Here is a 55,866-nt window from a genome sequence, read left to right as displayed (position 1 = left end):
CTGGCGGCGTCCAGCGGCAGGTCGGTCGCACCGTCGTCGTCGGAAACGAAATCCTCGAGGTTGGCCAAGCGCTTGGCCATGGCCTCGATCTTGGCCGGCGGAATGGCCTCGGTCTTCGACAGGAAGGCATCGGACAAGGTGGCGCCGATGGTCTTGATGTGCGCCTCCTGCGGATCGCCGACGATGCCCAGCAGGCTCATGCCCTGGCGCAGGCGCTGCAGCAGCTGGGGCAGGTCCTGGATCACGCGGGCGCGGTCGTTGCGGTTGGGCTTGGCGCTCGCAGCCCACACCAGGTCGGAAGCGGCGCGCTTGAGCGTCACCGTCTGCTCGTCCTGGGCGCCGTGGCGCAGCGCCGCGATCGCGAGCACCTCGGCCCAGACCTTGAACAGGAACTCACGGATCTCCTCGCGCACCGGCATGTCATTGAGCATCTTGCGCAACTCGATGGTGTACTGGATCGCCATCGTCTCCTTCTGCTCGACCTGCTGCGCCACGCTCATCAGGCGCTGGGTGGCGTCGCTCTGCGTCAGGTACTTGTTGAGGAAGGCGACGAATTCGTCGAACACCAGCTTGAACACGCGCTGGCCGGTTTCGGGGTACTGCTCGATCACCTGGACCACGCGGCGGATCTCGCCCTCCAGTGCGCTGCCCGAAATGGCGGCGGCGTCGAAGCCCATCACGCAGGAACCCATGCGGTCGATCAGCATGCGCGCGGGGTGCTGCAGCGTGCCGAAGAATTCCGGCTCGGCGATCGCGACGCGCAGCACCGGCATCTGCAGCCGCGCGAACCACACGCGCGCCGAGAACGGGATGCGCTCCTCGGCGAGGATGGCCTGGAACATCAGCGCCACGATCTCGACCGTGGCCTTGTCGGCGGTGGTCGGCGCCTTTTTCTTGAGTTCGCTGGTGCGCCGGCGCATTTCGGCCGCGGTCTGGTGAATCGCCGTGGCCTCGTCGCCGACCACGTACTGCGAGGACATCATCTGGTAGGCCGCTTCCGCATCGGCGATCGCGGCGGCGAAGGCTGGTGCGCCGAGGCCCACACCGCCACCCCCGCCACCCCCGTGACCGCCGTGACCACCGTGACCACCGTGACCACCGTGACCGCCGTGACCGCCGTGACCGCCGTGACCGCCGCCTGCTGCCATGCTGCCCGCCGCCGCTGCGCGCTGCTGGGAGAGATCGCCGCCGATGCGCGCGGTCACGAAGCGCTTGAGATTGAGCAGCACGCCCTGCGCCCGCTGGCGTGCAAGGACCAGCGGTGAACCGCCGGTCGCGACCAGCGTGTCGCCGCCGGCAGTGCCCGGTCCGCGGCCGACGCCGATCGCCGCCGGCGCGAAGCTGCCCGGGGGCGCCCCGAAGGCAACGGGCGGGCCGCCCACGCCCATCGGCGCGCTGCCGGCATGGGCAAAACTGGTCCCGAGCGTCGCCGTGCCGGAGCTGACGCTGCCCGTGCGCTTGACGAAGCTCTTGAGATCGATCTCGGGCATCACGCCCTTCTCGATCAGGAAGGCATTGGATTCCTTGTAGGCCTTGACGATCACGTCGACCAGCTGGTGCTGCACCACGTCCTGCACCTTGGTCCAGAGGCTGCGGCTCAGGCCGGCGGCCAGCCACTGGTCGACCAGCACTTTGGCCAGCGCCTCGGGCTTGAGGATGTCCTTGGCGTTGAGCTCGGCCGTGCCTTCGAGATGCTGGATGCGCAGCCGCAGGTCGTTGAGCTCGAAGCTGGCCTTGTCCTGGATCGCCTGGGCCAGGCGGGAGTACAGGATGCCGGTCTCCACCACCTCGTCGCCGATCAGTTCGAGGCGCGACAGCGAGTTGACCGAAGGCCCGCTGCCGGTACTGCCGATCAGCGCCTTGCGCCATGCAGTCTGCGACAGCGGCACCCAGCTCGACCCCTGGGCCTGGAAAGCGATGTAGTCGTCGCGGTTCTCCTGCATCTGGCGCACGTTGCCGGTCATTCCGGCGAGGGCGGCCAGCCGCTCGCGGATCGCGTGGGCGACCGGCGGGATCGCACCTTCGGTGGCGGCGACGAAGCGTTCGCGCGTCTCGCGAGCGAGTTGCTGGGAGGAAGCTGGAGACCGCGAGATCATGGACAGTAGCGACGGCTAATTAAAAACGTTTCAGGCGCGAGCTTGCCTCGGGAAGCGTAACCGCACAAGAGCAGACCCCGCTCGGCAGCAACCCCAACAGACGAAAGTCGGGGCCGAGGGCGCGCCGTTCACACGGTGGCGCCTGCGTTCGGATCGTCCGGATCGCCCTCGCGCTTGATCGGCCCCTTGACCAGGTCCTCCCGCTTGACGCCCAGCCACATCGCGATCGCCGCCGCCACGAAAGCCGACGAGTAGATGCCGAACAGGATGCCGATGGTCAGCGCCAGCGCGAAATAGTGCAGCGTCGGGCCGCCGAAGAAGAACATCGAAAGCACCACCAGCTGGGTGCAACCGTGCGTGATGATGGTGCGGCTGATGGTCGAGGTGATCGCGTTGTCGATGACCTCGCGCGTCGTCATCTTGCGGTAGCGCCGGAAGTTCTCGCGCACCCGGTCGAAGATGACCACCGACTCGTTGACCGAATATCCCAGCACCGCCAGCACCGCCGCCAGCACCGCCAGCGAGAACTCCCACTGGAAGAAGGCGAAGAAGCCCAGGATGATCACCACGTCGTGCAGGTTGGCCAGCACGGTGGCGAGCGCGAACTTCCATTCGAAGCGGAAGGCCAGGTAGATCATGATGCCGACCACCACCATGCCCAGCGCCTTGAGGCCGTTGGTGGTGAGCTCCTCGCCCACCTGCGGGCCGACGAATTCGTTGCCGCGCAGGGTGGCCGATGGGTCGACCGCCTTGAGGGCGGCCATCACCTGCTCGCTCTGCTGGGCCGAGGTCTGGCCTTTCTGCACCGGCAGGCGGATCTGCACGTCGCGCGAGGTGCCGAAGTTCTGCACCTGCACGTCGGGGTAGCCGAGCTTGCCGATGGTTTCGCGCACCTTGCCGACGTCGACCGACTGCTGGTAGGCGACCTCCATCACGGTGCCGCCGGTGAACTCGACCGACAAGTGCAGCCCGCGATGAAACAGGAAGAACACCGCCAGCAGGAAGGTGATGACGGAGATCGCGTTCAGCACCAGCGCATGGCGCATGAACGGGATGGTCCGGTGGATTCGGAAGAACTCCATTTTTGTGTTCCCTTACTTGGCGTCGGCCGTGGCCTTGCTGGCGTCCGGCTTCCAGACCGTACCGATCGACAGGCTCTTGAGCTTCTTCTTGCTGCCGTACCAGAAGTTCACCAGGCCGCGCGAGAAGAACACCGCCGAGAACATGGAGGTGACGATGCCGATGCAGTGCACCACGGCGAAGCCGCGCACCGGGCCCGAGCCGAAGGCCAGCAGCGCGATGCCCGCGATCAGGGTGGTCACGTTGGAATCGAGAATCGTGCCCCAGGCGCGGTCGTAGCCCGCATGGATGGCCGCCTGCGGCGAGGCGCCGCCGCGCAGCTCCTCGCGCACGCGCTCGTTGATCAGCACGTTGGAGTCGATGGCCACGCCGATCGCGAGCGCCATGGCCGCGATGCCGGGCAGCGTGAGCGTGGCCTGCAGCATCGACAGCACCGCCACCAGGAGCAGCAGGTTGACCGCCAGCGCGATCGACGAGAACACGCCGAACAGCGCGTAGTAGAGGCACATGAACACCATGATCGCGGCGAAGCCGTACATCACGCTGTCGAAGCCCTTCTGGATGTTGTCGGCGCCCAGGCTCGGGCCGATGGTGCGTTCCTGGATGATTTCCATCGGCGCGGCCAGCGAGCCGGCACGCAGCAGCAGCGCGAGGTCGTTGGCCTCGACCACGGTCATCGAACCCGAGATCTGGAAGCGGTTGCCGAGCTCGCCGTTGATCGACGGTGCGGTCAGGACCTCGCCCTTGCCCTTTTCGAAGATCAGCATCGCCATGCGCTTGCGGAAGTTCTCGCGGCTCACGTCGCGCATGATGCGGCCGCCCTTGGCGTCCATGGTCAGGTCGACCTTGGGCTGTTGGGTCTGCGAATCGAAGCCGGGTTGCGCATCGGTGAGGTTCTCGCCGGTCACCAGCACCTGCTTCTTGACGATGACGGGGCGGCCTTCGCGGTCGAGGAATTTCTCGGAGCCGAAGGGCACCGGGCCGCTGCCGGTTTCGGCCGCGCGGCCTTCGGCGGACTCGTCCACCAGGCGCATCTCGAGCGTGGCGGTGCGGCCCAGGATGTCCTTGGCCTTGGCCGTGTCCTGCACGCCCGGCAGCTGCACCACGATGCGGTCCAGGCCCTGCTGCTGGATCACCGGCTCGGCCACGCCGAGCTCGTTGATCCGGTTGTGCAGGGTCGTGATGTTCTGCTTGAGCGCCGCGTCCTGCAGCCGGCGCGCGGCCTCGGGCTTGATGGTGGCGACGAGCTTCCACTCGCTGCCTTCCTGGCTGTCGGTCGTCGCGAGGTCGGTGAACTGGTCCTGGATCAGCGCCTTGGCCGCTTCCAGCCCGGCGGCATCGCGGAAGCGCACCTCGATGGTCTGGCCGTTGCGGGTGACCGAGGTGCCGCGGACGCTCTTGTCGCGCAGGCCGGAGCGCAGGTCATTGGCGAAGGACTCGGCCCGCTTGTCGATGGCACCCTTCATGTCGACCTGCAGGAGAAAGTCGACGCCGCCGCGCAGGTCCAGGCCCAGGTACATCGGGTAGGCGTGCAGCGCGGCGAGCCAGGCCGGCGAGCGCGACACCAGGTTGAGCGCCACGATGTAGGGCGGGTCGCTCGGATCCGGCACCAGCGCGCGCTGCAGCACGTCGCGCGCCTTCAGCTGGTCGTCGGTGCTGGCGAAGCGCGCGCGCACCGAGGTGGCGTCCAGCGTCAACAGGTCGGGCGTGAGGCCGGCGGCCTTCAGCGCCTCGGCCACGCGGGCCTGAGTGCCGGCATCGACCTTGACGGTCGACTTGCCCGCGGACACCTGCACCGCAGGCGCCTCGCCGAAGAAATTGGGCAGGGCGTAGATCAGCCCCACGAGCAGCACGATCACGATGATCGCGTACTTCCAGACCGGGTAACGGTTCATGATCGCGCTTGGAAATTGAGCCGAACCGTTCGGGCTGAGCTTGTCGAAGCCGGGAGAGGCCCTTCGACAAGCTCAGGGCGAACGGGGATGGGTTACTTGATGGCGCCCTTGGGCAGCACCTGCACGACCGCGCTGCGCTGCAGCTGCACTTCGACGCCCTTGGCGATCTCCACCGTCAGGTACTGGTCGCCGAGCTGGGTGATCTTGCCGAGCAGGCCGCCGGCGGTCGCCACCTCGTCGCCCTTGGCCAGGGCGTCGATCATGGCGCGGGCTTCCTTCTGGCGCTTCATCTGCGGGCGGATCATCACGAAATACAGCACCACGAACATCAGCACCAGCGGCAGCATGCTGCCGAGCGAGGACATCATGTCGCCGCCGCCGGCAGCAGCAGCAGGCGCGGTCTGGGCGAAAGCAGAGGAAATGAACAAGGAAGTCTCCAGCAGAGGGAAGTGATAAGAGCGCGAACCCCAGCCGGAGTTCACGCTTCCGCGGCCGCATGACGCAGCCGCGCAGCGCGGGGCCTGGCCGCGCACAGCATCGAACATTGTATTCGGCGGCGTTCACCCCGCCGGGGCTAACCCGGCGGGGCGTTCGGGGCTTTCAGGGCAAGGCCCGGCGACCTGCCGGCGCCGGCCTCAGGCCGCGGCGCGCTGCGACCGCGGGTCGCGCCACTTGGCCACGAGCTCGGCCCAGCGCGTGCGCGCCGCGGCCAGGTTGCGCTCCTTGACATGGCCGTAACCGCGGATCTGCTCGGGCAGGCTGGCGATCTCCAGGGCAAGCGCGTGGTTGCCGGCGTTCAGCCCGGCCAGCACCTCGTCGATGCTGGCGCGGTATTCGGCGATCAGCGCGCGCTCGGTCTTGCGTTCCTCGGTGCGGCCGAAGACGTCGAGCGCCGTGCCGCGCAGGCCCTTGAGCTTGGCGAGCAGCCGGAAGCCGGTCAGCATCGCGGGGCCGAACTTCTGCTTCTGCAGTTCGCCCTTGGCGTTGCGCCTGGCGATGATCGGCGGGGCCAGGTGGTAGTTGAGCTTGAAGTCGCCCTCGAACATGCCCTCGACGCGGTCGAGGAAGCTGCGGTCGGTGTGCAGGCGAGCGACCTCGTACTCGTCCTTGTAGGCCATGAGCTTGAACAGGTAGCGCGCCACCGCTTCGGTCAGGCTGGTCTTGCCCAGGGCCGACTCGGCCTGCTGCACCTTGGCGACGAAGGCCTTGTACTGCCCGGCATAGGCCGCGTTCTGGTAGCCGGTGAGGAACTCGGCGCGGCGCTCGACCAGGCTCTCGACCGTGTCGCGCTTCTTGAACTCGATGATCTGGCCGGGCGAGACGCGCTTCTGCACCGCCTCGGGGCGCTGCGCGGCCTGGCGGCCCCATTCGAAGGCGGCCTTGTTGTTCTCGATCGCCACCGCGTTGAGGTCGATCGCGCGCATCAGCGAGGCATGCTCGAGCGGGATCCAGCCCTTCTGCCAGGCATAGCCCAGGATCATCGGGTTGACGTAGATGGTGTCGCCCATCAGCGAAGTCGCGGCCGCATCCGCGTCGAAGGCGCCGACGCCTTCGGCTCCCACCGCGCGCGCGATCTCGGCGGCGCAGGCTTCCTGCGGGTTCTGCCAGTTGGCGTTGCGCACGAAGGCGGCCGTCGGCGTGCTGTGGCTGTTGAGCGCGACATGGGTGCGCCCTTCGCGCATGCGCGCCATGGTTTCGGCATTGACGCTAACCAGCGGGTCGCAGGCCAGCACCAGGTCGGCCGCCGCGGTGCCCACGCGCGTGGTGCGGATGTCGTCCTGCGTGTCGCCGATCAGCACGTGGCTCCAGGTGGCGCCGCCCTTCTGCGCCAGGCCGGCCGCGTCCTGCGTGACGATGCCCTTGCCCTCGATGTGGGCCGCCATGCCCAGCAGCTGGCCGATGGTGATGACGCCGGTGCCGCCGACGCCCGCCACCACCACGCCCCAGACCTTGCCGCCGGCGAGCGAAGGCAATGCAGGCTCGGCCAGCGCGCCCAGCTCGGCGGGCGTGGCGGACTTGTCCTTCGCCTTCTTCTTGAGCTGGCCGCCTTCGACGGTGACGAAGCTCGGGCAGAAGCCCTTCAGGCAGCTCATGTCCTTGTTGCAGGTGCTCTGGTTGATGGTGCGCTTGCGGCCGAACTCGGTCTCCAGCGGCTCCACCGACAGGCAGTTGCTCTGCACGCTGCAGTCGCCGCAACCTTCGCAGACCAGCTCGTTGATGACCACACGCTTGGCCGGATCGACGGCCGTGCCGCGCTTGCGGCGGCGGCGCTTCTCGGTGGCGCAGGTCTGGTCGTAGATGATGGCCGTGGTGCCCTTGATCTCCCGGAACTCGCGCTGGATTTCGTCCAACTCGTCGCGATGCCGCACCTTCACGTCCTGGCCGGGCACGTTCACGCCTTCGTACTTCTCCGGCTCGTCGGTGACGATCACCACCTTGACCGCGCCTTCGGCATGCAGGCTCTCGGCGATCTGCAGCACCGAGTGGCCCTCGGGCCGCTCGCCGACCTGCTGGCCGCCGGTCATGGCGACCGCGTCGTTGTAGAGGATCTTGTAGGTGATGTTGACGCCGGCCGCGATGCTCTGGCGGATGGCGAGCAGGCCGCTGTGGAAGTAGGTGCCGTCGCCCAGGTTGGCGAAGATGTGCTGGTCGGTCGTGAAGGGCTGCTGGCCGACCCACGGCACGCCCTCGCCGCCCATCTGCGTGAAGCCGATGGTGGAACGGTCCATCCAGGTCGCCATGAAGTGGCAGCCGATGCCGCCCATCGCGCGGGAGCCCTCGGGCACCACGGTGCTGGTGTTGTGCGGGCAACCCGAGCAGAACCAGGGCTGGCGGCCCGCGTCCGAGACGCCGGTGGCCTGTGGCGCGGCCATGGCGCGCTCCTTGGCCTCCAGGATGGCCAGTTGCGCATCGATGCGCGCGGCCATGTCGGCGCCGGCGGCAGCCAGGAGGCCGCTCTTCTTCAGGCGCTGGGCGATCGCCTTGGCGATCAGTGCCGGGTTCAGGTCGGCGTTGGAGCGCAAGAGCGTGTGCGAAGTCGGATTGGGCATCGACCATTCGCCGCCGGAGTAGCCCTCGGCCTCGTACACCTCGCCCTCGTCGAACTTGCCGACCACGTTGGGCCGGACGTCGGCGCGCCAGTTGTAGAGCTCTTCCTTGAGCTGGTATTCGATGACCTGGCGCTTCTCCTCGACCACCAGGATCTCCTGCAGGCCGGTGGCGAAGGCGCGCGTGAGCTGCGCCTCCAGCGGCCACACCACCGCCACCTTGTGCAGGCGGATGCCGAGCTGGCGGCAGGCCGCGTCGTCCAGGCCCAGGTCGATCAGCGCCTGGCGCGTGTCGTTGAAGGCCTTGCCGCTGGCCATGATGCCGAAGCGGTCGTTCGGGCCTTCGATCACGTTGTGGTTGAGCCGGTTGGCGCGGATGTAGGCCAGCGCGGCATACCACTTGTAGTGCATGAGCCGCGCTTCCTGCTCCAGCGCATGGTCGGGCCAGCGGATGTGCAGGCCGCCGGGCGGCATCTGGAAGTCGGTGGGCATCACGATCTCGACGCGCTCCGGGTCGATCATCGCGGTGGCGCTCGACTCGACGATCTCCTGGATCGTCTTCATGCCCGACCAGATGCCGGCGAAGCGGCTCATCGCAAAGGCATGGATGCCGAGGTCCAGGATCTCCTGCACGTTGGTCGGGAAGAACACCGGCGTGCCGCAGGCCTTGAAGATGTGATCGCTCTGGTGCGCCGCGGTCGAGCTCTTGGAGATGTGGTCGTCGCCGGCCACCGCGATCACGCCGCCCCAGGGCGTGGTGCCGGCCATGTTGGCGTGCTTGAAGACGTCGGAGCAGCGGTCCACGCCCGGGCCCTTGCCGTACCAGATGCCGAACACGCCGTCGTACTTGTTGGTTCCAGCGGGCGAGAAGCCGAGCTGCTGGGTGCCCCAGAGCGCGGTGGCCGCAAGCTCTTCGTTCACGCCCGGCTGGAACACGATGTGCTGTTCCTTCAGGTACTTGCTGGCCTTCCAGAGCGCCTGGTCGTAGCCGCCGAGCGGCGAGCCGCGGTAGCCGCTGATGAAGCCGGCCGTGTTCTTGCCGGCCTGCTTGTCGCGCAGGCGCTGCAGCATCGGCAGCTTGACCAGGGCCTGCACGCCGCTCATGAAAGCGCGTCCGTAGTCCAGGCTGTATTTGTCGTCGAGCGTGACCGTTTCTAGGGCCTTGCGAATGTGCTCCGGCAGCGGTGCGTTCATCGTTGTCTCCGTGGCTGTGCCTTGTGGGCGTGGCGATTGGGTGGGCGAGGCGTCCGGGTAGAACATTTCCCGCAGCCATCATGCTCGCAAAGTGTATGCCTGCCGCCTTGATAGGTGTTTGCGTTCTTTGCCCGTTCAAGCAGGCTTTTTGGAAGGATCTTGCTTAAACTAGGCCTTCATGGAAAGTATTGACAAGTTCGACCTCGCGATCCTGCAAGAACTGCAGGCCGACGCCCGGCTCACCAACGCCGAGCTGGCGCAGCGCGTGGGGCTCTCGGCGGCGCCCTGCTGGCGCCGCGTGCGCGCGCTGGAAACCGCCGGCTACATCCGCGGCTACCACGCCGAGATCGACCGCCACAAGATCGGCCTGGGCGTGCTCGCCTTCGTGCGCCTGGACACCGACCGCGCCACCGGCGAGGTCACGCGCAAGATCGAGGAGGCGATCCGCAAGCTGCCCGAGGTGGTGGCCTGCCACTACATCAGCGGCACCGGCATGTTCGAGCTGCAGGTGGTGGCGGAAGACCTGGACGGCTTCTCGCGCTTCGCGCTCAACAGCCTGATGCACCTGCCCAACGTGAAAGACCTGCACACCAGCTTCTCTCTCGGCGAGGTCAAGGCCAGCCGCGCGCTGCCGCTGGGCCACCTGGCGAAGAAGCCGGCGAAGTCCGGGAAGCCGGGCGCGGGACAATAGCGGCTCATGCCACCGATCTCGACCGAGGAAACCCCCGTCGCCCCGACGCGCGCGCAGCCGCCGCGCATCGGCCCCTTCGAACCGCTCATCAAGCAGCCTGTGTTCCGCATGCTGTGGAGCACCTGGCTGGTCGCCAACATCTGCATGTGGATGAACGACGTGGCGGCGGCCTGGATGATGACCTCGCTGACCACTTCGCCGATCTGGGTTGCGCTGGTGCAATCGGCCTCCACGCTGCCGGTGTTCCTGCTCGGGCTGCCGAGCGGCGCGCTGGCCGACATCCTGGACCGGCGGCGCTGGCTGGTCGCGACCCAGTTCTGGCTCGCCGGCGCCGCCATCGTGCTGTGCGGCGCCGTGGTGCTGGACCTCATGAGCGCGCCGCTGCTGCTGGCTCTGACCTTCGCCAACGGCATCGGCCTGGCGCTGCGCTGGCCGGTGTTCTCCGCCATCGTGCCCGAGCTGGTGCCGCGTACCCACCTGCCGGCCGCGCTCGGGCTCAACGGGCTGGCGATGAACGCCTCGCGCATCGTCGGGCCGCTGCTGGCCGGCACGCTGATCGCGAGCGCCGGCAGCGTCTGGGTGTTCGGGCTCAACGCCGTGCTGTGCGTGGCCTCGGGCTTCATCGTGCTGCGCTGGCGGCGCGAGCACAAGCCCAATCCGCTGGGCCGCGAACGGTTGATCAGCGCGATGCGCGTGGGCGTGCAGTTCGTGCGCCAGTCGCAGCGCATGCGCGCGGTGCTCACGCGCATCTCGATCTTCTTCCTGCACTCGACCGCGCTGCTCGCGCTGCTGCCGCTTCTGGCGCGCAACCTGCAAGGCGGCGGGGCCGGCACCTTCACGCTGCTGCTGGCGGCCATGGGCTCGGGCGCGATCGTGGCGGTGCTGTTCCTGCCGCGGCTGCGCCAGGCGCTCGCGCGCGACCAGCTGGTGATCCGCGGCGCCATGCTGCAGTCCGGCGCCACGGCCGTGATGGCGGTGGCGCCCAACGCCTGGATCGCGGTACCGGCGATGTTCCTCGGCGGCATGGCCTGGATCACGGTCGCCAATTCGCTCTCGGTCTCGGCCCAGCTCGCGCTGCCCGACTGGGTGCGCGCGCGCGGCATGTCGATGTACCAGATGGCCATCATGGGCGCGAGCGCCTTCGGTGCCGCGCTCTGGGGCCAGGTGGCCGAGCTCTCCTCGCTCTACATCAGCCTCGGGATCGCGGCCGTGAGCGGCACGGCGTGCATGCTGGTCGCGCTGCGCTACGTGACCGACGGCGTCGGCGAGGAAGACGACACCAGCCCCGCGCGCAAGGGCTGGGCCGCGGGCCCGCCGGCGGAGGCGCCGGGCGAGGAAGGGCGGGTGGTGATCACCGTCGAATACATGATCGACCCCGCGCGCGCCGCCGCCTTCCACATCGTGATGCAGCAGACGCGCCGCGCGCGCCTCGGCCAGGGCGCGATCGGCTGGGAGCTCTTGCACGACATCGCCGAGCCGGGCCGCTACGTCGAGGAGATCGTCGACGAATCGTGGACCGAGCATCTGCGCCGCTTCCACCGCGCGACCGCGGCCGACATGGCGCTGCGCGAGCGGCGCCTGGCCTTCCACCAGGGCGAAACGGTGCCGGTGGTGACGCGCTACGTGGTGCGGCGCTGAGCGCAAGCCGTCAATTGAAGAAGAGCAGCCGCGCCAGCAAGGTGTGGCCGGCCTCCGCCGCCATCAGGCCCACCAGCACCAGCAGGGCCAGCGGCGGCAGCAGGATGGCATAGACCAGCGACAGCCGTTCCCAGGCCATGTGCATGAAGACCGCGACGATCAGGCCTGCCTTCAGCAGCATGAAGGTGAGGATCAGGCCCCAGCGCAGATAGCCCTGCACATGGAGGTAGTCCACCAGGTAGGACATCGTGCTGAGCACGAACAGGAGCCCCCAGATCTTGAGGTAGAGGCTGATCGGATGTTGCTGGCCGGTGCCGGGGTTCATGGTCGAAGTCCTCACCAGAGATAGAAGAGCGCAAAAATAAACACCCACACCAGATCGACGAAGTGCCAGTACAGGCCGACGATCTCGACGATCTGGTAGTTGCCGCCGCGGTCGTAGTCGCCGCGCAGCAGCTTGAAGGCGATGATGAACAGGAACACCACGCCGCCCGACACGTGCAGTCCGTGGAAGCCGGTGATCATGAAGAAGGCCGAGCCGAACTGCGCCGCGCCCATCGGGTTGCCCCAGGGCCGCACGCCCTCTTCCATGATCAGCTTCGACCATTCGAAGGCCTGCATGCCGACGAAGATCTCGCCGCAGGTGGCGGTCACCAGCATCAGCGTGGCGGCGTTCACCTTGTCGCCGCGGTAGGCGCAATTGACGGCCATCGCCATCGTGCCGCTGCTGCTGATGAGCACGAAGGTCATGATCGCGATCAAGAGCAGCGGGACGTCGGCGCCGGCCACATGGAGCGCGAACACCTCGCTCGGGTTGGGCCAGGGCACGGTGGTCGAGACGCGCACCGTCATGTAGCCGACGAGGAAGCAGCTGAAGATGAAGGTGTCGCTCAAGAGGAAGATCCACATCATCGCCTTGCCCCACGAGACGTGGAAGGCTTCGCGGTCGGAGGACCAGTCGGCGATCAGCCCGCGCAGGCCTTCGGCTGCGGCGGCGGGGGTCACGGGCACAACGGGCACAACGGGCATTTGCGCGATCGATGCGGCAGTGTTCATGGCAAGCTTCCTCTATCGATCAGGCGGTGCCGCAGATGAAGCGCGCCACCTCCGGCGTCAGCCAGCCCAGCATGGCGAACAGCAGCAGCCACACCGCCAGCATGAAGTGCCAGTAGCGCGCGACGAGCCCGATGCGCCATGCGAGATCGGCAAGGCGCGCCGCCGGCCGCCATGCGGCGCGTGCCGTCCACGCCCAGCCGGCGAGGCCGCCCGCCACGTGCAGCCCGTGCATGGCGGTCAGCAGATAGAAGAAGCTGCCGCCCGGATTGCCGGCCGGCATCACCTGCGCGGCGAGCAGCGCCTGCCAGGCCCACAGTTGCACCGCCAGGAAGGCCAGCGCGCAGAGGCCGCCGGCGAGCAGCAGGCGGCGCGTCCGCGCGAGGCCGTGGCCGCCACGCGCGGCCGCGCCGGCCTTCGAAAGCGCCACGCCGCCCGCGAACAGCAGCGCGGTGCTGAGCCACAGCTGCCACGGCAGCGCGAGCGCGACGGCATCGCTGCCGCTCATGCGCATCACATAGGCCGTGGCGAAGAGCGAGAACAGCGCGGTGGCCACGCCCATGAACACCCACAGGCCGATGCTCGCGGCGGCCGCGTGATCACGTTCTGCAAAAGGCAGCGCGGCGATCGCGTTCATGTCGGTGCCCCCCGAACCTCGTCGTCCTTGCCCTTGTAGGCCTCGGGTTCCATGCCGCCCGCCTCGGGCGGCTCGTTCTGCGCGACGTAATCCTTCGGACCGTCCGGCACGCCGTAGCCGTAAGCCCAGCGGTAGACCACCGGCAGCTCCGGCCCCCAGTTGCCGTGCACCGGCGGCGTCTGCGGCGTCTGCCATTCCAGCGAGGCGGCGCGCCAGGGGTTGGCATCGGCGCGCCGGCCGTAGCGCAGGCTCCAGACGAGGTTGAAGATGAACAGCAGCTGCGCCGCGCCGACGACGAGCGCCACCACGGTGATGAAGGTGTTCAGGCTGTACGCGGACGGCGGGATGAACGCGTAGTTGTCGAAGTTGTAGTAGCGCCGAGGCATGCCCTGCACGCCGAGGTAGTGCATCGGGAAATAGATCAGGTAGGTGCCGATGAAGGTGATCCAGAAATGCAGCTGCCCGAGCCAGTCGTCGAGCATGCGGCCGGTCACCTTGGGATACCAGTGGTAGATGCCGCCGAAGACCACCAAGAGCGGCGCCACGCCCATCACCATGTGGAAGTGCGCCACCACGAAGTAGGTGCCCGAGAGCGGGATGTCGACGCTCACGTTGCCGAGGAAGAGGCCGGTCAGCCCGCCGATGACGAAGGTGCAGATGAAGGCCAGCGAGAACAGCATCGGCACCGACAGGTGTATGTCGCCGCGCCACAGCGTGAGCAGCCAGTTGTAGACCTTGATGGCAGTCGGCACCGCGATGACCAGCGTGGTGGTCGCGAAGAAGAAGGCGAAGTACGGGTTCATGCCGGCGACGAACATGTGGTGCGCCCACACCACGAGGCTCAAGCCCCCGATGGCGACGATGGCCCAGACCATCATGCGGTAGCCGAAGATGCTCTTGCGCGCATGCACGCTGATCAGGTCGGAGACGATGCCGAAGGCCGGCAGCGCCACGATGTAGACCTCGGGATGGCCGAAGAACCAGAACAGGTGCTGGAACAGCAGCGGACTGCCGCCCTTGTACTGGGTCGCCTTCCCCATCGAGAGCAGCGCCGGCATGAAGAAGCTGGTGCCCGCCACGCGGTCGAGCAGCAGCATCACGCCGCTGACGAACAGCGCCGGAAAACCGAGCAGCGCGAGGATGGTGGCGACGAAGATGCCCCATACCGTCAGCGGCATGCGCAGCAGCGTCATGCCCTTGCAGCGCGCCTGCAGCACGGTGGTCACGTAGTTGAGGCCGCCCATCGTCGTGGCGACGATGAAGATCACGAGCGAGATCAGCATCAGGATGATGCCGCCGTCGTGCCCCGGCGTTCCGGGCAGGATCGACTGCGGCGGGTACAGCGTCCACCCCGCGCCGGTGGGTCCGCCCGCCACGAAGAAGCTCGCCATCAGCACGATCACCGACAGCAGGTAGACCCAGAAGCTCAGCATGTTGAGATACGGGAACACCATGTCGCGCGCGCCCACCATGAGCGGGATCAGGTAATTGCCGAAGCCGCCGAGGAAGAGCGCGGTGAGCAGGTAGATCACCATGATCATCCCGTGCATGGTGACGAACTGGTAGTAGCGCTCGGGCGTGATGAATTCGAACACGCCGGGGAAGCCCAGCTGCAGGCGCATCAGGTTGGACAGCACCACGCCGATCACGCCCACCGTGATGGCCGTGCAGGCGTACTGGATCGCGATCACCTTGTGGTCCTGGCTCCAGACGTAGCGCGTCAGGAAGGTCTGCGGCGCGTGGTGGCCGGCAGTGTCGGCGATATCGCCGGTGGGGGTGGGAATCGCGCTCATCTTTGCGCCTTCTGTTCACCGGCAGCCTGCGCCGGCGGGCCGCCGAGGGTCTGGATGTAGGCCACCAGCGCGGCCAGCTCTTCGTCGCTCAGCTCGATCTTCGGCATGACCGGCGCGAAGCCCTTGATGCCGCGCGCCTGCGGATCGCGGATGAAGTCCCGCAGGAATTTTTCGTCGACCCGCGCGGTGGAACCGTCGCGCAGGCTCTCGGTCTTGCCGTACAGGCCTTTCCATGTCGGCCCCACGCGCGGGCTGCCGTCGATCGTGTGGCAGGCCACGCAGCCCTTGGCATCCGCCAGCGCGCGGCCCCGCTCGGCCAGCGAACCGGCGCCGGCCCCCGCTGCGGCAGCGGCCCGCACGTTGGCCTGCATCGCGGCGAAGGTCGGCAGCGCGTCGCGCCAGGCCTGGAAGCTCGCCGCGTCCTCCACCACCACGTGGGCGCGCATGTTGGGATGGCCGACGCCGCACAGCTGCGAGCACAGCGCCTCGTAGCGGCCGGTCACGGTCGGCGTGAACCAGAAGGTGCTGACCTGCCCCGGCACCATGTTCATGCGGGCACGGAAGGGCGGCACGTAGAAGTCGTGCAGCACGTCGTGCGAACGCAGCAGCACGTTCACCGGCTTGCCGAGCGGCAGGTGCACCTCGTCCGCCGCGATCAGGATGTCGTCCTGTCCGGCCGCGTCGGCGGGGTCGAGGCCGAAGGGATTGGTCGCGCTGACGAAGCGCGTCTCGGTCAGCCCCAGCTTGCCGTCCGCGCCGGCGAAGCGGAAGCGCCACTGCCACTGCTGGCCCAGCACTTCCAGCGTGAGGGCGTCATGCGGCGTCTTGACGTAGTTCGCGTACACCACCAGGCCGGGCGCCAGGAGCGCGATGATGCCCACGGTGGTGACGCCGATCAGCCAGCGCTCCAGCGACTTGCTCTCGGGCTGCCGGACCGCGCGCACGCCCTCGCGGTGGCGAAAGCGCACCAGCGTGTAGACGACGAAGAGGTTGATGACGACGAAGAACAGGCCCGTGATCACCAGCGTGATGGTCAGGGTGTCGTCCATCGGCTTCCAGTTGGATGCCAGGGGAGTGATCCACCACGGATTGACAATGTGAAACAGCACCGATGCGACGACGATGATTGCGAGCGCGATGGCCATGATCATGTGTGGCACCTCGACTCGTCATCGGCGATTCGCAGTCCACGCGCTTCAGGGCAGCGCGGGGACCAGCCGCTCCTCGCCCTCGAAGAGGGCCTCCGGATGGGCGGTTCGCAACAGCGCATCGATGGCCTGCACGCGCGACGGCGGCAGGTCCACCATCAGAAGAATCTGCCCGCGCCCGATCGCGCCTTCGAAGCGCGCAAGCCGCGGACTGGGAATGGAGATGCCGATCATGCTGGCCGACCAGGCACCGATCAGGCCTCCGAGCACGGCCAGCAGCGCAGCCGTTTCCCATTCGGGTGCCTCCCCGACGACGGGGAACAGCAGCGCGGCCACGAGCCCGACCGCGGTACCGACGCCGCCGCCGATCACCAGACCGCTTTCTGCGGCATGAACGACGTCCGAGGTTTGCAGCGCGTTGGCCGCATGGAGCCCGGTCATGTCCATGCCTTCGGCAGCGGCGAAATGAATGTGCGCAGCGTCGACGCGCGCCTGCACAAGATCGTGCATCGCCCGCCTGGCACTCGCCGGATCCGGCATCAGCCAGTAAATGCGTCTCTTCATGGCGCTCTCCTTCCTCGTCCTGCGACGAGACAAAGAAACCATAGATGACTTATAGGCCAGGGGGAGGCCGTTAGCAACCCCACGCCGCCTCTAAAGGCGACGCCGGGGCAATCAGCCGAGCGGAAAGAACAGCCGCGCCAGTCCCTTGGCGCTCACGAGCTTGCCGGGATTGTGTGTCTCCTCGAGCACGCCGGCGAGGCGCCCGACGATGCGCGCGCTGCGGCGCGCACGCCAGATCACGAGATCGGCCAGCCACGGGTGTTCGTTGACGCGATTGGCCTGCGCGTAGGCGGCGAAGCGCGGCTTCAGCGCGGCGAGCGCGGCTTCGTAATGCGAACGCACCGCCGCATCCTCGCCCGGCCCTGGTTCGCGGCCTTCGACCAGCGCTTCTGTAGCGAGCATGCCGGTCTCCAGCGCCTTGCCGATGCCCTCGCCGGTGAACAGATAGGTGCTGCCTGCCGCCTCGCCCGCCACCAGCAGCCCGGGCCGCGACCAGCGCGCGCCTTCGAGCGAACAGCGCAGCGGCGCGCCCTTCAGCGCGCCGACCTGCGTGCCGCCCTGCAGCAGCTCGTGGGCCGGCGCATGCAGGTGCGCGAAGGCGGCGAAGAGCTCGCGCAGGTTGAGCTCCGGCATCGCTGCCTGATCCTGGCCGTGGGTGATGAGCCCGACACCGACATTGAACATGCCGGCGCCGCAAGGAAAGATCCAGCCGTAGCCGCCGCGCAGCGCGCGGTGCCAAACGACTTCGAGCCCGGTGATGCGCGCGGCCATCGCCTCGTTCTTCACGTAGCCGCGCAGCGCGAAGCCGCTCGGCGCGCGCCGCACGCAGACGCCTGCCGCAATCAAAGGAACCGTCGCCGCGCCGGTGGCGAGCACGGTCCAGCGCGCGCGCAGCTCGTGCATGCTGCTGCCGGCCAGCCTGAGCCGTGCTCCGACCACGCGCTGGCCGGCATCGAACAGCGGTGCATCGAAGCACGCCGGCGCGAGCCAGCGCGCGCCAGCCGCCAGCGCGGCCCGGCGCACGATGTCGTCGAGTTCGCGGCGCGGCAGCACAGCCAGCTGGGCCGGCACCTCGACCCGTCCGCCGTGCGGCGCGATGCAGCCGACATGCCTTGCGCTGCGTGCGCGCGCCAGCACTTCGTCGAGCACGCCGAGCCGCGCGAGCGCGCGGTGCGCATCGGGGATCAGGCCGTCGCCGCAGACCTTGTCGCGCGGGAAGTCGTGCCGGTCGCAGAGCACGACATCGAACCCGGCGCGCGCGAGCATCTGCGCGCAGGCGCTGCCGGCCGGCCCGGCGCCGACCACGAGCACCTCGCACGAAGCAGGGACAGAATGCATCGTCATGGCGACATGGAGGTCAACGATGAAACGCTTGACGCATCGTACGTGGAAGCGATGGGCCTTCGCCCTTCTCGCGCTCGCGGTGCTGGTCGCCGCCCTGTTCGTGCCGATGAATGCGGGGCGCACCCGCATCGTCACCGAGGCCGACATCGCGCGGCCGCCGGCGGAAGTTTTCGCCTACGTCACGACGCCGGCCAACTGGCCGCGCTGGCACCCGTCCTCGCTCGCCGTCAGCGGCGATGCCGATCATCCGCTCACGGTCGGCGAGTCGGTCGTGGAGGACTTCCAGGTCGCCGGGCGCCGCGGGCGCGTGACCTGGCGCGTCACGGCGCGCGAGCCCGAACGGCTCTGGCGCATCGCCGGCGAGATCGACGGCCGCGCGGCCGGCGTCGTCAGCTACTCGCTCGCACCCGCGGCGGGCGGCACGCACTTCGTGCGCGAGTTCGAATACCGCGCACCCAATCTGCTGTTCGCGCTGCTGAACCGCTTCAGCCTGCGCGCGCGCATCGATGCCGAGTCGGCGCAGGCCGTGCGGCAACTGAAGGCGACGCTCGAGGGCAAGCATTGAGCATGGTCAAGCTGCGTCTCGGACTTGCGCGACCTGGTCGCGCATCGACCGGCTGCGGCGCCAGGCCGCCGGCGGCGCGCCGTACTCGCGCCGGAAGGCGCGGCTGAAGGCCGTGTCGGTCTGGTAGCCCACGTCCTCCGCGATGCTGGCCAGCGGGGCATTGCTGCGGCACAGCAGATTGGCGGCCAAGAGCATGCGCCACTGCGTCAGGTACTGCATCGGCGAGCTTCCCACCAGCTGCTGGAAGCGCTCGGCCAGCACCGACCTCGAACTGCCGGCCGTGCGAGCGAGCTCGTCCAGCGTCCAGGCATGGGCCGGGCTCTTATGCAGCGCGTTCAGGGCGGCGCCGACGATCCGGTCGCCCACGCCCGCCAGCCAGCCGGTGCGTCCCTCGCCCTGCTCGTTCATGTACAGGCGCAGGACCTCGATGAACAGCACCTCGGACAGCTTGGCCAGTACGCCGGCGCCGCCCGGCCGCGGCGACCGCGCCTCGGCCAGCGCGTAGCGAACGGAGGCCTCCAGCCAGTTGCCGGCATTCGATCCGCGCACATTGACCCGGACCAGCGCAGGCAGCCCCGCCAGCAGCATCCCCGCGAGGCGGGCATCGCAGGCGAGATAGCCGCACACCAGGCGCGTGGTCGCACCGCCACCGCCGTAGGCCAGCTGGCGCGGCCGGCGCGTCAGCACCTCGGCGAGCCGCCCGCCGGTGGCCGGCGGCAGCCCCGGCTGCGAAGTCATGCGATGCGCATCGCCCTGCGGAAAGATGATGGCGTCGCCCGCCATCAGGTGCACCGGCGGCTCGCCGGCGAGCTCGACATAGCACTCGCCCTCGGTGATCAGGTGGAAGATCACCACGCGCTCGGCGCCGGGCTCCAGGATCGGCGCCACCGTATCGGCGCGCGGCGACTGGTAGCACCAGGGCGCGGTGAACCGGGCGTTGATGAAGATGGCGCCGACCAGCCGCACGACGCGAAGGGTCTCGGACAGGGCGTCCATCAGCTGTCACCCACCTCGATGCGCAGGGTCACCGGCACCGCGAGCTGGATCGCCGAAGACATCGGCGAACAGCGATGACTCTCTTCGACCAGCGTTCGCAAGCGCTGCGGCGCCACGCCGGGTGCGGAGATCCGCACGAACAGTTGCATGTCCAGCGGCCCGGCGATCACCGGCGTGCCGTCGGCCTCCGCCACGTCCAGCATGCCGCGCGCATCCGAATGGCTGTCGACCCGTACCTCGAGTTGCTCCAGTTCGATTCGCTCGGTGGCAGCGCCCATCGCGATGCGGGTGGCGACGCAGGATGCGAATCCGGCGCGCAGCAGCCAGCCCGGCGTGACCCGATCGCCGCCGCCGCCGAATTCGCCCGGCATGTCGGTCGCCACCTCGGTCCCGTTCGCATGGCTGGCGATCACCCCCAAAGCGCCTGTCCAACGCGCCACGGCCTGCGAGTCTTCGTGAAGGCCGGCCTCGGGGCGCCGCCGCAGCACCGCCTCCACCCGCTGCAATGCCGCCGCGATGTCTTCTGCTGCCATGGGTTGCTCTCCGCATCGAACTGGATACAGCCATTCTGGGCGCGTCGGCGCGCGGCGCCTAGAGGAGATATGGACTATGCCGCTCGGACGGATGAATGGGCAACCGGCCCGGACGCTCGGCATGCCGACGGCCGCATTGCGGACGTTGGGGCAGGCCAGGCCGACGCGCAGGCAGGACGCCGCCGCGGCGGCGCGCGACAGTTCAGGCCTTCCCCCACTTCAACACCCCAAGGAGACCAGCGCCATGAATGCACCCGTCGATTTCAACGCCATCAAGAGCCGCCAGATGACCGCCTGGGCCAGCGGCGACTACGCCGTGATCGGCACCACGCTGCAGCTGGTGGGCGAGCAGCTGGCCGAAGCCTGCGACCTGCACTGCGACGAGCGTGTGCTCGACGTCGCGGCCGGCAACGGCAATGCCACGCTGGCCGCAGCGCGGCGCGGCTGCCAGGTGACTTCGACCGACTACGTGGCCGCGCTGCTCGACCGCGGCGCCGAGCGCGCGCGCGCAGAACGCCTGAACGTGGAGTTCCAGACCGCGGACGCCGAGGCGCTGCCCTTCAAGGACGCCAGCTTCGACGCCGTGCTGTCGACCTTCGGCGTCATGTTCACGCCCAACCACGCGAAGGCGGCCTCCGAACTGGCGCGCGTGTGCCGCCCCGGCGGCCGCATCGGCCTCGCCAACTGGACGCCCGAGGGCTTCATCGGCCAGTTGTTCAAGGTGCTGGGGCGCCATCTGCCGCCGCCGGCGGGCGTGCAGCCGCCTTCGCTGTGGGGCACCGAGGCGCACCTGAAAGAACTTTTCGGCGAACGCGCCGCGTCGATCGCGATCACGCAGCGGCAGTTCAACTTCCGCTACCGTTCGGCCGCGCATTTCATCGAGGTGTTCCGTACCTGGTACGGGCCGGTCCACAAGGCCTTCGCGGCCCTGCCCGCCGACGGCGCCGCCGCGCTGGAACGCGATCTGACGGAGCTGCTGAACCGCAGCAACCGGGCCGGCCCGGCATCGCTGGTCGTGCCCAGCGACTACCTCGAAATCGTGGTCACGCGGCGCTGAGCCATGGATGCCAGGCTGCAGCGGCGCGTCCAGCGTTACGGCTGGGACCTGGCGGCAGGCGAGTACGAAGCGCTGTGGCAGGCGCAGCTCGCCGACGCCCGCGCCGGGCTGTTGGCCATGGCGGCGCCGGCAGCGGGCGAGCGCGTGCTCGATGTGGCCTGCGGCACCGGGCTGGTCGCCTTCGAGGCGGCGCGTGCGGTCGGTCCGGATGGCCGGGTGTTCGGCATCGACCTGTCCGGGCAGATGGTCGACGCCGCCCGGCTTCAGTCCTCGAAGAAGGCGCTGTCGAACGTGGGCTTTGCGCGCATGGATGCCGAAAGCCTGGCACTGCCGGACGCGAGCTTCGACCTCGCGCTGTGCGCACTCGGCCTGATGTACCTGCCCGATCCCGAACGCGCCTTGCGGGAAATGCGGCGGGTCCTGCGGCCGGGCGGCCGCATGGCGCTTGCCGTGTGGGGAGAACGATCGCGCTGCGGCTGGTCGGCCGTGTTCCCGATCGTCGACGCCGAGGTCGCCAGCGAGGTCTGCCCGCTGTTCTTCCGGCTCGGGCAGCAGGACACGCTGGCACGCCTGTGCGCCGAGGCCGGCTTCGAGGCCGTCGAACAGCGCCGCATCGCGACGACGCTGTGCTATGCCGACGGCGACGAGGCCTGCAACGCGGCCTTTGCCGGCGGACCCGTGGCGCTGGCCTGGTCGCGCTTCGGCGAAGAGGTTCGCACGCGGGTCCGCGCGCGCTACCTCGAAGCGATCGATGCGTGGCGGAAGGGTGCGGGCTACCGGGTGCCGGGAGAGTTCGCGGTGGTCGGCGCTGCCGCGCCGGAGCGAAGGACGTAGTCGGGCCTGCGAGACCCGGAGTCGCGTTCGACCGCGACCGGGCGCCGCGCAGACGCCCATGCCGGCGCAGCAAACGGGTTGAAGATCGCGCCGCCCAGACTCTCCGGCTGGGCGGGCGCCGCGGTCGTCGCGGCGCCCGGGCCTTGCCCGACCGCAGCCGGCGAGCCGGGCAACCCGCCCTCGGCATGGGCCGGCTGCGCGAGCGCCACGGCAGCCAGGACCGCGCCCAGGATCCGCGCGAGCACCCGCTCAGTCATTGTTTCTCTCGCACCGGCGTGCATTGACCAGACAGCCGGCGTAGTCGGGATCGTGCTTGAGCAGGAACATCGCGCGCGCAGCGACCGCGGTGTCGGCGAAGTCGCTGAACAAGCCGTCGACGCCGGCCTCGTAGAACGCGAGGTATTCACTGACCGGGTTGCCGCCGAAGCTGCCGGTCAGCCGCTTCTGTTCGCTGCGGAAGGTGTACGGATGGACCAGCAGGCCCAGCCGGTGCGCATTGGCGATCACGTCGGTGGGCGGCAGCAGCACGCGGTCGCGCTCGTCGACCGCGCCGTCGCCCGTCACGTCGGCGCAGGCGCCGTTCTGCACCGTCTTGCAGGCGCTCGATATCAGATAAGGCTTCCACGGGCCGATGCCGTCGGCGTAGCCCTTCACCTCCTGCAGGCCGCGCGGCGTCACCAGATCACTGAACAGGCCAGCGCGGTTCGAGACAACCCAGTCGTAGGGCTTGTCGTAGGGCTTGTCGTAGGGCTTGCTCAAGTCGAGCGAGCCGTCGGGCTTGACGTCGTTGGCATCGACCAGCTGGATCAGCCGCACGCTGGTCTTGCTGCGCAGGTAGCGCAGGTTGGCGGTCTCGAAGGACTGGATGAAGACCGGAGCGTTGCGGTGGTTCCAGCCGGCAGCGCTCAGCACGCCCAGCAACCGGTCTTCCAGCGGCAGGCCGATGCCCTGGTGGTAGGTCGGGTGCTTGGTTTCCGGATAGATCCCGATGCGGCGCCCCTCCTCGCGCGACTTGCGCTTGGCCAGTTCGATCACCTCGGCCAGCGTCGGAATCTGGAACTTGCCGTTGAAGCCCTGGTCGCGCTCGGGAAAGGACTGGACGGCGCGCAGCTGCTTGATCTCGGCCAGGGTGAGGTCGCTGGCGAAAAAGCCGTCGGTGGCGATGCCGTCGACCATGACGGTCTTGCGGCGGCCGGCGAACTGCGGCAGGTCCTTGACGTTGGTGGTGTCTATCAGATTGGGCTCGTGGCGCGCGATCAGCTGGCCATCCTTGGTGGCGACCAGATCGGGCTCGATGTAGTCGGCGCCCAGGGCGATGCCGAGGGCATAGGCTTCCAGCGTGTGCTCGGGCAGATAGCCGTTGGCGCCGCCCCGGTGTCCGATCACCAGCGGCGCGTTGTCGGCACGCCGGCGTGCTTTTTCTTCGTGCGCTGCGGCAGGCGCGGCGGCTGCGAACAGCATGCCCGTGCCAAGCAGGGCGACACAGAATTTCTTCGAAGGGTTCACGAAAGTTCTCCTCGTTGATGTGGCGAACGGACGGTATGCGCCCTTCGTGACAACCGAGTGAACTAGATCAACCCGCGCGATGCCAGCTCCTGCGCCATGGCCTCGGCGCCGATGAACATGTAGGCATGGAGGCCGGCCTGGATCGCGCCAGCGACATTCGAATCGACGTCGTCGATGAAGAGCGTTCCGGCAGGCATTGCATCCAATTCCTCCAGGCAGCGCAAGTAGGCTTGGGGGGCAGGCTTGGTGGCGCCATACGACGCCGTGGAAAGGATCGTGCCCTCATCGAAGAGCTCGCCGACCTCGGGACACACGCGATCCATGTGCTCGGTGAGCAGGCGGCTGTTGTTGGTGAGGACCGCGACGCGCCGGCTCGAGGCCACGGCCTTCGCGAGCCGGAGCACTTCGGCCTTCGGCGTCGTCGCGGCACGCCGCGCGGCCAGCCAATCGTCGAGCGTGATGCGATGGCCCAGCAGCAGGCCCAGTTCGCTGAGATAGTCCTTGCCGCTCATGAGGCCCGCATCGGCCCGCGCTTCCAGCCCGGAATCCCAGATCGCACGCCGCACGGCGTCGACGCTCTGCCCGGTCAGCGCGGCCAGGTGGGCGACCCGCGCCGAACGGTCGTAGTCGCAAAGCACGCCATCGAGGTCGAACAGGACAAGAGAAATGGACATCGCGATGCGCAGCCAATGATCGGCAACACGATGTCAACGCCGGATCAATGACGTTCGCAGGCCTGGACGAAGGGCATCGCGTACTCGCGGCCGATCATGCCTCGAGCGAACAAGTAGTTGTTTCTGGCAGTTTCACTCATGGCGTCGAGGTCGACCAGGCCCGTGCGGTCGCAGGGGAAGGCCAGCGCGCGGCCTTGTTGAAACAGGGACTGGAACCGGATCTCGAACGCGGCTGAAGTCTGCATCGAAGAACTTTGCAACATGATCGTCTCCTGCAATCGGCAAGACATGGAATGTCAAAAAAATGGCGTGAAGCCCGCTCGCCGATGGCCTTGCATCCACCGTGCCAGGCTCTCTACGTAACGACCGACGCCGCTTCTTTTGCAGGAGATACGCAGGGAAATCCGTTCCGGTTGTGCGGAAGATCACAAAAAATCTTCGAAGACCGGCGCTGCGCCGGTCAGAGGCGCGCCCTCAGTGCTGCGGCAAATACATCGTCGCTTCCACCTCGACCAGCACCTCGTCCCCCGGCAGGAAGCGCGACACCTCCACCACCGTGCTGACCGGCGGCTCGCCGGGATAGAACAGGCCGCGCACGCGGTTGTAGAAGGCGTAGTGCGGCAGCTGGCGGAAGTACTGCACCAGCTTGACCACGTCGTCCATCGTGCCGCCGTGCTCGGCCGCGATCTGGCGGATGCGCTCCAGCACGAACCAGCTCTGCGCCACGATGGCCGCCTCGAACACGTCGACCGACATCTGGCCGGTGGCGTAGCCGAGCGTGCGCAAGCCCTGGCGCGCTTCTTCGGGGATGTCGTCGTAGCCGGCCACCGCGCGGCGCGTCGACGGATCGACCGCGACCACACCGCTCATGAAGACGAAATCACCCACGCGCTTGGCGGCCGCGTAGTTGGCCATCGGTTTGCCCATGCTCATTCGCCGTTCTCCAGGGTCCGACCCGCGCGGATGACGGTGCGCCGCCGTCCGCGCGGGTCCAGAAGTTCGTATTCGTCGGTCGCGGCCAGCAGCACCAGGTCCGCGGGGCAGCCGGACGCGATGCGGCCGTCCCAGCCCAGGCCCAGCGCCGTCGCCGGGCTGACGGTGATCGCGTCGAGCCAGTCGGATGCCGGCGCCAGGTGCGCCATCTGCACGCCGAGGCCGAAGGTTTCCAGCAGGTCGTAGCCGCCGTAGGGATAGAAGGCGTCCTGCACGTTGTCGGTGGCCAGGCTCGCGCGCAGGCCCAGCGCGGCGGCTTCGCGGATGCGCGTGATGCCGCGCGGCACCGGCGTGCGGTCCCAGGCGCCCTGCAGGTAGAGGTTGGTGGTGGGCAGCGCCACGAGGTGCAGGCCGGCCTTCGCGCACAGGCCGAGCGTGTCCCTGGCGGCCGCGTCTTCCTGTACCGACAGCGAGCAAGCATGGCCGCAGAGCACGCGGCCATGCAGCCCGCGCGCGATCACGAGCTGTGCGATGGTGCGCAGGCCGGTCGCCTCCGCGTCCAGCCCTTCGTCGACATGGAAATCGAGCGCGAGCTGGTGGTCCTGCGCGAGGTCGAGCACGCGCCCCAGCTTGGACACGATGCCCTCGTTGCGATAAACGAAGGCGCCGAGCGCGCCGCCCGCGCGCTGCACTGCGCGGGCGATGCGCTCGCCGGCTTCGCGATCGGCGAACAGATCGAGCGGCACGAGCGCGACGAACTGCAGCTCGATGCGGCCGTGCCACTGCGAGCGCAGCTCCTCGAAGACCGCGAGCGAGGCCGGCGCCTCGGCGCTGTTCCAGTCCAGGTGCGTGCGCAGGGCGCGCGTGCCGGCACGCCAGGCTTCGTGCAGTGCGCGTTCCATGCGCGCGCGCAACGCGTCGCCGGTCCAGTGCGCGCGGTGCGCGGCCATGCGCCCGATGGCCGCGAACAGATTGCCCTCGGCCGCGCCCACCTCGCGCACGGTGTAGTTCTTGTCGATGTGCGCATGCGCATCGACCATGGCGCTGAGCAGGGTGCCGCGCGCCGGCAGTTCGCTCGCTTCGATGGTCGCAACCTGCGCGCCGACCAGCGTGACATCGAAGACCTCTGCATCGCGCGCCGCAAAGCCCCGCAGGCGCGGCGGGATGCGCACGGCTTCGAGCCTCATGCGGCCTGTGTGCGCGGCAGCGCCCGCAGCCAGCCGAGGCCGTCCGATGTGCCGCTCGCCACGGCGCCGCGGCGCGGCCGGTATTCGCAGCCGACCCAGCCTTGCCAGCCGCACTGGGCCGACACCTCGTCGATCACGTCGAAGAGATAGGGATGGTTGAGCTCGCCGATGTCCGGCTCGTGCCGCTCGGGCACGCCCGCAATCTGGAAATGGCCGACGCGGCCGGTCGGCAGGTACTTGCGGATCTTCATGGCCACGTCGCCTTCGACGATCTGGCAGTGGTAGAGGTCCATCTGCACCTGAAGGTTGGGCGCGGCGACCATCTCGACGATCTCGTGCGCATGGTCCTGCCGGTTCAGGAAGAAGCGCGGGATGTCGCGCGTGTTGATCGGCTCGATCAAGAGATCGCGCCCGGCCTTGGCCGCCTCGGTGGCGGCCCAGCGCAGGTTCTCGATGTAGACCGGCTGCACGGCCTCGCGCTCCACGCCCTCGGGCACCAGGCCGGCCATCACGTGCACGCGCGGGCAATCGAGCGCGTCGGCATAGTCCAGCGCCTTCAGGAGGCCTTCGCGGAACTCGGCCTCGCGGCCCGGCAGGCAGGCCAGCCCGCGCTCGCCGCGGTCCCAGTCGCCGGGCGGGCCGTTGAACAGCACCTGCTGCAGGCCGTGGGCCGAGAGGCGGGCCGCGAGTTCGCGGCGCTCGTAGGGGTAGGGAAAGAGGTATTCGACGGCTTCGAAGCCGTCCTTGGCGGCGGCCTCGAAGCGGTCGAGGAAATCGAGCTCCGGATAGAGCATCGAGAGGTTGGCGGCGAATCGGGGCATGACAAGAAACCTCTACCAGCGAGCGCCGAAGCTGCGGCGCAGTTCATCGATCTGGGCCGGGCCCAGGGCTTGCGGTCGGCGCTCGATCGCCTGGCCGCTCCATAGCCAGAGCTTCGCGGTCTCCTCGAGTTCCTCGAGCACGGCCATGGCGGCGGCGGGCGTCTCGTGCCACACGTTCGGGCCCAGGCGTTCGAGCATCACGGCGCGGATCGGCGTGCCCTGCGCGCCGTAGCGTTCGATGGCCTGTGCCACCAGTTCGGCCGCTTCGGGCGCGCCCGGGCGCTGATACGGAATCACCGGCACATGGCCGACCTTCATCACGAAATAGGGCGTGAGGGCCGGCAGCAGTTCTTCGCCTGGCTGTTGCAGCGAGAGCGCGACGCAGTGCGTGGAATGGGTGTGGATCACGCAACGCGTGCCGGCATCGAATCGCGTGGCCGCGGCGTGGATGCGCGCATGCAGCGCGATGGTCTTGCTGGCGCGATCGCCGGCGGTCTGGTTCAGGCCGGCATCGAGGCGCGCGAGCTTCGCCGGGTCGAGAAATCCGAGGCAGGCATCGGTGGGCGTGATCAGGAAGCCGTCGTCATCGAGCCGCACGCTGATGTTGCCCGCCGTGGCATGCACATAGCCGCGCTCGAACAGGCTGCGGCCGATGCGGCAGATCTCTTCGCGCGATTCGCTCTCTTTCATCCGATGACTGTAAAGGCTTTCGAAAAGAAATCGTCGGTACCGAAGTTGCCGGACTTGAGCGCGATATGCAGACCCGTGCCGCCGGCGGCCTCGGCCGCCGCATGGCACCACGGCACGCCGGGGTCGATCTGCGCGCCGATCTGCAGTTGCGCGATGCCGAGCGCCTGCACGCAGGCGCCCGACGTTTCACCGCCCGCCACCACCAGCTGGCGCACGCCTTGCGCGACCAGCCCGCGCGCGATCGCGGCGATGGTGCGCTCCACCATCGCGCCGGCTTCCTCGACGCCGAGCCGGCCCTGCACCGACTTCACGGCGCCGGACTCGGCCGTCGAATAGACCAGCACCGGGCCGGATTCGACGAGCGGTGCGGCCCAGGCCAGCGCCTCGGCCACGACGTCGACGCCTGCCGCGATGCGCAAGGGATCGATCGCCAGCGCCGGCCGGCCCGACGCGATGAAGTGCTGCACCTGCCGGTTGGTGGCAAGCGAGCAGCTGCCCGACACCACGGCCCCGAGCCCCGAAGCCGCAGGCAGCGCGCTCGCGGCGGACGAAGGCGCGATGCCGAAGTTGGCCGCGAGGCCGATCGCGACGCCCGAGCCGGCCGTGACCAGCGGCATCTGCGCCAGCGCCGGGCCGAGGCGCAGCAGGTCATCGTTCGAGACCGCATCGACGATCGCGATGCCCACGCCCTGCGCGCGCAACTGTGCGATGCGCTCGCCGATCGCGGCCGGTCCCTGCGCCACGGCCACATGATCGATCAGCCCCACCTTGCGCCGCGTCTGCGCCTGCAGCACCCGCACCAGGTTGGCATCGGTCATCGGCGTGAGCGGATGGTTCTGCATGCCGCTCTCGTTGAGCAGCACCTCGCCCGCGAACAGGTAGCCCTTGAAGACGGTGCGCTTGTTGTCGGGGAAGGCCGGCGTGGCAATGGTGAGGTCGGTGTCCAGCGCATCCATCAGCGCCTCGGTCACCGGCCCGATGTTGCCCTCGGGCGTGCTGTCGAAGGTGGAGCAGTACTTGAAATAGATCTGCTGCGCGCCCTGCGCTTGCAGCCAGCGCAGCGCGTCGAGCGATTGCGCCACCGCTTCGCCCGGCGCGATGGTGCGCGACTTGAGCGCCACCACCACCGCATCGACTTCGGCGGCCAGCGGCTCTTGCGGCACGCCGATGGTCTGCACCACGCGCATGCCGGCGCGCACCAGGTTGTTGGCGAGATCGGTCGCGCCGGTGAAATCGTCGGCGATGCAGCCGAGCAGGACGGTCATGGCTTGTCTTTGTTGGGAGTGGAAGGCAGTTCGATGCCCGGAAAGATCTTGATCACCGCGCTGTCGTCTTCCTTCGCGAAGCCCGCGGTGGAGGCCTGCATGAACATCTGGTGCGCGGTGGATGCAAGCGGCAGCGGAAACTTGCTCGCGCGCGCGGTGTCGAGCACCAGGCCCAGGTCCTTGACGAAGATATCGACCGCCGACAGCGGCGTGTAGTCGCCGGCCAGCACGTGGGCCATGCGGTTCTCGAACATCCAGCTGTTGCCGGCGCTGTGCGTGATCACCTCGTACAGCGCCTCGGGCGCCACGCCTTCACGCAGGCCCAGCGCCATGGCCTCGGCGGCGGCGGCGATGTGCACGCCGGCCAAGAGCTGGTTGATGATCTTCACCTTGCTGCCCGCGCCGGCGCGGTCGCCCAGCCGGTAGACCTTGCCGGCCATGGCATCGAGCAGCGCATCGGCCTTGGCATAGGCCTCGGGCTTTGCCGAACTCATCATCGTCATCTGGCCGCTCGCGGCCTTGGCCGCGCCGCCGGAGATCGGCGCGTCGATGTAGTGGATGCCGGCGGCGCCGAGGCGTTCCTCCAGCGCGATGGACCAGTTGGGATCCACCGTCGAGCACATCACGAACACGCTGCCGGGCTTCATCGCCGCGGCCGCGCCCGCTTCGCCGAACAGCACCGCCTCGGTCTGCTGCGCATTGACCACGACCGAGACGACGCGCTCGCATTCGGCCGCGACCTGCGCCGGCGTGGCCCAGGCGACGCCGCCCTGTTCGGCAAAGGCGAGCGCAGCGCCGGGGCGCGCATCGCACACATGCATCTCGTAGCCCTTGCTGCGCAAGGTGGCCGCGATGCCGGCGCCCATGGCGCCCAGGCCGACGAGTCCTGCTTTTTTCATGGAGATTCCTGAGAGTTGGGATGGTGCAGCGCGCGCACTGCGGGACTTCAGCATTGCCCCGGTCCGGCCCACATGATAAGAAGCGGTAGCGCCTCAACCAAGGAAAACCATGGATCACGATGGAGACAAGGGCGACGACCGGCCCGGCCACTTGCGGGCTGCTTTCATGGGCCGTGCATTGAAGGCGGTGATCGCCATCATTGCCATCGGCGCGGCCGCCGCGTCGATTCCCTACTGGGGCAGCGCCGACTTTCCGGTGATGAGCCTGATCATCTACGTCGCCGGCATGGTGTTCATCGCCATGCCGCTGTGCATGTACTACGAGTTGCTGCTCAAGGTGCACGAGGAGCGCGTGGCGCACGCCAGGCTGCTCCAGGGCGCCTAGGGCCTGTTAACAGGCCCTAGCCGGCCTCGCCGGGAAGCAGCGTCGTCCGATGGCTGCGCACTGCCGAGGCGACGATCGGCAGCAGGTCGCCGGCACCTCCTTCGTCAAGCTGGAACAGCAACTGAGCGCGCATGCTGGGCGCCCAGAACGACTTCAGGTGCGAGGCGATCGCCTGCCTGGCCGCGACGGAGTCGGCGGGTGTCTGAGCCTGGAAGAAGGTGCCGATCTGGTTGGCCATCTTGACCAGTTGTGCGCCGGGATCGTGCATGCTGCCTCTCGAATTGGATTCAGTGCGCGCGGCTTGCGCCGGACGCCGGGTTGGCCGAAGTACGTTCCGGCTGGCAATAGACCACCAGGTCTTCCTTGCGCGCGAAGCCGACCAGCGTGAGACCGGCCCGCTGCGCGGTCTCGACCGCGAAAGAGGTGGGCGCGGACACCGCGGCGAGCAGCGACACGCCGGCCATGGCGGTCTTCTGCACCATCTCGAAGCTGGCGCGGCTGGTGACGGCGATGAAGCCGGCCGACGCATCGACCCCGCTGGATGCCAGCGCGCCGATCAACTTGTCGAGTGCGTTGTGGCGCCCGACGTCCTCGCGCAAGCACATCACTTCGCCTTTCGCGGTGCACCATGCGGCCGCATGCACGGCGCCGGTGGCCTGCTGCAGCGTCTGCAAGGCGTGGAACTGCGACATGGCGCGGGCGATCGCGCGCCGATCCAGGCGCGCGGCATCGATAAGCACAGGCAGCTGGCGCGAGACCTGCGCCAGGCTTTCGGTGCCGCACAAGCCGCAACCGGTGCGCCCGGCCATCGAACGGCGCCGCTGCTTCAGGCGGGCGAACGCGGCGCTGGCCACTTCCAGATGCACGGTAATGCCGAGCGCCGAGGGCTCGGCCTCCACCGCATAGAGCTCGCGCGCATGGTCCAGGATGCCCTCGCTGAGCGAGAAGCCGAGCGCGAAGTCCTCCAGGTCCGAGGGCGTGGCGAGCATCACCGCGTGCGAGATGCCGTTGAACTCCAGCGCGACGGGCACTTCCTCGGCCACCCAGTCCTGCACCGCGAAGTCCAGCCCGCCGCGCACGCCGTTGACCGGCAGCAGGCGGGCGCCTTCGAAAAGCGGGGTTGCAACAACGGCTGTCACTTTGCGGGCACCGTTTCGTTGGCCTGCGCAGCCGTCAGCAAGCCCTGCTGGACCTCGTTGAAGCGGCTGTACTCCTGCTGCCACGCGGAGGGCTGCATCACCGGCATGACCTGCACCGCGGTGACCTTGTATTCAGGGCAGTTGGTGGCCCAGTCGGAGTTGTCGGTGGTGATGACGTTGGCGCCCGACTCGGGGAAGTGGAAGGTGGTGTAGACCACGCCCGGCTGCATACGTTCGGACACCGTGGCGCGCAGCACCGTCTCGCCCGCGCGGCTCTGGATGCCGACCCAGTCGTCGTCCTTGATGCCTCGTTCCTCGGCATCGTGCGGATGGATCTCCAGCCGGTCCTCGCTGTGCCACTGGTTGTTGTCGGTGCGGCGGGTCTGTGCGCCGACGTTGTACTGCGACAGGATCCGGCCGGTGGTGAGCAGCAGCGGGAACTTGCGCGTCACCTTCTCGTCGGTCGCCACGTACTGCGTGACGATGAAGCGGCCCTTGCCACGCACGAAGCTGTCGATGTGCATGGTCGGCGTGCCTTCGGGCGCGGCATCGTTGCAGGGCCACTGGATGCTGCCGAGCTCGTCGAGGCGCTTGTAGCTCACGCCGCGGAAGGTCGGCGTCAGCGCGGCGATCTCGGCCATGACGTCCTCCGGACTCTTGTAGTCCATCGGGTAGCCGAGCGCCTGCGCCAGCTTCACGGTGATCTCCCAGTCCGCATAGCCGGCCTTCGGCGGCATCACCTTGCGCACGCGCGAGATGCGGCGCTCGGCATTGGTGAAGGTGCCGTCCTTCTCCAGGAAGGACGAGCCGGGCAGGAACACGTGCGCGTACTTCGCGGTCTCGTTGAGGAACATGTCCTGCACCACCACGCACTCCATCGCCATCATCGCCGCCGCCACGTGCTGCGTGTTCGGATCGGACTGCACGATGTCCTCGCCCTCGCAGTAGAGGCCCTTGAAGGCGCCACCGAGCGCGGCGTCGAACATGTTGGGAATCCGCAGCCCCGGCTCGGGGTTGATCGGAACGCCCCAGGCGGCCTCGAAGCTCGCGCGGGTGGTGCTGTCCGAGACGTGGCGGTAGCCGGGCAGCTCGTGCGGGAAGGAACCCATGTCGCAGGCACCCTGCACGTTGTTCTGGCCGCGCAGTGGATTGACGCCGACGCCCTCGCGCCCCACGTTGCCGGTGACCATGGCCAGGTTCGCGATGCCCATCACCGTGGTCGAGCCCTGGCTGTGCTCGGTCACGCCGAGGCCGTAGTAGATGGCGCCGTTGCCGGCCGTGGCGAACAGGCGCGCCGCGGCACGCAGCTGCGCCGCCGGCACGCCGGTCGCCTCCTCCGTGGCCTCGGGCGACTGCTCGGGGCGGGCGACGAAGGCCTTCCATTCGTTGAACGATGCGGTGTCGCAGCGCTCGGCGATGAAGTCCTCCGCCGCCAGGCCTTCGGTGACGATGACGTGCGCGAGCGCAGTGACCACCGCCACGTTGGTGCCGGGCTTGAGCTGCAGGTGGTGCGCGGCCTTCACGTGCGGCGACTTCACGATGTCGATGCGGCGCGGATCGACCACGATCAGCTTCGCACCTTCGCGCAGCCGCCTCTTCATGCGCGAGGCGAACACCGGATGGCCGTCGGTCGGATTGGCGCCGATCACCATGACCACGTCGGCCTTCTCCACCGACTTGAAGGTCTGGGTGCCCGCGGATTCGCCCAGCGTTTGCTTGAGGCCGTAGCCGGTGGGCGAGTGGCACACACGGGCGCAGGTGTCGACGTTGTTGTTGCCGAAGGCGGCGCGCACGAGCTTCTGCACCAGGTAGGTTTCTTCGTTCGTGCAGCGCGAGGAGGTGATGCCGCCGATCGAATCCTTGCCGTACTTGGCCTGCAGGCGTTTGAACTCGCTCGCGGCATGGTTCAACGCGACCTCCCAGCTCACTTCCTGCCACGGGTCGCTGATCTTCGCGCGGATCATCGGCTTCAGCATGCGGTCCTGGTGCGTCGCATAGCCCCAGGCGAAGCGACCCTTGACGCAGGAGTGCCCTTCGTTGGCCTTGCCGTCCTTCCACGGCACCATTCGGACCACCTCGCTGCCCTTCATCTCGGCCTTGAAGGCGCAGCCCACGCCGCAGTAGGCGCAGGTGGTGATGACACTGTGTTCGGCCTGGCCGAGCCAGATCACCGACTTCTCCTGCAGCGTGGCCGTCGGGCAGGCCTCGACGCAGGCGCCGCAGCTCACGCACTCCGATTCCATGAAGGCCTGGTCCTGGCCCGGCGAGACGCGCGACTCGAAGCCGCGCCCGCTGATCGTGAGCGCGAAGGTGCCTTGCGTTTCTTCACAGGCGCGCACGCAGCGGTTGCAGACGATGCACTTCGACGGGTCGTAGGTGAAGTACGGGTTCGATTCGTCCTTCGCACTCTTCAGGTGGTTGGCGCCGTCGAAGCCGTAGCGCACGTTGCGCAGGCCGGTGACGCCCGCCATGTCCTGCAGCTCGCAGTTGCCGTTGGCCGAACAGGTGAGGCAGTCCAGCGGATGGTCGGAGATGTAGAGCTCCATCACGCCCTTGCGCAGCTCCTGGAGCTTCGGCGTCTGCGTGCGCACCTTCATGCCGGCCTCGGCGGGCGTGGTGCAGGAGGCCGGAAAGCCCTTGCGTCCATCGATCTCGACCAGGCACAGCCGGCACGAGCCGAAGGGCTCGAGGCTGTCCGTCGCGCACAGCTTGGGCACCTGGATGCCGGCATCGACCGCCGCGCGCATCAGCGAGGTGCCCGCGGGCACGGTCACTTCGTAGCCGTCGATCTCGAGCGTCACCTCGCGCTCGGACTCGCGGCGGGGCGTGCCGTAGTCGGTCTCTTTCAGGTGGTCGAGCATGGCTTGTTCCTCTTCTTTTCTCAGGCTGCTTTGCGATCGGGCACGACCAGCCCGAAGTCTTCGGGGAAATGGTTGAGTGCGGACAGCACCGGGAACGGCGTCATTCCGCCCATCGCGCACAGCGAGCCGTGGACCATCGTGTCGCACAGGTCGCGCAGCAGCATCACCTGCTGCGGCCGGTTCTGGTCGGCCCGGATCTTGTCGATGACCTCGACGCCGCGGGTCGATCCGATGCGGCAGGGCGTGCACTTGCCGCAGGACTCGATGGCGCAGAACTCCATCGCGTAGCGCGCGAGCTTCGAAAGATCGGCGGTGTCGTCATGGACCACGATGCCGCCGTGGCCGACCGTGCCGCCGACGGCGGCGTAGGCCTCGTAGTCCAACGGCAGGTCCCATTGCGATTCGGGCAGGTAGGCGCCCAGCGGCCCGCCCACCTGCACCGCCTTGATCGGCCGGCCGGATGCGGAGCCGCCGCCGTAGTCATAGAGCAGCTCGCGCAGCGTGACGCCGAAGGCCTTCTCGACCAGGCCGCCGTGCCTGATGTTCCCGGCCAGCTGCATCGGCAAGGTGCCGCGCGAACGCCCGACGCCGAAGTCGCGGTAGAACTCCGCGCCGCGCGCCAGGATGAGCGGCACGCTGGCCAGCGTGATCACGTTGTTGATCAGCGTGGGCTGGCCGAACAGGCCCTCGATGGCCGGCAGCGGCGGCTTGGCGCGCACGATGCCGCGCCTGCCCTCCAGGCTTTCGAGCAGCGCCGTTTCTTCGCCGCAGACGTAGGAGCCGGCGCCCTTGCGCACTTGCAGCCGGAAGCTGCGGCCCGATCGAAGGATGTCGTCGCCGAGGAAGCCTGCCGCCTCGGCGCGGCGGATGGCTTCGTTCATCGACGCGATCGCATGCGGGTATTCGGAGCGCACGTACACGTAGCCCATGCTCGCGCCGGTCGCGATGCCTGCGATGGTCATGCCTTCGATCAGCATGAAGGGGTCGCCTTCCATCGTCATGCGGTCGGAGAAGGTGCCCGAATCGCCTTCGTCGGCATTGCAGACGATGTACTTCTGCGCGGCCGCCGTCGCCAGCACCGTCTTCCACTTGATGCCGGCCGGGAAGGCCGCGCCGCCGCGCCCGCGCAGGCCCGAGTCCAGCACCTGCTGCACGATCTGCGCGGGTTCCAGCGCCAGCGCGCGGCGCAGGCCGGCGAAGCCTTCGTGTGCCTGGTAGTCGGTGAGCGACAGCGGATCGGTGATGCCCATGCGGGCGAAGGTGAGGCGCTCCTGCTTCTTCAGGTAGGCGATCTCCTCCGTCGGGCCGAGATGCAGCGCATGGGCCGCGCCCTCGAGGAAGCCCGCATCGAACAGGCTCGCCACATCCTCGACCGCCACCGGCCCGTAGGCGATGCGCCCGGCCGGCGTGGCCACCTCGACCAGCGGCTCGAGCCAGAACATGCCGCGCGAGCCGTTGCGCACCAGATGGATATCCGCACCACGCGCTGCGGCCTCGCCGGCGATGCGCCGCGCCACGCGGTCGGCGCCGGCGGCCAGGGCCGCGGAGTCGCGCGGCACGTAGACGGTGATGCTCATGATTCGCTCCGGGCCTGCGCCATCAGTGCATCGAAGACCCGCGGCGTGATGCGCGCATGCGGCTCGTCGTCCAGCATCATGGCAGGCGAGGAGGCGCACAGCCCGAGGCAGTAGACCGGCTCGAGGGTGAAGGCGCCGTCCTTCGAATCGCCATGCACCGCGCAGCCCAGATGCTGCTGCGCATGTGCGAGCAAGGCCTCGGCACCCATCGCCTGGCAGGCCTCGGCGCGGCAGATCTGGACCACGTGGCGTGCGGCCGGCTCGGCGCGGAAGTGGTGGTAGTAGGTGAGGACGCCATGGACCTCGGCACGCGACAAGTTCAGCGCAGCGGCGATCTCCGGCACGGCATCGGCAGGCACATAGCCCAGCGCGTCCTGCACGTCATGCAGGATCGGCAGCAGCGCGCCCGGCTCTTCGGCCCGTTGCGCCAGCACGCCGCGCACGGTCGCCAGCGCATCGACGCCGCTGCTGCGATGCGAGACCGTTCCTTGATCCTGAAGTGCCGACATGCTGTTCTCCTTGTTTGCCGCAACACCGTGTGGGGCGCAGTGTCGACAGCGGAGAAACGGCTGTCCAATTTATCCGGCGAATGGGCCGATGCGATTACTGAATCGAAGTCCGCCGCAAGGCGCAGGTACGATGAGTTCACGATGAAGAACGCGACCCTGCGCCAGTTGAAAGTCTTCGAGGCGGTCGCTCGCCTCTTGAGTTTTTCGCGCGCGGCCGAAGAGCTTCACCTGACCCAGCCGGCCGTCTCGACGCAGGTGCGCAAGCTCGAGGAGCACGCCGGCAACGTGCTGTTCGAGCAGTTCGGCAAGAAGATCTACCTGACCCCGGCCGGTGCGGAGCTGCTGCAGATCAGCCGCGCCATCATCCAGCAGTTCGAGGCGGCCGAGAACGCAATGACGCAGTTCAAGGGCGTCTCGGGCGGCAAGCTCAACGTGGGCGTGATCAGCGCCGGCGACTACTTCTTTCCACGCCTCCTGGTGGAGTTCGCGAGCCGCCATCGCGGCGTGACGCTGAACTTCACGGTCCACAACCGCGAGGGGCTTCTGACCCACATCGCCGAGAACCTCACCGACCTCGCGATCATGGTGCGGCCGCCGACCGACATGGACACGGTCAATCAGCCCTTCGCGCCGCATCCCTACGTGATCGTCGCGGCGCCGAGCCACCCGCTGGTCGGCGAGCGGAAGATCCCACGGGCCCGGCTGATGCGCGAGCCCTTCGTCGTGCGCGAGAAAGGCACCGACACCTGGAACTCGATGGAGGAAGGCTTCGGCGGCGACCTGCGCGACATCAACATCGCGATGGAGATCCCGAGCACAGAGACGATCAAGCAGGCGGTGATCGCGGGAATGGGCGTGAGCTTCGTGTCGGCGCACACCATCAGCCAGGAGCTGAAGGCCGGCAGCCTCAGCGTGCTCGACGTCGAGGGTTTCCCGCTGATGCTGAACTGGTACGTCGTGCATCGGCGCACCAAGCGCCTGCCGCCGGTGGCGCAGGCCTTCAAGGACTTTCTGCTCAGCGACGGCGCGTCGCTGATTGCGCAGATCGTCCCCTTCGATTCAGCAGCTTAGGGCCGCTGCAGAGCGGCGCGCGCCGCCTTGAAGAAGATCACGATGGGCATGGCGGCGATCAGCTCGCGCAGAAGCGCGCCCGCGCCGGATGGCGACTGGGTCTTGGTCGAGGTGGAATTCAATGCGGTGTGGTTCATGTTGCGTGGCCGATGCGTGGCGATGAGGAGTTGTCGATTTTAAGGGTTTACCCTTGGTTGATGGGAACTTGACTGCGGTCAAGAGCGTTTGCGCCGCGCCGTCCGACAGTCTTTCACTCCCAAAACGGGTCCGGCGTTCCGATGCCGCCGGACCTCTACGACAACAGGAGACTCCATGACTCGGCCAACGACCACGATCGCGGGTTCCAGCCCGGCGATGTATTCCCAGGCGGCAAGCTATGACGCAGCCGCGAACCGATCGCAGACGTACCGATGGGGACAGTTGCTGATCGGCATCGTGTGCATGGCGATGATCGCCAACCTGCAATACGGCTGGACCCTCTTCGTCAATCCGATCGCCGACAAGCATGGCTGGAGCCGCGCCGCGATCCAGGTGGCTTTCACGATCTTCGTGCTCACCGAGACCTGGCTGGTGCCGATCGAAGGCTACCTCGTCGATCGCTTCGGCCCGCGCCCGGTGGTGCTGGTCGGCGGCGTGCTGTGCGGTCTCGGGTGGGTGCTCAATTCGGTAGCCTCCTCGCTGCCGGTGCTCTACATCGCAGCGGCGATCGGCGGCATCGGCGCCGGCGCGGTCTACGGCACCTGCGTGGGCAATGCCTTGAAGTGGTTCCCCGACCGGCGCGGCCTCGCCGCGGGCATGACCGCGGCCGGCTTCGGGGCCGGATCGGCCCTCACGATCGTCCCGATCTCCGCGATGATCCACTCGCACGGCTACGAGGCGGCCTTCCTCTACTTCGGCATCGGGCAGGGGCTGATCGTCTTCCTGCTGGCCTGGGCGCTGACCCGGGCACCCAATCATGCGAAGGCGTCGAACAGCCGCAACGTGCAGCAGTCGCGCCGCGACTACGCCCCTTCCGAAGTGCTGAGGTCGCCTGTCTTCTGGGTCATGTACGCGATGTTCGTGATGGTGGCCGCCGGCGGCCTGATGGCCACGGCCCAGCTCGCGCCGATCGCCAAGGACTTCAAGATCATGGACGTGCCGGTCAACATCATGGGCCTGGTGCTGCCCGCGCTGACCTTCGCACTCGCGATCGATCGCGTGCTCAACGGCCTGACGCGGCCCTTCTTCGGCTGGGTCTCCGACAAGATCGGGCGCGAGCAGACGATGTTCATCGCGTTCGCGCTGGAATCGGTGGGCATCCTGATGCTCTACCACTATGGCCAGAACCCGATCCTCTTCGTCGTGCTGACCGGCATCGTGTTCTTCGCCTGGGGCGAGATCTACAGTCTCTTCCCCTCGACCTGCGCCGACACCTTCGGCTCCAGGTACGCAGCATCCAACGCCGGCATGCTCTACACCGCCAAGGGCACGGCGGCGCTGCTGGTGCCGCTCTCGAGCGTGCTCGCCGCGGCCACCGGCAGCTGGCAGGCCGTCTTCATCGTCGCCAGCGCGGTCAACGCCGCCGCGGCGCTGATGGCGTGGTTCGTGTTGCGTCCGATGCGGCGCAAGCACATCGCGCAGAGCCAGCAGCACTCATAGGCGGTCATCGCTCATCAGCGCAGGCCGATGCGCGAGGCACGCGACCGCAGCCAGGCGGCGCGCGCCGCGTTGCTGGCCTCGACGCGATTCGCGGCGGCGTGCAAGGCGCGCATCTGCTCGACTTCCTCGATGACCTGGTTCGGATTCAGCAAGGCCTTGACGAGCGCACCGGCCTCGGCGGCCAAGGTCCTGAGCGCACGGGCCCGGGCGCCAGCGGGGCTCGAAACGAATGATCGTTGAAGGATGGACATGGTGAGTTCCTGATTGCAGCGGGTTGCGATGCCTCCATGTTCGGACGGACTTGGCTCCAAGTAAAACGAGATTTATTGCCAATTGAATGCAAAAATACTGCATTCAAAACGAGCTGCCATCGTGGACATCAACCTGGCCCGCACCTTCCTCGAGATCGTCGAGACCCGCAGCTTCCAGCGCGCCGCCGAGCGGCTGCACGTGACGCAGACCTCGGTCAGCGCGCGCGTGCGAACGCTCGAAGCGCTGCTCGGCCGCAGGCTCTTCGTGCGCAACAAGGCCGGCGCCGCGCTCACCGCGGCCGGCGAGCGCTTCCTGCCGCACGCGACCACGCTGGTGCAGGTCTGGGCGCGTGCGCGCGACCAGGTGGCGGTGCCGACCGGCAGCCGCGCCGTGCTCGCGGCCGGGTGCGAGATCAGCCTGTGGGATCCGCTGCTGCTGCGCTGGCTGCTGTGGATGCGCGCCAGGCACCCGCAGCTCGCGCTGCGCACGGAAGTCGGCTACCCGCAGGACCTGCTCGACAAGGTGGCCGCGGGCGTGCTCGATGTCGCCATCGCCTATGCGCCGCAGCAGCGGCCCGGGCTGCGCGTGGAGCTCCTGATCGAGGAAAAGCTCGTCATGGTCACGACGGCGAAGCGTCCGCGCGTGCCGCGCCCGGCGGACTATGTGTACGTGGACTGGGGGCCCGAGTTCGCGGCGCAGCACGGCCTGGCTTTTCCCGAACTGTCGAGCGCGGCAGTGATGGCCGGGCTCGGGCCGCTCGGCCGCGAGTACCTGCTGGCCGCCGGCGGCACCGGCTATTTCCGGCTCGACGTGGTGCGCGGCCACCTGGAATCCGGGCATCTGCGCCGCGTGCCCCACACGCCGGAGTTTCTCTATCCGGCCTATGCGGTCTACGCGGTGGGCGCCGATCCCGCGATCATCGATCCCGCGCTGGCGGGCCTGCGGCAGGCCGCGGGCACGGAGGCCAGAAAGATCTGACCGGCTCAGCGCGCGATGCGCGCGACGTGCAGCAAGTTCGTCGTTCCGGACTGTCCGAAGGGCAGGCCCGCGACGACCACCACGTCGTCGCCCGGGTTCGCGAATCCCTCGTCGCGCGCGCTGCGGCAGGCGCACTCGATCATCTCGGCGACATCGTGAACGTCGTCCACCAGCACCGCATGCACGCCCCAGACCATGGCCATGCGGCGCGCGGTGGCGACGGAGGGCGTCAGGCTCAGCACGGGCACGGCGGGTCGCTCGCGCGCGGCGCGCAGGCTGGTGAAGCCCGAGGAGGTGTAGGTCACGGTGGCGGCCGGAGAGAGCAGCCCGGCCACGTTGCGCAGCGACGCGCAGACCGCGTCGGCAGTGGTCGCCTCGGCCGCGGCATGCGTGGCGTCGATGCCGCTGCGGTAGGACGGGTCCGCTTCCACGCGGGCGACGATGCGGTCCATCATCGCAACCGCTTCCAGTGGGTATTGGCCCGAGGCGGATTCGGCGGACAGCATCACCGCGTCCACGCCGTCGTAGATCGCGGTCGCCACGTCGGAGACCTCGGCGCGGGTGGGCACCGGCGAGGCGATCATCGACTCGAGCATCTGCGTCGCCACCACCACCGGCTTGCCGCCCTTGCGGCAGGCGCGCACGATGAGGCGCTGCAGTTCCGGCACCTGCTCGGGCGGCAGCTCGACGCCGAGGTCGCCGCGCGCGACCATGATGCCGTCGGACAAGGCGACGATGCCGTCCAGGTGCTCGATCGCGGCCGGCTTCTCGAGCTTGGCCATGATCCAGGCGCGTGTGCCGATGAGGGCGCGCGCCTCCTCGATGTCCTCGGGCCGCTGCACGAAGGAGAGCGCAACCCAGTCCACGCCCATCGCGAGCCCGAAGGCCAGGTCGTCGCGGTCCTTCGCGGTCAGCGGCGAGATCGGCAGCAGCACGCTCGGCACGTTGACGCCCTTGCGGTCCGAGATCGGTCCGCCGACAAGCACGGTGGTCTCGGCGAAATCCGCGCCGTGGCTTTCCACGCGCAGGCGCAGCTTGCCGTCGTCGAGCAGCAGCTCGGTGCCGGTCTGCAGCGCCGCGAAGATCTCCGGATGCAGCAGCGGCGCGCGGCGGGCATCGCCGGGGGTCCTGTCCATGTCGAGGCGCAGTCGCGCACCGGCTTCGAGCTGCGTCCTGCCGCCTTCGAAAGTGCCCAGGCGCAGCTTCGGCCCTTGCAGGTCGAGCAGCACGCCGATCGGCCGGCCGAACTCCTTCTCCAGCGCGCGGATGGTTTCCAGGCGCCGCGCATGGTCGGACTGCGTGCCGTGGCTGAAGTTGAGCCGGAACACGTCCACGCCGCGCTCGAACAGGGCGCGGATGGCCTGCTCGTCCGAAGTGGACGGGCCGAGCGTGGCGACGATCTTGGCGCTGCGGGCGCGTCTCATGGTGAGGGCCTCAAGCCATCTCGTGAAGGCGGACCCGTCCGCGCTGGTCCTCCATCGTGCGAGCCAGCAGCTTGACCAGCGAGTAGACGGTGTCGATATGCGGCGTCTGCGTGTCGGTCAGCCGGGCCAGCTCGACCACCGCGCCCACCAGCGCATCGATCTCCGGGGCACGCCCGGCCTCCACGTCCTGCAGCATCGAGGTCTTGTGCTTGCCCACCTTCTCGGCGCCGGCGATGCGCTTTTCCAGCGACACGCGGAACTCGATGCCCAGCTTGTGCGCGACGGCCTGGGCTTCCCGCATCATCGCGGCGGCGAGGTCGCGCGAGGGCGGGTACTGGCAGATGTCGACCAGCGTGGAATGCGACAGGCTGCTGATCGGATTGAAGGTCAGGTTGCCCCACAGCTTGAGCCAGATCTCGGCGCGGATGTTGTCGAGCACGGGCGCCTTGAAACCCGCGTTGGCGAAGCAGGCCGCGACGCGGTTCACGCGCTCGCTCGAGGTGCCGTCCAGTTCGCCAACGGGGAAGCGGTCGCCCTCGATGTGCTTCACCACGCCCGGCGCCACCAGCTCGGAAGCGGGGTAAACCACGCAGCCGATCACGCGCTCCGCAGGAATCCTCGCGGCCACGACGCCATGCGGATCGACGCTCTTCACCGTGCTTCCTTCGAGCGGCCCGCCGTGCTTGTGGAAGTACCAGTAGGGGATGCCGTTCTGCATCGTCACCACCACGGTCGCGGGGCCGAAGAGTTTGGGCACTTCGTTCGCCACCGCTTCGACCTGGTGCGCCTTCATCGCGAGGATGATGATGTCCTGCACGCCGGCCTGGTCGTAGCGATCGGTGGCCTTCACGTTTCGCGCCACCTGCTCCTCGCCGTCGGCCGCGATCAGCTTGAAGCCGTTGGTGGCGATGGCGTCGAGGTTGGCTCCGCGCACGATGAACGTCACGTCCTCGCCGGCCAGCGCGAGCTTTGCTCCGACCAGGCCGCCGATGGCGCCTGCGCCGATGACTGCTATCTTCATGTCTATCCTTGAAGTGTTGAATCTCTTGCGCGGCAGGCCCTAGCCGAAGCGATTGCTCAGCTTGCCGATGCCGTTGATCTCGACCTCGACCAGGCTGCCCGGCTTCATCGAGCCGACGCCGACCGATGTGCCGCACAGGATGACGTCGCCCGGATGCAGCGTCATGTCGAAGGAGATCAGGCTGACCAGCTGCTGCACCGAGAAGCGCATGTCGCTGATCGGATAGTGCTGGCGCGCCGCGCCGTCGAGCAGCGTGGTCACGGTGAGCGTCGCGGGGTCGAGGCCGGTGGCGACCACCGGGCCCATCGGGCAGAAGGTGTCGAAGCCCTTGGCGCGCGCCCACTGCGCAAAGGAGGCGTCGCGGTTCAGGATGTCGGCCACCGTCACGTCGTTGGCGCAGGTGTAGCCGAACACATGGTCGAGCGCCGCTTCCTCGGCCACCGCCGTGCAGGTCTTGCCGATGACGATGCCGAGCTCGCCCTCGAACACCACCTTGCCCTCGCACAAGGGCTTGCGGATGGGCTCACCCGCGGCGAGAAAGGAGTTGGGCGCCTTCAGCAGGTAGAGCGGCTCGGCCGGCACCGGCAGGTTCAGCTTCTCGCCGAGCGCGTGGAAGTTGTTCCACAGCGCGATGACCTTGGTCGGCCGGGTCGGCGTCAGCAGCTTGAGCTCGTCCAGCGCGAACACGCTGCCCGTCGCTTCGGGGCTGCCGAACATGTCGCCCTGGTGCTCGCGCACCTTGTTGCCGTCGAGCGTGCCGAAGCCCGGCTTGCCGGCGCGTTCGAAGCGAATCCACTGTTGCTGTTGCATGTCGGTCTCAATCGAAGGGGAGGTAATCCGGAATGACCAGCGATGCGAGCAGCTTGCCCATCTCTGCCGGATTGCGCGTCACGTGGATGCCGCATTCCTGCATCACCGACAGCTTGGCCTCCGCCGTGCCCTTGCCGCCGGAAATGATGGCGCCCGCGTGGCCCATGCGCTTGCCCGGCGGCGCGGTAGCGCCGGCGATGAAGCCGACCACGGGCTTTCGCATGTGCTCCTTGATCCAGCGCGCGCAGTTCTCTTCCTCGTTGCCGCCGATCTCGCCGACCATGATCACCGCGTCGGTTTGCGGGTCGTCGTTGAACATCTTCAGCACGTCGATATGCCTGAGCCCGCCGACCGGATCGCCGCCGATGCCGACCACCGTCGACTGCCCGATATCGAAGCTGGCGAGCTGGTGGGCGGCTTCGTAGGTCAGCGTGCCGGAGCGCGACACCACGCCGACGCGGCCCTTCTGGTGGATGTGGCCCGGCATGATGCCGATCTTGATTTCGTCCGGGGTGATCAGGCCCGGGCAATTGGGGCCGAGCAGGATCGTCTTGCGGCCCTGCATGCGGTGGCGGGTGCGGATCATGTCGCGCACGGGGATGCCTTCGGTGATGCAGACGACGAGGTCGAGCTCGGCATCGACCGCCTCGTCGATGGCGGCGGCCGCGAAGGGCGGCGGCACATAGATCACCGAGACGGTCGCGCCGGTCTCGGCCTTGGCGTCCTTGACGCTGCCGAAGATCGGGATGCCGTCGAAGTACTTGCCTGCCTTGCTCGGGTTCACGCCGGCGACGAAGCATTTCCTGCCGTTGCCGTAGTCGCGGCACATCGCGGTGTGGAAGCTCCCGGTCTTGCCGGTGATGCCCTGCGTGATCACGCGGGTGTTCTTGTTGATGAGGATGGACATCTATCGGCCTTTCGCCGCTGCGACGACGCGCTCGGCCGCATCCGCCATGTCGTCCGCACTGATGATGGGAAGGCCCGACTGCGCGAGGATGATCCGGCCCAGCTTTTCGTTGGTACCCTTCATGCGCACCACCAGCGGCACCTGGAGCCGCACCTCGCGCGCGGCGGCGATCACGCCCTGGGCGATCAGGTCGCACTTCATGATGCCGCCGAAGATGTTGACCAGGATGGCCGCCAGCTTCGGATTGCGCAGCATCAGCTTGAAGGCCTCCGTCACCTTCCCGGCCGTCGCGCCGCCGCCCACGTCGAGGAAGTTGGCGGGCGATCCGCCGTACAGCTTGATCACGTCCATCGTCGCCATGGCCAGGCCCGCGCCGTTGACCAGGCAGCCGATGTTGCCGTCGAGCGGGATGTAGGAGAGGTCGAACTTCGAGGCCTCGACCTCGGCCGGGTCTTCCTCGTCGAGATCGCGCAGCGCGACGATCTCCGGATGGCGGAAGAGCGCGTTCGGGTCGAAGTCGAACTTGGCGTCGAGCGCGATCACGCGGCCGTCGCTGGTCAGGACCAGCGGATTGATCTCGGCCAGCGATGCATCGCATTCGTCGAAGGCGCGGTACAGGTTCTGCATGAAGCTGCGCGCCTCTGGGATCGACTTCGCGGGGATGCCGATCCGGCGTGCGGCGTCGTCCGCCTGGCCCACCGTCAGGCCCGCGATCGGATCGATGGCCACCTTGTGGATCTTTTCGGGCGTGCGGGCCGCCACATCTTCGATGTCCATACCGCCTTCGCTCGAGGCCATCAGCGCGACGCGCTGGGTGTCGCGGTCCACCGCCAGCCCCAGGTAGAACTCTTTCGCGATGTCGGCGCCCTCCTCGATCAGGAGCCGCTTCACCAGGCGCCCCTCGGGCCCGGTCTGATGCGTTCTCAAGCGCATGCCGAGGATCTGCTCGGCATGCTGCCGCACTTCCGCCATGGATCTCGCCAGTTTCACGCCGCCGCCCTTGCCGCGCCCGCCGGCGTGGATCTGCGCCTTGACGACCCAGCGCGCGCCGCCGAGCCGAGTGGCCGCATCCACCGCCTCCTCAGGCGACATGCAGAGAAAGCCGCGCGGCGTGGCCACGCCGTATTTCCGCAATACCTCTTTGCCCTGGTATTCGTGGATATTCATGGCTTTGGCGGTTTTTTAGGGGACGGGCAGGGCCTAGGCGCCGAGTTCGCAACCGGGCATTTGCGCCCAGTCGAAATACCTGGCCGGCATCGCGCCGGGCGCAATGCCGCGTTGCATGTGCTCGGCCTTCTTTTGCCGGATGACTTCGACGAGGAATTCAGTCTCGTAGGACTTGAGAAGGTGCGACTGGTGGGTCTTCAGGTAATGGCCGATCCGTTCCGCCTCGTTCTGGCTTTGGCTCAGCAATTCGTAATAGGTATGGCTGTCCCAATGCCACCTGAATCCCAATTCATAGAACGCCGCGTTGTAGGCGTTCCGTTCGATTTCGTCATTCCGGTACTGGATTGGCAAATCGTTGACCATGAGCTTCTCCTTCAAATTGAATGCCGCGGTGGTGAATCGAATGCGCTCGGCATATTCAAAATGTAGAGTGGTCGATCAATAAATAATAGTGAAAGTATTTTATTGAATGTATTTGCTATGAGTTATGGATTGAGGGCACCAGAATCCGTTGTGCACCCTCGTCCGCGCTCAGCTCAGATCACGCGCTCTTCGCGCAGCATCGCCAGGTCGTCCGCGCTGTAGCCGAGCTGCCGCAGCACTTCCTCGGTGTGTTCGCCGAGCAGCGGCGAACGCGTCACCTCAGTCGGGCTGTCGGACATCTTGATGGGGTTGCCGACCGTCAGGTACTTGCCCCGCGTCGGGTGGTCCACCTCGACGATGGTTCCGCTCTCGCGCAGCGACTCGTCCGCGGCGATTTCCTTCATCGACAGGATCGGCCCGCAGGGAATGTCGTACTTGTTGAGGATCTCCATGGCCTCGAACTTGTCCTTGGTCATGGTCCACTGCTCGATGCGCGCGAAGATCGGCTTCAGGTGCAAGAGGCGTGCGGCCGGCGTGGCATAGGCCTCGTCGTCGATCCAGCCCTCTTCGCCGATGACCTTGCACACCGCCGGCCAGACTGCGCCCTGCGTGATGAAGTAGATGTACGCATTCGGGTCGGTCTCCCAGCCCTTGCAGCGCAGGATCGAGCCCGGCTGGCCGCCGCCGGAGGCGTTGCCGGCGCGCGGCACGGCGTCGCCGAACTTGCCGTCGGGGTACTGCGGGTATTCGTGCATGGTGCCGGTGCGTTCGAGCCGCTGCTGGTCGCGCATCTTCACGCGGCACAGGTTGAGCACCGCGTCCTGCATCGGCGCCAGCACCTGCTGCCCGCGCCCTGTGCTGTTGCGCTGGTAAAGAGCGGCGACGATGCCGAGCGCCAGGTGCAGGCCGGTACCGCTGTCGCCGATCTGCGCGCCGGTCACGACCGGCGGGCCGTCGTCGAAGCCGGTCGTCGACGCGGCGCCGCCGGCGCACTGCGCGACGTTCTCGTAGACCTTGCAGTGCTCGTACTTGCCCGGCCCGAAGCCCTTGACCGAGGCCACGATCATGCGCGGGTTCAAGTCCTGGATGTGGCTCCAGGTGATGCCCATGCGGTCCAGCGCACCGGGAGCGAAGTTCTCGACCAGCACGTCGCAGGTCTTGATCAGCGTGTCGAGGACCTGCTTGCCCTTGGGCTTCTTGGTGTCCAGCGTGATCGAGCGCTTGTTGTGGTTCAGCATCGTGAAGTAGAGGCTGTCCACGCCGGGAATGTCGCGCAGCTGGCCGCGCGTCGCATCGCCTTCGCCGGCGCGCTCGACCTTGATCACGTCGGCGCCGAACCAGGCCAGCAGCTGGGTGCAGGTGGGGCCCGACTGCACATGGGTGAAATCGAGAATCCGAACGCCCTCGAGTGCCTTGCTCATTGTGTCTCCTTGGATCTGGCCTCGACTTCTACCAGACGGGCGCGCAGTTTGCGCTCCTCGGCGAAGCGGGCGGTCTCGTCGCGCACGATGGCGACAATGCCCGTGACCTTGCGATCCTCCGAAAACAACATCGATACCGTGAAGGCGATCGACAGCGTGTGCCCGTCCTTGTGCAGGGCGGGCACGCGCAGCAGGTCGGCGCCGTACTTGGTGATGCCCGTGTCCATGGTCTTTTGATAGCCGTCCCAGTGCCGGCCGCGCTGGCGTTCCGGGATGATCAGATCGAGCGACTTGCCCAGCGCCTCGGCTTCGGTGTAGCCGAAGATGCGCTCGGCTGCCTGGTTCCAGAGCGTGATCGCGCCTTGCGCATCCGCGACCATGATGGCGTCGCCGGCGCCGGCGACGAGCTGTTTCAAATCCACGTTCGATTGCAAGGCGCCGCTCCCTCTTTCCAGTCTCAAACCGCTTTGGACTCGCGCAAGTTGATGATCTGTTCCTTGCTGTAGCCCAGCTCGGCCAGCACATCGTCGGTGTGCTCGCCCAAAAGCGGCGAAGGCGTGATCTCGGGCTTCAGGTCGGAGAACTTGATCGGGCTGCCGACGGTGAAGTAGTTGCCGCGCTCCTTGTGGCCCTTCACCTCGACGATCGAGCCGCTCTTGCGCAGCGATTCGTCGTGCAGCAGTTCCTTCATCGTCAGCACCGGCGAGCAGGGAATGTCGAACTTGCGCAGGATGTCGACCGCCTCGAACTTGGTCTTGTCGGCCAGCCAGTCCTCGATGGTTGCGAAGATCGCGGTGATGTGCGGCTGGCGTGCCTTGGCCGTCATGTAGTCGGGGTCGGTCTTCCATTCGGGCTTGCCGATGGCGTCGCAGATCGGGGCCCAGGCGTGGCCCTGCACGGTGAAGTAGATGTACGCGTTGGGGTCGGTTTCCCAGCCCTTGCACTTGAGCACCCAGCCCGGCTGGCCGCCGCCGCCGGCATTGCCGCCGCGCGGAACCACGTCGCTGAAGGTGCCATGCGGGTACTGCGGGTACTCTTCCAGGTAGCCGAGCTTGTCCAGGCGCAGCTGGTCGCGCATCTTCACGCGGCAGAGGTTGAGCACCGCGTCCTGCATCGCGCAGGCCACGCGCTGGCCCTTGCCGGTCTGCTGGCGGCCGATGATGGCGGTCAGGATGCCGATCGCCAGGTGCATGCCGGTGTTGCTGTCGCCCAGGGCGGCGGCGCTGACGGTCGGCGGGCCGTCCCAGAAGCCGGTGGTCGAGGCGGCGCCGCCGGCGCACTGCGCGACGTTCTCGTAGACCTTGAGGTCGTCGTAGTGGTGGCCGTCGCTGAAGCCCTTGACCGAGGCGACGATCATCTTGGGGTTCAGTTCCTGGATGCGCTCCCAGGTGAAGCCCATGCGGTCGAGCGCGCCGGGGCCGAAGTTCTCGACCAGCACGTCGGATTCGCGGATCAGCTTCTCCAACACCACCTTGCCCTCGGGCTGCTTGGTGTCCAGCGTCAGCGAGCGCTTGTTGCTGTTGAGCATGGTGAAGTAGAGCGCGTCGACGTCGGGGATGTCGCGCAGCTGGGTGCGCGTGACGTCGCCGGAGCCCGGGCGCTCGACCTTGATGACGTCGGCGCCGAACCAGGCCAGCATCTGCGTGCAGGCGGGACCGGCCTGGACATGGGTGAAGTCGATGATCTTGATGCCGTTGAGTGGTTTGTTGCTGCTGCTCATGGGATATCTCCTGTGTTGCCTGGGATTACTTCTTCTTCGCCGTCGCCGGGTTCAGACTGGTGATGCGGCCGCTTTCGGTGCCGGCGGTCTCGTCGATCACGGCGTTGATCAGGGTCGGCCGGCCGGAGGCGACGGCCTCGGCGAGGGCCTTTTCCAGCTCGTCGGCGGTGGTGGCGTTGACGCCGACGCCGCCGAAGGCTTCGATCAGCTTGTCGTAGCGCGCGTTCTTGACGAACACGGTCGGCGCCACGTCGGGCGTGCCGCTCACGTTCACGTCGGTGCCGCGGTAGACGCCGTTGTTGTTGAAGACGACGATGCAGATGGGCAGGTTGTAGCGGCAGATGGTCTCGACTTCCATGCCGCTGAAGCCGAAGGCGCTGTCGCCTTCGATCGCGATCACCGGCTTGCCGGTGACCACGGCCGCGGCGACCGCGAAGCCCATGCCGATGCCCATGATCCCCCAGGTGCCCACGTCGAGGCGTTTGCGCGGCTCGTACATGTCGACGATGCTGCGCGCGAAGTCCAGCGTGTTGGCGCCTTCGTTGACAACGATGGCATCGGGCCGCGCCTTCACCTGATCGCGGATCACGCTGAGCGCGCTGTGGAAGTTCATCGGCGAGGGCCGGGCGGCCAGCGTGGCGGCCATCTTCGACAGGTTCTTGTCCTTGCGCTCGGCGATGGTGCCGGTCCAGTCGGCCGGCGGCTTGGCCCACTTGGCGTCGACGCCGGCCAGGAGCGCCGCCACGCAGGAGCCGATGTCGCCGATCACCGGCGCGGCGATCGCGACGTTGCTGTCGATCTCGGTCGGCGCGATGTCGATCTGGATGAACTGCTTGGCGCCCTTCTCCTGGGCCCAGGTCTTGCCCTTGCCGTGCGACAGCAGCCAGTTGAGCCGCGCGCCGACCAGCATCACGACGTCGGCTTCCTGCAGCACATAGGAACGCGCGGCCGCGGCCGACTGCACATGGGTGTCGGGCAGGAGGCCCTTGGCCATCGACATCGGCAGGTAGGGGATGCCGGTCTTCTCGATCAGTGCCCGAATGTCGGCGTCGGCCTGCGCGTAGGCCGCGCCCTTGCCCAGCAGGATCAGCGGTTTCTTGGCACTCTTGAGCAGGTCGAGCGCGCGCTTCACCGCGTCGGGTGCCGGAATCTGGCGCGGCGCCGGATCGACCACCTTGATCAGCGATCGCTTGCCGGCAGCCGCGTCCATGGTCTGGGCGAACAGCTTGGCCGGCAGGTCGAGGTACACGCCGCCCGGGCGGCCCGACAGGGCCGAGCGGATCGCCCGCGCGATGCCAACGCCGATGTCCTCGGCATGGAGCACGCGGAAGGCCGCCTTGCACAGCGGCTTGGCGATCGCGAGCTGGTCCATCTCCTCGTAATCGCCCTGCTGCAGGTCGACGATCTCGCGCTCGCTCGAGCCGCTGATCAGGATCATCGGGAAGCAGTTGGTGGTGGCGTTGGCCAGCGCGGTCAGGCCGTTGAGGAAGCCGGGCGCCGACACCGTCAGGCAGATGCCGGGCTTCTGCGTCAGGAAGCCGGCGGCCGCGGCCGCGTTGCCGGCGTGCTGCTCGTGACGGAACGAGATCACGCGCATGCCTTCGGCCTGCGCCATGCGCGTGAGGTCGGTGATCGGGATGCCGGGCAGGCCGAAGATGGTGTCGATGTCGTTCAGCTTCAGCGCGTCGATCACCAGGTGGAAGCCATCGGTCGTTTCGCGGGCCGGCGCGTCGTCGGTCATGTTCTTGAGCGCGCGCTGGAGCGTGTCGTCGGCCGCCAGGGCTGCCTGTTTGTCTGTGCTAACTGAAGACATGTCTCTCCTTTTGCTTTGGATGAATGGCCGGGGGCCGAGCCAAGACTATGATTCGGGCCCAGGCTTTCAGCTGTTGACCGCGGTCAACTTTCCGGAAAACGTTCGCCGTACCGATGAACCGGCGGTTGTTGCGAAATCGAGCAAGACGGGAACCATGACGTTGTTGGAAAACCACCCGGAAAAAAACATCATCCGAGCCCAGCTGCGGCAAAACATCCTTCTCAAGGATCTGAGCGAGAGCGACCGCGCCGAACTGGAAACCCATCTCTTCGTGGTGGACGGCAACAAAGGCGACTTCCTGCTGCACCAGGGCGTGCGCGAGATGGAGCAGTACTTCATCCTCGACGGCATCCTCAAGCGGGTGGTGAGCAATCCGGAGGGCAAGGAAATGATCCTGCGCTTCGCCGACGAGAACGACATGGAGACCAGCTATGCCGCGCTGCGGCTGGGCACGCCCACGCCGTACGGCATCGTGTGCGTGACCAAGGCGCGCGTGGCCAGCCTGCCGCTGAAGGAATGGATCGCGTTCCTGAACCGGCATGCGGAAGCCAAGGAGCTGTTCGAGTTCAGCGTCATGCGCGGGATGAGCGAGATCATGGCGCACACCATCACGCTGCACCTGCTCGACGCGCCCGGCCGCGTGCACCGCTTCATGCGCAAGCATCCGGAGCTGGTGGATCGCATTCCGAGCAAGGAACTGGCCTCCTATCTCAATCTCTCCGCGGAAACCCTGAGCCGCCTGAAAAAGCGCGGAAAGATCTAACTCAGGTCTGTTTGGACGAGGCGAACAGCCGCGAGCTGGTCATCAGCCTCAGCTGGTTGTCCACGCTGTGCACGCCGGCAACCGCGGCAGCGACGCTTTCGGTCTGCTCCCGTTCCTCGTTGTCGAGCACGATCCCGCGCAGCGCGACCTGCCCTTGCCTGGCGTTGATCGTGATGTTGATGTCGCGCGTCGCCGCATGCTCCTTCAGCGCCGCGCGAACGCGCGCCTCCAGCGCCATGTTGGCGAGCATGGCGCGCGATTCGGGCGTCTCGGCGAACTCCGGCCGGCTCGCCAGCTGGCGGACCTGCTCCACGCAGCTCTCGACCGATACGCGGTCGGTGTTGAGCACCAGGTCGTAGAGCACCGGGTCGCCCCAGGTGACGCCGAACTGGTCGTTCATGCGCGAGGCATGCGCCTGGTCGCTGCGGCGCAGCTCGGCTTCCGCGAATTCGACATCGTCGGTGCCCAAGTGGCCCATCAGCCATTCGACCCGCTTCTTGAACGAGCGCGTGATGCGCACGCACACCACGTGCGGCACGGGGCGCAGCAGGCAGGTGGCGCCCCAGCCGCGCAGCACGACATTGCCGCGGTCGGCCAGCGCGAACAGTTCTTCCGCGGTGTAGAGGGCGACGCTGCGCTTGTCGGTGGTGAGCCGCTCCACCAGCCCCGCCTTGCCGTCGCGCAGGCGGCCGATCAGGCTGGTGGACACCTGCGCCCGGTCGGCCACGCGCTCGATGGCCTCGTGGCGCATGACGGCCAGGCCGAGCGACTCGGCGAGCCGCAGCGACACATCCTTGGCGAGGGAACCCATCTCCTGGGTCATTGCGATGACGGGCATGTGGCCTCCTCTGCGCTTTCAGTCCACCGGCCGCTCGACGGCGAACTCGTCACGCTTTTTTGGCTTGATCAACGCCATCACTTTCGAGATGAGCGGCCAGAACAGCATGGTCAGCGCCAGCGTGGTGATGCCGCCGACCAGCGGGTTCGACCACATGATCATGACGTCGCCCTGCGAGACCAGCATGGCCTGGCGGAACGAGTCTTCGGCCTTGTCGCCGAGCACCAGCGCGAGCACCAGCGGCGCCAGCGGGAAGTCGAGCTTCTTGAAGATGTAGCCCACCACGCCGAAGCCGAGCATGAACCAGATGTCGAGCATCGCGTTGTGCACGGTGTAGGCACCGATCGCGCAGATCACGATGATCACCGGCGCGATGATCGAGAACGGAATGCGCAGGATCGAGGCGAACAGCGGCACCGTGCTCAGCACGACGATGAGGCCGACGATGTTGCCGAGGTACATGCTGGCGATCAGGCCCCAGACGAAGTCCTTCTGTTCGACGAACAAGAGCGGACCCGGCTGCAGGCCCCAGATCAGCAGGCCGCCGAGCAGCACCGCAGCGGTCGGCGAACCGGGAATGCCGAGCGCCAGCATCGGCAGCAGCGCACTGGTGCCGGCGGCGTGCGCAGCGGTCTCGGGCGCCACGACGCCTTCCATTTCGCCGGTGCCGAACTTGGTGCCGTTCTTCGACATCTTCTTGGCCAGGCCGTAGCTCATGAACGAGGCCGGCGTGGCGCCGCCAGGCGTGATGCCCATCCAGATGCCGATCAGCGAGCTGCGCAGCGAGGTCACCCAGTACTGCGGCAGTTGCTTCCAGGTCTGCAGCACCACCTTGGGATCGATCTTCGCGCTCTTGCCGGAGAACTTGAGGCCCTCCTCCATCGACAGCAGGATCTCGCCGATGCCGAACAGGCCGATGACCGCGATCAGGAAGTCGAAGCCGCGCATCAGCTCGGGCTGCCCGAAGGTGAGGCGCAGCTGGCCGGTCACGGTGTCCATGCCGACGCTGGCCAGCGCGAAACCGAGCGCCATCGACGCCAGGATCTTGAAGGGCGAGCCCTTGCCCATGCCGACGAAGCTGCAGAAGGTCAACAGGTACACCGCAAAGAATTCGGGCGAGCCGAACTTGAGCGCGAACTTGGCCACCAGCGGCGCCAGGAAGGTGATCATCACCACCGCCAGGAAGGCCCCCACGAAGGACGAGGTGAAGGCGGTGGTCAGCGCCGCACCGGCCTTGCCCTGCTGGGCCATCGGATAGCCGTCGAAGGTGGTGGCCACCGACCACGGCTCGCCCGGGATATTGAACAGCACCGAGGTGATGGCGCCGCCGAACAAGGCCCCCCAGTAGATGCACGACAGCATGATGATGGCCGAGGTCGGCGACATCGTGAAAGTGAGGGGCAGCAGGATGGCCACCCCGTTCGCCCCGCCCAGCCCCGGCAGCACGCCGATCAGCACGCCGAGGATGATGCCGACGAACATCAGGCCGATGTTCATCGGCGTCAGGATCACTGCAAAGCCCTGCATCAGGGCACTGATTTCTTCCATTTCGCGTTCGCTCCCAGAGATTCAGTAGCCGAGAAAGCGAAGAGGATCCAGCGCGCCTTTGAAAAGGGGCACCTTGAACCACACTTCGAACATGAAGAAGAAGAGCGTGTTGACGGCCAGCGCGATGAGGACGCTCTTGACCCACGAGTACTTGCCCAGAACGATCATGAACAGCGCGATGTAGAGCGCCGATGCGATGTACAGCCCCAGGAAGGAAACGGCCAGCACATACACCGTCGCCGGAACCAGCACCGACATCACGCGCTTCAGCTGCTCCGAATCGACGAAGACCTCGGTCTTCCTGTTCTTGCCGAGCAGGGCTTGATACAGGATGCCGGCGCCCGAGATGGTGATGATCAGGCCGATGTAGAAGGGAAAGTAGCCCGCCCCGGGGCCGTCGGTGGTCCAGCCGGCGCCCAGCCTGCGGCTTTCGAAGATCACGCCCAGGCCGATGATCAACAGGACCGCCGCGACCACCGCTTCGACCAGGTTGGTGGCAACGCCCGTGCGCGCCGCAGCGTCGCCGGATCTCTCGTCGTGCTCCATGGAGCCCCCATCGTGTGTGTGTGTGTGATGAAAACCAATGCGGCGCCCTCGCCATCCCCCGCGCGGGGTGATGGCCGTCGCGTTCGCCGCTCGGCGCCCGGTTACTTGCTGCTGGCGGCCAGGAAGCCGGCTTCGGTCATCAGGGTGCGGTGGGTGGCCTCTGCGCCTGCCAGCCATTTCGCGAACGCGTCGCCGGTCATGAAGGTCGGATTGAACGCACCCTTCTCCATGTACTCTTTCCACTCGGGCGTTGCGGCGACCTTGGTCAGCAGATCCACGTAGAACTTGAGCTGGTCGGGCGTCACGCCGGCGGGCATGAAGATGCCGCGCAGCATGGTGTACTTGGTCGGGACGCCGGATTCCTTGCAGGTCGGGATGTCGTTCCACGACTGCGTGTCGGTGACCTTGGCCTTGAAGGGCATGCGCTCGTCGTCGAACACGCACAGCGCGCGCAGCTTGCCGGCGCGCCACTGGGCAACCGCCTCGATCGGGTTGTTCACGGTGGAATGCACATGGCCGCCCACCAGCTGCACCGCGACCTCGCCGCCGCCCTTGAAGGGCACGTAGATGAACTTCGTGCCGGTGGCCTTTTCGAGGGCCACGGTGATGATCTGGTCTTCCTGCTTCGAGCCGGTGCCGGCCATCTTGAACTTGCTCGGGCCCGCCGCCTTCGCCGCCGCGATGTATTCGGCGGCGCTCTTGTACGGCTCCTCGGCGTTCGACCACAGCACGAACTGGTCCAGCGCCATCATCGCGACCGGGGTCATGTCCTTCCAGTTGAAGGGCACGCCGGTCGCCATCGGCGTCGTGAACAGGTTCGACAGCGAGATGATGATCTTGTGCGGATCGCCCTTGGCTTCCTTGACCGCGAGGAAGCCCTCGGCGCCGGCGCCGCCCGACTTGTTGACGACGATGAGCGGCTCCTTCATCAGCTTGTGCTTGATGATGATGCCCTGCATCAGCCGCGCCATCTGG

Annotated in this window: 54 protein-coding genes (2 of these 54 running past the window's edge); 10 read left to right on the top strand and 44 right to left on the bottom strand. The window is 67.6% G+C overall.

Annotated elements, in window-relative coordinates; genetic code table 11:
• The 5 genes from BLS74_RS18745 to BLS74_RS18725 form a co-directional block, all read right to left on the bottom strand.
• Positions 1–2,096 carry the 5' portion of a DUF1631 family protein gene (locus tag BLS74_RS18745; RefSeq protein ID WP_093108651.1) on the bottom strand. 355 nt of this gene lie to the left of the window's left edge, so the window shows 2,096 of its 2,451 coding nt (coding positions 1–2,096); its start codon is at positions 2,094–2,096; its stop codon lies off the left edge, out of view.
• A 128-nt stretch (positions 2,097–2,224) separates the two neighbouring features.
• Entirely contained in the window at positions 2,225–3,178 is a 954-nt protein-coding gene (gene secF, locus BLS74_RS18740; protein ID WP_093108650.1) for a protein translocase subunit SecF, read from the bottom strand.
• 12 nt (positions 3,179–3,190) lie between these two features.
• Entirely contained in the window at positions 3,191–5,071 is a 1,881-nt protein-coding gene (gene secD / locus BLS74_RS18735; RefSeq protein WP_093108649.1) for a protein translocase subunit SecD, read from the bottom strand.
• A gap of 92 nt (positions 5,072–5,163) precedes the next feature.
• Positions 5,164–5,499, bottom strand: coding sequence for a preprotein translocase subunit YajC (yajC, locus tag BLS74_RS18730; RefSeq protein ID WP_093108648.1), 336 nt, complete (start codon positions 5,497–5,499; stop codon positions 5,164–5,166).
• Between the two features lie 207 nt (positions 5,500–5,706).
• Complete coding sequence (locus BLS74_RS18725; RefSeq protein WP_093108647.1) at positions 5,707–9,312, bottom strand: indolepyruvate ferredoxin oxidoreductase family protein; 3,606 nt, start codon at positions 9,310–9,312, stop codon at positions 5,707–5,709.
• Between the two features lie 178 nt (positions 9,313–9,490).
• On the opposite strand from BLS74_RS18725, the gene BLS74_RS18720 reads away from it, so the two are divergent.
• Together BLS74_RS18720 and BLS74_RS18715 are read left to right on the top strand one after the other, a co-directional pair.
• The gene (locus BLS74_RS18720; RefSeq protein WP_093108646.1) at positions 9,491–10,003 is read left to right on the top strand and encodes an Lrp/AsnC family transcriptional regulator; all 513 of its coding nucleotides are present in this window, start codon (positions 9,491–9,493) and stop codon (positions 10,001–10,003) included.
• Between the two features lie 6 nt (positions 10,004–10,009).
• The gene (locus tag BLS74_RS18715) at positions 10,010–11,641 is read left to right on the top strand and encodes an MFS transporter (RefSeq protein WP_093108645.1); all 1,632 of its coding nucleotides are present in this window, start codon (positions 10,010–10,012) and stop codon (positions 11,639–11,641) included.
• Positions 11,642–11,651: 10 nt separating this feature from the next.
• On the opposite strand, the gene BLS74_RS18710 is transcribed toward BLS74_RS18715, so the two are convergent.
• From BLS74_RS18710 to BLS74_RS18680, 7 genes are all read right to left on the bottom strand, one after another.
• Positions 11,652–11,966, bottom strand: a complete 315-nt coding sequence (locus BLS74_RS18710) for a cytochrome C oxidase subunit IV family protein (RefSeq protein ID WP_093108644.1) — start codon at positions 11,964–11,966, stop codon at positions 11,652–11,654.
• 11 nt (positions 11,967–11,977) lie between these two features.
• Positions 11,978–12,670: a heme-copper oxidase subunit III family protein gene (locus BLS74_RS18705; RefSeq protein WP_170855653.1), complete on the bottom strand. Its 693-nt coding sequence runs from the start codon at positions 12,668–12,670 to the stop codon at positions 11,978–11,980.
• Positions 12,671–12,716: 46 nt separating this feature from the next.
• The gene (locus tag BLS74_RS18700; protein WP_093108642.1) at positions 12,717–13,331 is read right to left on the bottom strand and encodes a cytochrome c oxidase subunit 3; all 615 of its coding nucleotides are present in this window, start codon (positions 13,329–13,331) and stop codon (positions 12,717–12,719) included.
• Positions 13,328–15,124: a cytochrome c oxidase subunit I gene (gene ctaD / locus BLS74_RS18695; RefSeq protein WP_093108641.1), complete on the bottom strand. Its 1,797-nt coding sequence runs from the start codon at positions 15,122–15,124 to the stop codon at positions 13,328–13,330. Before ctaD ends, BLS74_RS18700 begins: the two co-directional genes overlap by 4 nt.
• Entirely contained in the window at positions 15,121–16,275 is a 1,155-nt protein-coding gene (locus BLS74_RS18690; RefSeq protein WP_093108640.1) for a cytochrome c oxidase subunit II, read from the bottom strand. The genes ctaD and BLS74_RS18690 overlap by 4 nt, the downstream gene beginning before the upstream one ends.
• A 45-nt stretch (positions 16,276–16,320) precedes the next feature.
• Positions 16,321–16,836: a DUF1269 domain-containing protein gene (locus BLS74_RS18685; RefSeq protein WP_093108639.1), complete on the bottom strand. Its 516-nt coding sequence runs from the start codon at positions 16,834–16,836 to the stop codon at positions 16,321–16,323.
• A 111-nt stretch (positions 16,837–16,947) separates the two neighbouring features.
• A complete protein-coding gene (locus tag BLS74_RS18680) occupies positions 16,948–18,180 on the bottom strand; it encodes an NAD(P)/FAD-dependent oxidoreductase (protein WP_093108638.1) in 1,233 nt (410 codons plus the stop codon).
• A 19-nt stretch (positions 18,181–18,199) separates the two neighbouring features.
• On the opposite strand from BLS74_RS18680, the gene BLS74_RS18675 reads away from it, so the two are divergent.
• Positions 18,200–18,745: an SRPBCC family protein gene (locus BLS74_RS18675; RefSeq protein WP_093108637.1), complete on the top strand. Its 546-nt coding sequence runs from the start codon at positions 18,200–18,202 to the stop codon at positions 18,743–18,745.
• 6 nt (positions 18,746–18,751) lie between these two features.
• Here BLS74_RS18675 and BLS74_RS18670 read toward each other — a convergent pair whose 3' ends face one another.
• Both BLS74_RS18670 and BLS74_RS18665 read right to left on the bottom strand, forming a co-directional pair.
• A complete protein-coding gene (locus BLS74_RS18670; protein WP_093108636.1) occupies positions 18,752–19,741 on the bottom strand; it encodes an AraC family transcriptional regulator in 990 nt (329 codons plus the stop codon).
• Positions 19,741–20,274, bottom strand: coding sequence for an OsmC family protein (locus tag BLS74_RS18665; RefSeq protein ID WP_093108635.1), 534 nt, complete (start codon positions 20,272–20,274; stop codon positions 19,741–19,743). The genes BLS74_RS18670 and BLS74_RS18665 overlap by 1 nt, the downstream gene beginning before the upstream one ends.
• A gap of 244 nt (positions 20,275–20,518) precedes the next feature.
• Here BLS74_RS18665 and BLS74_RS18660 point away from each other — a divergent pair, with 244 nt between their 5' ends.
• Both BLS74_RS18660 and BLS74_RS18655 read left to right on the top strand, forming a co-directional pair.
• On the top strand, positions 20,519–21,331 hold the full coding sequence (locus BLS74_RS18660; protein ID WP_093108634.1) for a class I SAM-dependent methyltransferase: 813 nt from the start codon (positions 20,519–20,521) through the stop codon (positions 21,329–21,331).
• 3 nt (positions 21,332–21,334) lie between these two features.
• Entirely contained in the window at positions 21,335–22,165 is an 831-nt protein-coding gene (locus BLS74_RS18655; protein WP_093108633.1) for a class I SAM-dependent methyltransferase, read from the top strand.
• Between the two features lie 249 nt (positions 22,166–22,414).
• Here BLS74_RS18655 and BLS74_RS18645 read toward each other — a convergent pair whose 3' ends face one another.
• The 9 genes from BLS74_RS18645 to ltnD all read right to left on the bottom strand — a co-directional run bounded on the left by BLS74_RS18645 (position 22,415) and on the right by ltnD (position 30,194).
• Positions 22,415–23,671: a glycerophosphodiester phosphodiesterase gene (locus BLS74_RS18645; RefSeq protein ID WP_244503925.1), complete on the bottom strand. Its 1,257-nt coding sequence runs from the start codon at positions 23,669–23,671 to the stop codon at positions 22,415–22,417.
• 62 nt (positions 23,672–23,733) lie between these two features.
• Complete coding sequence (locus tag BLS74_RS18640) at positions 23,734–24,351, bottom strand: HAD family hydrolase (protein WP_093108630.1); 618 nt, start codon at positions 24,349–24,351, stop codon at positions 23,734–23,736.
• A gap of 38 nt (positions 24,352–24,389) precedes the next feature.
• Positions 24,390–24,608, bottom strand: a complete 219-nt coding sequence (locus BLS74_RS18635; protein WP_093108629.1) for a hypothetical protein — start codon at positions 24,606–24,608, stop codon at positions 24,390–24,392.
• 211 nt (positions 24,609–24,819) lie between these two features.
• Positions 24,820–25,278 carry a RidA family protein gene (locus BLS74_RS18630; RefSeq protein WP_093108628.1) on the bottom strand — a complete coding sequence of 153 codons (459 nt, stop codon included), beginning with the start codon at positions 25,276–25,278 and terminating at the stop codon, positions 24,820–24,822.
• A complete protein-coding gene (locus BLS74_RS18625) occupies positions 25,275–26,465 on the bottom strand; it encodes an amidohydrolase family protein (protein WP_093108627.1) in 1,191 nt (396 codons plus the stop codon). Before BLS74_RS18625 ends, BLS74_RS18630 begins: the two co-directional genes overlap by 4 nt.
• Positions 26,462–27,286: a 2-oxo-tetronate isomerase gene (gene otnI / locus BLS74_RS18620; RefSeq protein WP_093108626.1), complete on the bottom strand. Its 825-nt coding sequence runs from the start codon at positions 27,284–27,286 to the stop codon at positions 26,462–26,464. The genes BLS74_RS18625 and otnI overlap by 4 nt, the downstream gene beginning before the upstream one ends.
• A gap of 12 nt (positions 27,287–27,298) precedes the next feature.
• Entirely contained in the window at positions 27,299–27,976 is a 678-nt protein-coding gene (locus BLS74_RS18615; protein ID WP_093108625.1) for a class II aldolase/adducin family protein, read from the bottom strand.
• The gene (gene otnK, locus BLS74_RS18610; protein WP_093108624.1) at positions 27,973–29,241 is read right to left on the bottom strand and encodes a 3-oxo-tetronate kinase; all 1,269 of its coding nucleotides are present in this window, start codon (positions 29,239–29,241) and stop codon (positions 27,973–27,975) included. Before otnK ends, BLS74_RS18615 begins: the two co-directional genes overlap by 4 nt.
• Positions 29,238–30,194, bottom strand: a complete 957-nt coding sequence (ltnD, locus tag BLS74_RS18605; RefSeq protein ID WP_093108623.1) for an L-threonate dehydrogenase — start codon at positions 30,192–30,194, stop codon at positions 29,238–29,240. The genes otnK and ltnD overlap by 4 nt, the downstream gene beginning before the upstream one ends.
• A gap of 55 nt (positions 30,195–30,249) precedes the next feature.
• On the opposite strand from ltnD, the gene BLS74_RS18600 reads away from it, so the two are divergent.
• A complete protein-coding gene (locus BLS74_RS18600; RefSeq protein WP_093108622.1) occupies positions 30,250–30,525 on the top strand; it encodes a hypothetical protein in 276 nt (91 codons plus the stop codon).
• Positions 30,526–30,541: 16 nt separating this feature from the next.
• On the opposite strand, the gene BLS74_RS18595 is transcribed toward BLS74_RS18600, so the two are convergent.
• The 5 genes from BLS74_RS18595 to BLS74_RS18575 are packed head-to-tail and all read right to left on the bottom strand — an operon-like array spanning position 30,542 to position 36,611.
• Positions 30,542–30,793: a formate dehydrogenase subunit delta gene (locus BLS74_RS18595; protein ID WP_093108621.1), complete on the bottom strand. Its 252-nt coding sequence runs from the start codon at positions 30,791–30,793 to the stop codon at positions 30,542–30,544.
• A gap of 19 nt (positions 30,794–30,812) precedes the next feature.
• Positions 30,813–31,664, bottom strand: coding sequence for a formate dehydrogenase accessory sulfurtransferase FdhD (gene fdhD, locus BLS74_RS18590; protein ID WP_093108620.1), 852 nt, complete (start codon positions 31,662–31,664; stop codon positions 30,813–30,815).
• Positions 31,661–34,525 carry a formate dehydrogenase subunit alpha gene (gene fdhF / locus BLS74_RS18585; protein ID WP_093108619.1) on the bottom strand — a complete coding sequence of 955 codons (2,865 nt, stop codon included), beginning with the start codon at positions 34,523–34,525 and terminating at the stop codon, positions 31,661–31,663. The genes fdhD and fdhF overlap by 4 nt, the downstream gene beginning before the upstream one ends.
• Before the next feature lie 20 nt (positions 34,526–34,545).
• Positions 34,546–36,102, bottom strand: coding sequence for a formate dehydrogenase beta subunit (locus BLS74_RS18580; protein WP_170855649.1), 1,557 nt, complete (start codon positions 36,100–36,102; stop codon positions 34,546–34,548).
• Positions 36,099–36,611 carry a formate dehydrogenase subunit gamma gene (locus BLS74_RS18575; protein WP_093108703.1) on the bottom strand — a complete coding sequence of 171 codons (513 nt, stop codon included), beginning with the start codon at positions 36,609–36,611 and terminating at the stop codon, positions 36,099–36,101. Before BLS74_RS18575 ends, BLS74_RS18580 begins: the two co-directional genes overlap by 4 nt.
• A gap of 141 nt (positions 36,612–36,752) precedes the next feature.
• Here BLS74_RS18575 and BLS74_RS18570 point away from each other — a divergent pair, with 141 nt between their 5' ends.
• Complete coding sequence (locus tag BLS74_RS18570; RefSeq protein WP_093108702.1) at positions 36,753–37,682, top strand: LysR family transcriptional regulator; 930 nt, start codon at positions 36,753–36,755, stop codon at positions 37,680–37,682.
• Here the strand turns inward: BLS74_RS18570 and BLS74_RS34470 are convergent.
• A complete protein-coding gene (locus BLS74_RS34470) occupies positions 37,679–37,819 on the bottom strand; it encodes a hypothetical protein (RefSeq protein ID WP_170855648.1) in 141 nt (46 codons plus the stop codon). The genes BLS74_RS18570 and BLS74_RS34470 overlap by 4 nt on opposite strands.
• A gap of 175 nt (positions 37,820–37,994) precedes the next feature.
• On the opposite strand from BLS74_RS34470, the gene oxlT reads away from it, so the two are divergent.
• Positions 37,995–39,320 (top strand): oxalate/formate MFS antiporter, encoded by a 1,326-nt coding sequence (gene oxlT / locus BLS74_RS18565; protein ID WP_093108618.1) that lies wholly within the window; start codon positions 37,995–37,997, stop codon positions 39,318–39,320.
• Between the two features lie 14 nt (positions 39,321–39,334).
• On the opposite strand, the gene BLS74_RS18560 is transcribed toward oxlT, so the two are convergent.
• On the bottom strand, positions 39,335–39,571 hold the full coding sequence (locus BLS74_RS18560) for a hypothetical protein (protein ID WP_093108617.1): 237 nt from the start codon (positions 39,569–39,571) through the stop codon (positions 39,335–39,337).
• A gap of 121 nt (positions 39,572–39,692) precedes the next feature.
• Between BLS74_RS18560 and BLS74_RS18555 the strand changes: the two genes are divergently transcribed.
• The gene (locus tag BLS74_RS18555) at positions 39,693–40,550 is read left to right on the top strand and encodes a LysR family transcriptional regulator (RefSeq protein WP_093108616.1); all 858 of its coding nucleotides are present in this window, start codon (positions 39,693–39,695) and stop codon (positions 40,548–40,550) included.
• 5 nt (positions 40,551–40,555) lie between these two features.
• Here BLS74_RS18555 and pyk read toward each other — a convergent pair whose 3' ends face one another.
• The 10 genes from pyk to oxc form a co-directional block, all read right to left on the bottom strand.
• Positions 40,556–41,974, bottom strand: coding sequence for a pyruvate kinase (gene pyk / locus BLS74_RS18550; RefSeq protein ID WP_093108615.1), 1,419 nt, complete (start codon positions 41,972–41,974; stop codon positions 40,556–40,558).
• Positions 41,975–41,984: 10 nt separating this feature from the next.
• A complete protein-coding gene (locus BLS74_RS18545) occupies positions 41,985–42,995 on the bottom strand; it encodes a 2-dehydropantoate 2-reductase (RefSeq protein WP_093108614.1) in 1,011 nt (336 codons plus the stop codon).
• A gap of 39 nt (positions 42,996–43,034) precedes the next feature.
• Positions 43,035–43,805 carry a fumarylacetoacetate hydrolase family protein gene (locus tag BLS74_RS18540; RefSeq protein ID WP_093108613.1) on the bottom strand — a complete coding sequence of 257 codons (771 nt, stop codon included), beginning with the start codon at positions 43,803–43,805 and terminating at the stop codon, positions 43,035–43,037.
• Between the two features lie 7 nt (positions 43,806–43,812).
• Positions 43,813–44,712, bottom strand: coding sequence for a succinate--CoA ligase subunit alpha (gene sucD / locus BLS74_RS18535; protein ID WP_093108612.1), 900 nt, complete (start codon positions 44,710–44,712; stop codon positions 43,813–43,815).
• On the bottom strand, positions 44,713–45,879 hold the full coding sequence (gene sucC, locus BLS74_RS18530; RefSeq protein ID WP_093108611.1) for an ADP-forming succinate--CoA ligase subunit beta: 1,167 nt from the start codon (positions 45,877–45,879) through the stop codon (positions 44,713–44,715).
• A gap of 33 nt (positions 45,880–45,912) precedes the next feature.
• Complete coding sequence (locus BLS74_RS18525) at positions 45,913–46,242, bottom strand: HAD family hydrolase (RefSeq protein ID WP_093108610.1); 330 nt, start codon at positions 46,240–46,242, stop codon at positions 45,913–45,915.
• A 173-nt stretch (positions 46,243–46,415) separates the two neighbouring features.
• A complete protein-coding gene (gene frc / locus BLS74_RS18520) occupies positions 46,416–47,663 on the bottom strand; it encodes a formyl-CoA transferase (protein ID WP_093108609.1) in 1,248 nt (415 codons plus the stop codon).
• A complete protein-coding gene (locus tag BLS74_RS18515) occupies positions 47,660–48,097 on the bottom strand; it encodes a PAS domain-containing protein (RefSeq protein WP_093108608.1) in 438 nt (145 codons plus the stop codon). Before BLS74_RS18515 ends, frc (BLS74_RS18520) begins: the two co-directional genes overlap by 4 nt.
• Before the next feature lie 23 nt (positions 48,098–48,120).
• Positions 48,121–49,383: a formyl-CoA transferase gene (gene frc, locus BLS74_RS18510; RefSeq protein WP_093108607.1), complete on the bottom strand. Its 1,263-nt coding sequence runs from the start codon at positions 49,381–49,383 to the stop codon at positions 48,121–48,123.
• A 25-nt stretch (positions 49,384–49,408) separates the two neighbouring features.
• On the bottom strand, positions 49,409–51,196 hold the full coding sequence (gene oxc / locus BLS74_RS18505; protein ID WP_093108606.1) for an oxalyl-CoA decarboxylase: 1,788 nt from the start codon (positions 51,194–51,196) through the stop codon (positions 49,409–49,411).
• Positions 51,197–51,350: 154 nt separating this feature from the next.
• On the opposite strand from oxc, the gene BLS74_RS18500 reads away from it, so the two are divergent.
• The gene (locus BLS74_RS18500) at positions 51,351–51,959 is read left to right on the top strand and encodes a Crp/Fnr family transcriptional regulator (RefSeq protein ID WP_093108605.1); all 609 of its coding nucleotides are present in this window, start codon (positions 51,351–51,353) and stop codon (positions 51,957–51,959) included.
• Position 51,960: 1 nt separating this feature from the next.
• Here the strand turns inward: BLS74_RS18500 and BLS74_RS18495 are convergent, their stop codons facing one another.
• The 4 genes from BLS74_RS18495 to BLS74_RS18480 form a co-directional block, all read right to left on the bottom strand.
• Positions 51,961–52,797 carry a cytidylate kinase family protein gene (locus tag BLS74_RS18495; protein ID WP_093108604.1) on the bottom strand — a complete coding sequence of 279 codons (837 nt, stop codon included), beginning with the start codon at positions 52,795–52,797 and terminating at the stop codon, positions 51,961–51,963.
• Between the two features lie 18 nt (positions 52,798–52,815).
• On the bottom strand, positions 52,816–54,345 hold the full coding sequence (locus BLS74_RS18490; protein WP_093108603.1) for a tripartite tricarboxylate transporter permease: 1,530 nt from the start codon (positions 54,343–54,345) through the stop codon (positions 52,816–52,818).
• Positions 54,346–54,366: 21 nt separating this feature from the next.
• Entirely contained in the window at positions 54,367–54,891 is a 525-nt protein-coding gene (locus tag BLS74_RS18485) for a tripartite tricarboxylate transporter TctB family protein (RefSeq protein WP_093108602.1), read from the bottom strand.
• Positions 54,892–54,992: 101 nt separating this feature from the next.
• On the bottom strand, positions 54,993–55,866 hold the 3' portion of the coding sequence (locus BLS74_RS18480; RefSeq protein ID WP_093108601.1) for a Bug family tripartite tricarboxylate transporter substrate binding protein. Its footprint extends 158 nt past the window's final position; the window shows 874 of its 1,032 coding nt (coding positions 159–1,032); its start codon lies beyond the right edge, outside the window; the stop codon is at positions 54,993–54,995.

Origin of the sequence: Variovorax sp. CF079 (assembly GCF_900101545.1) — a bacterium.
GTDB lineage: Bacteria > Pseudomonadota > Gammaproteobacteria > Burkholderiales > Burkholderiaceae_C > Variovorax.
The sequence above is the reverse complement of the archived record's forward strand: the minus strand, read 5'-3'. Positions and strand labels throughout refer to the sequence as shown.

Coding starts and splice junctions, on each gene's coding strand:
- secF (WP_093108650.1), bottom strand. CDS start 3,178: ATGGAGTTCTTCCGAATCCACCGGACCATCCCGTTCATGCGCCATGCG.
- secD (WP_093108649.1), bottom strand. CDS start 5,071: ATGAACCGTTACCCGGTCTGGAAGTACGCGATCATCGTGATCGTGCTG.
- BLS74_RS18725 (WP_093108647.1), bottom strand. CDS start 9,312: ATGAACGCACCGCTGCCGGAGCACATTCGCAAGGCCCTAGAAACGGTC.
- BLS74_RS18720 (WP_093108646.1), top strand. CDS start 9,491: ATGGAAAGTATTGACAAGTTCGACCTCGCGATCCTGCAAGAACTGCAG.
- BLS74_RS18715 (WP_093108645.1), top strand. CDS start 10,010: ATGCCACCGATCTCGACCGAGGAAACCCCCGTCGCCCCGACGCGCGCG.
- BLS74_RS18710 (WP_093108644.1), bottom strand. CDS start 11,966: ATGAACCCCGGCACCGGCCAGCAACATCCGATCAGCCTCTACCTCAAG.
- BLS74_RS18705 (WP_170855653.1), bottom strand. CDS start 12,670: ATGCCCGTTGTGCCCGTTGTGCCCGTGACCCCCGCCGCCGCAGCCGAA.
- BLS74_RS18700 (WP_093108642.1), bottom strand. CDS start 13,331: ATGAACGCGATCGCCGCGCTGCCTTTTGCAGAACGTGATCACGCGGCC.
- ctaD (WP_093108641.1), bottom strand. CDS start 15,124: ATGAGCGCGATTCCCACCCCCACCGGCGATATCGCCGACACTGCCGGC.
- BLS74_RS18690 (WP_093108640.1), bottom strand. CDS start 16,275: ATGATCATGGCCATCGCGCTCGCAATCATCGTCGTCGCATCGGTGCTG.
- BLS74_RS18685 (WP_093108639.1), bottom strand. CDS start 16,836: ATGAAGAGACGCATTTACTGGCTGATGCCGGATCCGGCGAGTGCCAGG.
- BLS74_RS18680 (WP_093108638.1), bottom strand. CDS start 18,180: ATGACGATGCATTCTGTCCCTGCTTCGTGCGAGGTGCTCGTGGTCGGC.
- BLS74_RS18675 (WP_093108637.1), top strand. CDS start 18,200: ATGAAACGCTTGACGCATCGTACGTGGAAGCGATGGGCCTTCGCCCTT.
- BLS74_RS18670 (WP_093108636.1), bottom strand. CDS start 19,741: ATGGACGCCCTGTCCGAGACCCTTCGCGTCGTGCGGCTGGTCGGCGCC.
- BLS74_RS18665 (WP_093108635.1), bottom strand. CDS start 20,274: ATGGCAGCAGAAGACATCGCGGCGGCATTGCAGCGGGTGGAGGCGGTG.
- BLS74_RS18660 (WP_093108634.1), top strand. CDS start 20,519: ATGAATGCACCCGTCGATTTCAACGCCATCAAGAGCCGCCAGATGACC.
- BLS74_RS18655 (WP_093108633.1), top strand. CDS start 21,335: ATGGATGCCAGGCTGCAGCGGCGCGTCCAGCGTTACGGCTGGGACCTG.
- BLS74_RS18635 (WP_093108629.1), bottom strand. CDS start 24,608: ATGTTGCAAAGTTCTTCGATGCAGACTTCAGCCGCGTTCGAGATCCGG.
- BLS74_RS18630 (WP_093108628.1), bottom strand. CDS start 25,278: ATGAGCATGGGCAAACCGATGGCCAACTACGCGGCCGCCAAGCGCGTG.
- BLS74_RS18625 (WP_093108627.1), bottom strand. CDS start 26,465: ATGAGGCTCGAAGCCGTGCGCATCCCGCCGCGCCTGCGGGGCTTTGCG.
- otnI (WP_093108626.1), bottom strand. CDS start 27,286: ATGCCCCGATTCGCCGCCAACCTCTCGATGCTCTATCCGGAGCTCGAT.
- BLS74_RS18615 (WP_093108625.1), bottom strand. CDS start 27,976: ATGAAAGAGAGCGAATCGCGCGAAGAGATCTGCCGCATCGGCCGCAGC.
- otnK (WP_093108624.1), bottom strand. CDS start 29,241: ATGACCGTCCTGCTCGGCTGCATCGCCGACGATTTCACCGGCGCGACC.
- ltnD (WP_093108623.1), bottom strand. CDS start 30,194: ATGCTGAAGTCCCGCAGTGCGCGCGCTGCACCATCCCAACTCTCAGGA.
- BLS74_RS18600 (WP_093108622.1), top strand. CDS start 30,250: ATGGATCACGATGGAGACAAGGGCGACGACCGGCCCGGCCACTTGCGG.
- BLS74_RS18595 (WP_093108621.1), bottom strand. CDS start 30,793: ATGCACGATCCCGGCGCACAACTGGTCAAGATGGCCAACCAGATCGGC.
- fdhF (WP_093108619.1), bottom strand. CDS start 34,525: ATGCTCGACCACCTGAAAGAGACCGACTACGGCACGCCCCGCCGCGAG.
- BLS74_RS18580 (WP_170855649.1), bottom strand. CDS start 36,102: ATGAGCATCACCGTCTACGTGCCGCGCGACTCCGCGGCCCTGGCCGCC.
- BLS74_RS18575 (WP_093108703.1), bottom strand. CDS start 36,611: ATGTCGGCACTTCAGGATCAAGGAACGGTCTCGCATCGCAGCAGCGGC.
- BLS74_RS18570 (WP_093108702.1), top strand. CDS start 36,753: ATGAAGAACGCGACCCTGCGCCAGTTGAAAGTCTTCGAGGCGGTCGCT.
- BLS74_RS34470 (WP_170855648.1), bottom strand. CDS start 37,819: ATGAACCACACCGCATTGAATTCCACCTCGACCAAGACCCAGTCGCCA.
- oxlT (WP_093108618.1), top strand. CDS start 37,995: ATGACTCGGCCAACGACCACGATCGCGGGTTCCAGCCCGGCGATGTAT.
- BLS74_RS18560 (WP_093108617.1), bottom strand. CDS start 39,571: ATGTCCATCCTTCAACGATCATTCGTTTCGAGCCCCGCTGGCGCCCGG.
- pyk (WP_093108615.1), bottom strand. CDS start 41,974: ATGAGACGCGCCCGCAGCGCCAAGATCGTCGCCACGCTCGGCCCGTCC.
- BLS74_RS18545 (WP_093108614.1), bottom strand. CDS start 42,995: ATGAAGATAGCAGTCATCGGCGCAGGCGCCATCGGCGGCCTGGTCGGA.
- BLS74_RS18540 (WP_093108613.1), bottom strand. CDS start 43,805: ATGCAACAGCAACAGTGGATTCGCTTCGAACGCGCCGGCAAGCCGGGC.
- sucD (WP_093108612.1), bottom strand. CDS start 44,712: ATGTCCATCCTCATCAACAAGAACACCCGCGTGATCACGCAGGGCATC.
- sucC (WP_093108611.1), bottom strand. CDS start 45,879: ATGAATATCCACGAATACCAGGGCAAAGAGGTATTGCGGAAATACGGC.
- BLS74_RS18525 (WP_093108610.1), bottom strand. CDS start 46,242: ATGGTCAACGATTTGCCAATCCAGTACCGGAATGACGAAATCGAACGG.
- frc (WP_093108609.1), bottom strand. CDS start 47,663: ATGAGCAAGGCACTCGAGGGCGTTCGGATTCTCGATTTCACCCATGTG.
- frc (WP_093108607.1), bottom strand. CDS start 49,383: ATGAGCAGCAGCAACAAACCACTCAACGGCATCAAGATCATCGACTTC.
- oxc (WP_093108606.1), bottom strand. CDS start 51,196: ATGTCTTCAGTTAGCACAGACAAACAGGCAGCCCTGGCGGCCGACGAC.
- BLS74_RS18500 (WP_093108605.1), top strand. CDS start 51,351: ATGACGTTGTTGGAAAACCACCCGGAAAAAAACATCATCCGAGCCCAG.
- BLS74_RS18495 (WP_093108604.1), bottom strand. CDS start 52,797: ATGCCCGTCATCGCAATGACCCAGGAGATGGGTTCCCTCGCCAAGGAT.
- BLS74_RS18490 (WP_093108603.1), bottom strand. CDS start 54,345: ATGGAAGAAATCAGTGCCCTGATGCAGGGCTTTGCAGTGATCCTGACG.
- BLS74_RS18485 (WP_093108602.1), bottom strand. CDS start 54,891: ATGGAGCACGACGAGAGATCCGGCGACGCTGCGGCGCGCACGGGCGTT.